Origin of the sequence: Shewanella gelidii, from assembly GCF_014647855.1 — a bacterium.
Classification (GTDB): domain Bacteria; phylum Pseudomonadota; class Gammaproteobacteria; order Enterobacterales; family Shewanellaceae; genus Shewanella; species Shewanella gelidii.
In genome coordinates, this window is the sequence record NZ_BMPZ01000012.1 from 1 (window position 1) to 57,671 (window position 57,671).

The following is a 57,671-nucleotide window of genomic DNA, read 5'->3' on the forward strand; positions in this document are numbered from 1 at the left end:
TTCCTAAGAACCGGCTCAATGAATTCTGATTCGCCTAAAAGACTCGGAAGAATCTTCTAAACGTTTGTACATATTGCTATGAACATTCATCTTACATTGAGTAAAATTTTTGATTGCTCATCTTCCCAAAGAAAGAATGAAGCAATTTCGAATAACTCAACACCTGTGAATGTCCACACAGATTTGCTTGTCAACTTGTTAAAGAGCGTTGATATCCTGTTTCAGATATCGCCGATAGCTGCTAGAGCATCTCGGGTCAGGGCTGCGTATTCTACGCATTTCCCCGTGGGCGTCAAGTGCTTTTTTGAAGATTTTTTGCAGGGGTTTAAAACCCTTTCAAAACCTTCTGCACCGATGAATTAACCGAGGCTAATTCTGCGCCCTGACTGGCTTTATCACCTTCTTGCGAAGTTGCTCTGCCGTGTCAGTGGATGCGCATTATAGGGAGATTTTGGAACCGCGCAAGGGCTAAATTGAGGAATTATGGATAAATTCGTTTAAGCGGCTATATATCGCTCAAAAAGAACAAAAAGGGGCCAAAAGCCCCTTTATTTAAATGATACAGAGTGATTTATCGGGTCAATTTCCGAAAAACCTAGACTCTTGTGCCGCACTAATTCGCTCACCATCAATCATTGCTGATGCTTCTATCTCTATTTCTGTCATCGCACGCGAAAGGTCAACAGGGTCTACAGCAATACTGATGGGCAAGGTTAAGACTTCCCCACCATTAATTTTTACAGACTGCGGCCCAATCCATTGGTGGTTTGCCAAGCCTTTCACTGCCAAGTTGAACTCATTCGCTTGCTCAGTCTTATTTAAGATCTTTAAGGTAAAGGTATTTTCAATGAGACCTTGGTTGTTTTCGCGGAACAATTGATTACGGTCACGAATAATATCCACACGGATCGGTGCGATATGAGAACTGGCATAGATAAAGATAAGGATCATCACAGACAGCACAACGCCATAACCAACCAGCTTAGGCCTCAGTACTTTTTGCTTAATACCATCCAGTTTGTTTTCTGTGGTGTAGCTAATCAGGCCTTTTTCATAACCCATGCGCTCCATCGTTTGATCACAAGCATCAATACAAGCGCCACAGTTAATGCATTCATATTGTAAGCCATTACGAATATCTATCCCTGTTGGGCAGACTTGTACACAAAGATCACAGTCGATACAGTCACCCAAACCCAGCTTTTTGTGATCCGCTTTTCTCGAACGAGGCCCGCGATCTTCACCACGCTTGGTATCATAGCCGACAATAAATGTGTTTTTATCGAACATCGCAGACTGGAATCGCGCATAGGGGCACATGTGCAGGCACATAATTTCGCGCATCCACCCCGCATTACCATAAGTCGCTAACGTAAAGAAGGTTACCCAAAAGTAGACTCCTCCATCTGCACTCAAGGTGAAGAAATCGATATAGACTTCCCGAGTAGGAACAAAGTAAGAGACGAAAGTTGTTGCAGTAAAGAACGCAATAGCCAACCAAGCGGCATGTTTCGTGGTTTTTCGCCAAACCTTATTAAAGTCCCAAGGCATTTGGTCAAGGCGCATACGCTTGTTGCGTGCGCCTTCTAATTTTTCTTCAAACCAAATAAAGATAAACGTCCATACCGTTTGCGGGCAAGTGTAGCCACACCAAACGCGACCCAAATACGTCGTAATAAAAAAGAGTCCAAATGCAGCAATCATTAATAAGGCCGCGAGTAACGTCAGATCTTGAGGCCAAATGGTCAAGCCAAAGATATGGAACTTTTGTTCTGCCAAATTAAACCATACGGCTTGGCGCTCCCCCCAAGGAACCCAAGGTAAGAGAATAAAAAACAACATCGCTACCCAGCCCATCTTACGACGCAACTGGGTCCACATACCGTTGATAGCACGAACATAAATTCGGTTACGGGGATTAAATCGGTCGGCTTTATTAGCATCGGGTTGGTGAATCTTAATGCGCTTGGCTTTCGAATGGTCCTTGGGTTTCGATTCTGAATTCATATTTCAGCCTTTACTACTTGAATTGATTAGATTCTTATTGACCATAGCTTTCATCCGAACGCATAGGTTCAATTCAACACTCAGAAAGCACAGATTCAAATGAAAACCGCTTCTTTGCGTTACCTGCATCCCTGAATAGCTTATGTTTAATAAAGCTTTTTTGGAGTCTAGACAATCATACATTAACTAAATCTAATTATTAAGCACGTCACTCACAATCTTTACTGAAATAGATCAAGCTCACACCTTGTTATCCAAACACACATAACAGACTCATTTTAGTGAATCAGGTCGAGCACTTTAAGCTTCGCGTTTTAAGAAAAATATTGTTAGATATGTTAGGTTTGTATAAAAATCGGCTTATTATAGCCTGTATACTCAAGGTTAATCACCAAATTGGACTAAATGATGAAAGGCTGGATAATTTTAGGCATCGCGGTTGGGACCGTGTATTACTTTGCAACAGAAACCGACAAATTGGATAAGCCTATTGCCCAAGCAGAGTCTGTACTCAAAACCGTTGAGCGAAAGGTCGAATCAATGACGGGCACAACCATTATTAAAGTGGATAAGCGAGTTGAGAACCTAAAAGCTGAACTGGCAAGCCGTCTCAGCACGAAAGAGATTACAGCACTGGATGAGCTATTGACTGACACGCATAGTATTGAAGACTTTAAAGAAGATTTTTGCGAAAATATTGAGGCTTCAACGGGGTTATTTACTAAAGAAAACTTACGATACATTTGTGATTCTCTCTAATCAATCACATGGATGCGTTGCTTTTGTTAGCTCAGTTAAAGCTTTCAATAATCAGCATTGACCTCTTGGTTCATTCCGCCTAGCCTTTTACCATTCCTGCGTAGAAGGCAAACAACAATGACAACAAATCAAGAACCATCAAACAACCCTGTCGCTGATATTTTTGATCCCAACCTATGGGATCAAGTTGAAGGGTTTGAATTCGAAGACATCACTTACCACAGAGCCAAAGATCAAGGCACCGTTAGAATCGCATTTAATCGCCCAGATTGCCTAAACTCATTCCGCCCCAAAACAGTCGATGAACTTTACACCGCATTAGACCATGCACGCCAATGGTCAGATGTCGGCTGTGTGTTATTAACCGGTAATGGCCCTTCAGCGAAAGGGCAATGGTCATTTAGCGCCGGTGGCGACCAACGCATTCGTGGCAAAGACGGTTATAAATACGAAGGCAAAGAAGCCGGTACCGCAGATGTGGCTCGAATGGGACGATTACACATTCTTGAAGTGCAACGTCTGATACGCTTTATGCCAAAAGTCGTGATTGCTGTCGTTCCCGGTTGGGCCGTCGGTGGCGGACATAGCTTACACGTTGTCTGTGATTTAACACTGGCCTCGAAGGAACACGCGGTATTCAAACAAACCGATCCTGATGTAGCCAGTTTTGACTCTGGCTATGGCAGTGCTTATCTCGCTAAAATGATCGGGCAAAAACGCGCTAGAGAGATATTCTTCTGCGGTTTTAACTACAGTGCAGACGAAGCATTTGCTATGGGAATGGTCAATAAATCAGTTCCCCATGCCGAGCTAGAAACAGAAGCGCTTACTTGGGCAAAAGAGATTAACTCTAAATCTCCAACGGCTATGCGCATGCTCAAGTATGGTTTCAATATGGCTGATGACGGCTTAGTTGGCCAGCAACTATTTGCAGGGGAAGCCACTCGTTTAGCCTATGGCACCGAAGAAGCACAAGAGGGACGAGATGCCTTCTTAGAAAAACGGGATCAAGACTTCGGTAAATTCCCTTGGCACTATTAACAGGCGAGTAAATGCGTTTACTCCTGAACGATTGTTTGAATAAACTTGAGAGTTAATGCCAAAAGCCCTTCTTTGCCAGTTCCCACGACGTGGACTGATAAAGAAGGGCTTTTATTGTAGACCTTAAGAAAGTTGTTTCATTGCCATATCATCAATGGGCGATAAACACGACTATGGCGCCAACTGTATGTGCTTACCTTGCCGCCTGACTTTATAGGTTTTCAAAGTAACATCTGGCTGCTGTAAACATGCCCCAGTCTTTAAACTAAAATGCTGCTTGTATAACGGGGATGCAACAACTGGCTCACTAGCAATAGAACCAATAATTCCTCGCGATAAAACATTAGCTTGCCCAATCGGATCATAATTGCTTACGGCATATAAGCTATCGGTCGCTGCACAGTGAAAAACAGCAACTTGCTCTTCATTGAACAGGGCACACACACCAGTATTCGGGACCAAATCATCGGTTTGGCAAATTGAAGTCCAAGATTCCATTATCACTCCTTATTCAACAAGTTCTACAACGTTAATGCGATTGTCAGTTGTTTTTGGCAGTCGCTGTTGGCGCACAACGTCATAAGCCAATTGGTCATCGGGTTGTTGGCTATTAATAAAGTGCTGGAAACGCTTCAGCTTTTCAGGGCTTTCTATGGTCGTTTTCCATTCACACTGATATTGAGCAATACTACGAGCCATTTCAGACTCCAACTCATCAGCAATCCCGAGTTTGTCCTCAATCACCACTTGCTTGAGATACGCCAAGCCTCCTTCCAAGCTTTCAAGCCATACTGATGTCCGCTGTAGCCTTTCTGCAGTTCGGATATAAAACATGAGGAAGCGGTCGATATATTTCACAAGCGTCTCATCATCTAGGTCGGATGCAAACAGATCTGCATGACGAGGGCGCATGCCACCATTCCCCCCAACATAAAGGTTCCACCCCTTTTCTGTTGCGATAATACCGACATCTTTAGATTGCGCCTCTGCACATTCACGAGTACAGCCGGATACAGCAAATTTGAGCTTGTGTGGTGAACGCAAACCCTTGTAACGATTTTCTATATCGATTGCGAAACCCAAGCTGTCGTTGACTCCATAACGGCACCAACTGTTGCCCACACAAGATTTTACGGTACGAACGGACTTACCGTAGGCGTGGCCAGTTTCAAAACCCGCATCCACAAGTTTACGCCAGATTAAGGGGAGTTCATGTAGTTGAGCACCAAACAAATCAATGCGTTGACCACCTGTTATTTTGGTATAAAGATCAAACTCTTTTGCCACCTCTCCAAGCACAATAAGTTTGTCTGGCGTCACTTCACCACCAGCGATTCTCGGTACCACAGAGTAGGTTCCATCTTTTTGCATATTCCCCAAGTACACGTCGTTAGTATCTTGCAAGCCTACGTGCTCGTCTTGCAGAACATATTCATTCCAAAACGATGCCAAAATATTACTCACCGTCGGTTTACAAACATCACAACCAAGCCCTTGTCCATGCTCCGCGAGTAAGGATGCAAAAGTTTTAATCTTTTTAACACGAATAATGTCTGCTAACTCAGAACGAGAATAGCTAAAGTGCTCGCATATACTGTTGTCAATTGTATGGCCAAGCGCTTCAAGTTCTGCGTCCATCACCTGTTTAACGAGCGCCCCGCAACCACCACAGCCAGTTGATGCTTTCGTCATCGACTTGATCGCCCCCATATCGGTTGCGCCGTCGCTCACAGCTTGAATAAGATTAGCCTTTGTCACATCAAAACAAGAACAGATTTGCGCGGTTTCGGGTAGTGCCGCAACTCCCACATCTGCAGCTTCTTCCCCTTCGAACGCGGGCAAAATTAATGTCGACGGATGGTTGGGTAAATCCATATCATTCAGCATTAGCTGTAATAGGGTGCCATATGCACTCGCATCGCCAACCAACACAGCCCCAAGCAATTTTTTGTTATCAGCCGAAACGATAATGCGCTTATAGACTTGCTCAACATCATCACTATATGTGTAGGATTGTGATCCCTCTGTCGCCCCATGGGCATCACCGATACTGGCAACATCCACCCCAAGTAATTTGAGTTTCGTGCTCATATCTGCGCCAAGAAACGGTTTTTCTTGCTCAAAAAGATCAGATGCAGCCGTATTTGCCATTGCATAACCCGGTGCAACTAAACCAAATATTTTGTTCTCCCAGAGGGCACACTCACCAATCGCATACACATTCTCTGCGCTAGTACGGCATCGATCGTCAATCACAATCCCACCACGCTCTCCGATGTCAATATTAGCCTGCTTTGCTAGCTCATCTTGCGGACGAATACCAGCGGAAAAAACCAACATATCTGTTTCTAGAAATGAACCATCAGCAAAGTTTAGACGATAACGATGGGTCGTTCCGGCAACAATCTCGGTTGTCGCTTTTTCGGTATGCACCGTCACGCCCAAATCGGTGATTTTTCGACGAAGAAGGCTCGCACCACCGTCATCTAATTGCACAGCCATCAATCGTGGCGCGAACTCGACCACATGGGTTTGTAAACCTAAGTTTTGTAGAGCATTAGCCGCTTCAAGCCCCAGCAAGCCACCACCAATCACGACTCCAACCTGACTTTGCTTACTTGACGCTTCTATGGCCTCTAGGTCGTCAATCGTCCGGTAAACAAGACAATGTGGCTGATCATTTCCAGGAATCGGGGGGACAAAAGGATAAGAACCTGTCGCCAAGACGAGTTTATCGTAGGTTACTCGGCTTCCGTTTTGGGTCGTAACCTGTTGTTGCTTTGTATCAATCGCAACCACCTTATCTGCCAACGTAAAATCCACACCGCGTTGCTTATAATAGTCAGCATCAGTCAATGCTAAGTCTTCTGCAGTTTGACCATTAAAGTAACCACTAAGCTGTACGCGATCATAAGCAAGCCGCGACTCCTCAGAAAATGTTTGCAGCTTAAACTGAGTCGATAAAGCTTCACCGGGCTCAAGAATACTCTTTTGTAATTCGGACTTTTCTAGCATGGTGTCAATAAACTTATGACCCACCATACCATTGCCAACAACAAGTACTTTTACTGTTTTCATGATGCTTCCTTAAAGACAAATTAGGCGGAAAGTTGAGCGAGTTGCTGTGGTGAGAACTCTGCTTGCTGCTGGGCGACTGACTTAAACCAATCCAACTGTTCAGCAAGACTTACGACTTTGCCAACCACAATTAGGGCAGGTGACTGCACTTGATTTAATTCCACAAGTGAAGCGAGCTGATCTAGTTCTCCGCAGATCACACGTTGTTGTGGGCAACAACCATTCTCAATCAAAGCCACAGGGGTGTGCTTGCTTAGGCCGTTATCAACAAGGTTAGTCGCTATAAAATCTGCTTTACTTAACCCCATATAAAACACCAAGGTGTGCTGTATTTGGGCGAGGCTTTTCCAATCAACGGCTAGCTCTGTCTCCGCATGCGCAGTGACAAAGGTGCACCCTTGAGATAAACCACGGTGGGTTAATGGAATACCTGCATAACTGGTGCAGCCCGCACCAGCCGTGATCCCAGGAATGATCTCTACCGCCACGCCCGATTGCTTCAGCAGCAACATTTCTTCACCACCACGACCAAATACAAAAGCATCTCCGCCTTTCAGCCGACAGATATTTTTCCCTTGTCTTGCGTGCTCTAACAAAAGTTGATTGATTTGATCCTGCGGTGTGCTGTGATGATTTTTAGCTTTACCTACATAAATCCTCGGGGTCGCATCCGGAAAGAGCTGACAAATTTCCTCGCTTACCAATCGGTCATAAACAATGAGGTCAGCACCTTGAATCGAGCGAAGTGCTTTGATTGTGAGCAACTCTGGGTCACCGGGCCCCGCCCCTACCAAGCTGACTCGCCCAAGGGTTGAGCTTACTTTTGGCGCTTTCAAGGGAAGCTTTACAACCTCTTTAACTAAGCCGTTTTCTTTACTCTTCATTGTTCATTTCCTTTTACGGGACTTAGCAAAGTGAGAGCAAAGATGGTGCCAAACTCAGAAAAACAAACATAAAAACCATGCAAAAACCATATAAAACAAAGGCTTTAAGTGGGATCAAAACAAACAACCTCACCTATATCAATCAACTTTTAACTATTCTCAACCAATAGAACGCACAACCAGTGTGCAAACAAAGATCAATGTTGTGCAAAAAACATCAAACCTTTGAATTTTAGAGCAATTAACAACTACCACTTTATAGGTATATTTAAAAACACAACCAAACAACCCATTGAAAAAGAAGAAATAAAAATAACAAAAACCACAATTCACAAACCACCACCACCGATTGGCTCAAACCTTGCTTTTTCATTGTTTAGGTTGTGATAAAAGCGACTTGCTTTTTTACATCCCTATTCACTTGGAGGAAGTACAAATGACCCGTAAGCCTGATCAGAGCTGGATTAAATCAACCTGTGCATACTGCGGAGTTGGTTGCGGCATAGAAGCGAAGCCTTTGGCGAACGGCTTGCTGCAAGTGAGAGGTGATAAACACCACCCAGCAAACTTTGGCCAACTCTGCTCCAAAGGTCTCGCTTTAGGGGAGACAGTCACAACCGATGGAAAGCTCACAACCCCCACCATTCACGGCCAAACAAGTGATTGGCAACAAAGCCTGAAATTGGTCGCGGATACGTTTAATAGAACCATTGCCGAGCATGGTCCAGATTCGGTCGCCTTCTATGTATCAGGACAATTGCTCACCGAAGACTATTATCTGGCAAATAAACTAATGAAGGGGTTTATCGGGAGTGGCAACATCGATACCAATTCTCGACTGTGTATGTCCTCTAGTGTTGCTGGACATAAGCGCGCCTTTGGAAGTGACACGGTTGCGGGTTGCTACGAGGATATTGAACATGCTGAACTGATTGTTTTAACGGGTTCAAACCTAGCCTGGTGCCACCCAGTACTATTCCAAAGAATCAAAAAAAGAAAACAAAAGCAGCCCAATTTAAAAGTGGTAGTGATCGATCCGAGAGCAACGGCAACCTGTGAAATTGCAGATCTACATCTAGCGTTAAAGCCCGGCACTGACGTCAAACTGTTCAACGGCTTGCTTCAATATTTGGCAAGTCAAAATAAACTTGATTACGATTACATTCATCAATATACACAAGGATTTGAACAAGCCCTTATCGCGGCATCCGAAGACGCACCAACCCAAAAAGAGACCTCGACTCATACTGACCTTGAGCCTCAAAAGCTAAAGCATTTCTTTGATTGGTTTGCTAACACAGAAAAAGTGATGACGTTTTACTCACAGGGTGTGAATCAATCAAGCCAAGGCACCGATAAGGTCAACGCCATCATTAACTGCCACTTAGCCACGGGGAAAATTGGTAAAGTCGGGAGCTGTCCATTCTCAATCACGGGCCAACCCAATGCGATGGGCGGACGAGAAGTGGGGGGACTAGCCAATACACTTGCAAGCCATATGGAGTTTGGAAACCCTTCTCATCATCAACTAATTAGCGATTACTGGCAAACAGAGAGTCTAGCGACTCAACCAGGACTTAAAGCCGTAGAGCTTTTTGAAGCCATTGAACAAGGTAAAATTAAAGCACTCTGGATTATGGCAACCAACCCAGCCACCAGCCTTCCTGATTCAGCACAGGTCAAACGAGCCCTTGAGGCCTGTCCCTTTGTCGTGGTATCCGATTGCATCGAACAAACCGACACATGTCAACTCGCGGATGTACTGCTACCAGCGCAAGGTTGGGCAGAGAAATCTGGAACGGTCACCAATTCAGAACGCAGAATATCAAGACAACGTCGCCTAATTGCGACCCAAGGTGAAGCAAAGCCAGATTGGTGGATTATTAGTAAGGTTGCCCAGAAAATGGGCTTTCAGAGTGCATTTACGTATCAACATGAAGCAGAGATTTTCTCTGAGTATTGCAAAATGAGCACCCTCGGCACTAGCACTTGCCAACCAAGAGATCTAGACTTGAGTGGTTTGCAAAAGATTAGCATCAGTGACTATATCAATATGACACCACAGCAATGGCCACTCAAACAATATCAACCAGATATTGTTCACCAACGTATGTTTAGTGATGGTCAGTTCTTCACCGACACTGGCAAGGCGCAATTTGTAGCGGTTTGCTCTCAAGCACCGAAATCGCAGCCTACAGAAAATTTTCCATGGGTTCTTAATACAGGTCGTCATCGAGACCAGTGGCATACCATGACTCGTACAGGCCTGTCACCAACACTCAGCAACTTTCAAACAGAACCTTGCTTGCTCGTTAACCCAAAAGACGCCAACAAACTGAACTTGAACACAGATGACATCGCGCGAGTGACCAGCCAAACAGGCGAGCTGACACTTCGGGTCATTTGCAGCCATAGCGTAGCAGAGAAGCAACTATTCTCCCCAATCCATTGGAGCAATACCACATCCAGCCAAGGTAAGGTTTGTCTAGCGATTAGTGCGAACGCTGTGGATTCAATTTCCGGTCAGCCAGAATTCAAACATACGCCAGTTTGCATTGAAAAGGTGCAGTTCTGCAGTGAAGCCCTCATTCTGACACCAGAGATAATCCATACTGACGGCCTCGACTACTGGGTGAAACAAACCGTACCGCAAGGTTTTCTCTATCGTGTTGCAAGTCATCTCTCTATTGAAGCCCTTGCAGATTTAGTTCAACCGCGATTAAACCCCAAGCCTAAACCTCTACACCCTAGCGACAGCTCATCGGCAAGTCCAACATATTCGAACACGGATCCCAAACCAGCGGTCTGCAGCCAGCTTAGCTATCAAGCGAAAGGGGTAGGGTTTCGAGAAGTCTCTTTAGTTCACGGTAAAGTGAGCTCAGGTTTTGTGGTTGCCAATAAAATTGATTTCGAGCAGATGAACTGGTTTGAATCCGTGCTCATGCAACCATTAGGCGTAGATATCTCTCAAAGTTTATACCAAGGGAAAGCTGTCGGCGATCTAGCCCAAGGAAAACTGATTTGTGCCTGCAAACAGGTGAGAAAAAACGTAATTTTGAAGGCCATTCAACAAGAGGAAGCGCCTAATTTATCAACCATCACCCGAATCACTCAAGCCGGCTCTGGTTGTGGCGGGTGTCTCAGCGATATTGATCAGTTATTGGCTGAGCACTCTCTTGTATCTTAATCACGTTGTACCGGATAAAGCTGTAAGTTTCACTCACAAAAAAGCGCCCGAAGGCGCTTTTTTTATCAGTCATATTCGGTCAACAAACCTCGAATACGACTTACTTCTTATGGCTTGCTCGCATTTCTGCTGCTTTCTCTTTAATTTCTTGAAGATCTCGCACCATTTCACTCCAACCGTACCAAAGCGCATAGTCAGGGTTTGCATGGAACGCACCTTGGAAGCCACGCATGCGATGTTTCAAATGCATCTCAAATAAAGTTTGCTCAATCGTTGTGGGTGCATCTTGGAATGTTAGTAAATCAGGGAATGCGTACGCATATCCTTCTGGTTTACGCAAAACACCATCTTTGTATAGCCCCGCAATTTCGCGAATAGCTTGGGCTAACAAATGATCCAAATCGCGGATGAGCTTATCTGCATTTGCTAACTCGTTCTTGGCAAAGTTTTCAGAGTGACATTCACTACAAACCCCAATCATCTTGTTTCGCTCTTTATCAAAAGAAGCTTGGTCAAGACGAGCAACGTCAGCAGCTTTGACAACATCTAAACGCGCTGTTGGCTTGCCTTGTGGATCGAGTACACCTAGCGCCTGCAAAATTGTAATTTGATCCGCTTTCCACTGTGGATCATCTTCAGGAAGCGGCAAACGTACAGCGAGGAAGCCCCATGCCGTGCGCACTTCATGATCGCCATTCACCATATGGCAAGTTTGGCAAGTAGGAGCTGGTGTACCTTCTGGCAAGGTACCATTTTGCTTCAAGAGGTAACGAACACCATGTTTCGACGAAGACCACATTTCCCATTGCGGGTGGTCAAAGCCCATGTGGCATGTTTGACATGCTTGAGGTTGTTGCGCCTCTTTCACCGAGAATGTATGGCGGGTATGGCAAGCGTCACAAGATGCATGACCAAACTTGCTTCCTTGAGCCTTAAGCTTCTCAATTTCTTCTTCCGTTTTTATGCCAAGTTTGTGACACCCCGTACACCCCTTCATACCTTGGTTCAGCGCCATTGGTTGCGCATGCGTTGTTGGCATTGCATTCACTGCAGCCCAAGACATCGCATGCTTACCTTTTGAGAACTCCTCAAAGCGATCCCCATGACAGGTGCCACAAGTTTCAGCGGTAATCGTCACAAGATTATCAACATCTTCAGCAGATGAATGATTACCTTCGTGGCAAGTATCACAGCTAATATCATTCTCGCTGTGCTTACTTAGTTTCCAATCTTTTACTGCGTTTGGCGTCACTTTTTGATGGCACGTAACACACTGATCAGCAGCCATTGCTGGTGCGCAAACGAGTATTGCTAGCAAAGTTAACAATAACCTCATCATATCCGTCCTTTTTATGTGGGTAATATCTGAAAATTATAGATGAGTGGTGTAATTATGCCCAAAGCTTTTTCATGTAAAAAATATACATTTATTCATGTTTGTGGTTCTTCAACCACAAACCGCAATAACGTGAGCTAATTAAAGCAATTTTTCGAATTCAGATATCTGTTTTTAATAAGGGTTTGCTGCGCAATTCAACGAGTGTTCGCTATACTCAAACGCCTGAGGTTGCTAGAATATGAGCCCGGTTTTATATCGGAATAGGAACTCACTCGCATGGCCAACCCGCTCTATCAAAAGCACGTTGTCTCGATTCCTGATTTGTCTCGAACAGAATTAGAATTAATCGTTTCCACTGCAGATAAGCTCAAACAATCTCCCCGCCCCGAACTACTCAAGAACAAAGTCATTGCCAGCTGTTTCTTTGAAGCCTCCACAAGAACAAGACTCTCTTTTGAAACTGCTGTACAGCGACTCGGCGGCAGCATTATCGGCTTCCCCGATGGCGGCAATACCTCAATGAGTAAGAAAGGTGAAACGCTGGCCGATTCTGTTCGGGTCATTTCTTCATACAGTGACGCCTTTTTTATGCGCCACCCACAAGAAGGCGCAGCGAGACTCGCCAGCGAGTTTTCTAGCGTACCGGTGATCAATGGGGGAGACGGCTCTAACCAGCATCCAACTCAAACGCTGTTGGATCTCTATAGTATCTATGAAACCCAAGGTACGTTAGAAAAGTTAAAAGTCGCATTTGTTGGCGATCTCAAGTATGGCCGCACTGTACACTCGTTAACTCAAGCGCTCTCTTTGTTTGATTGTGAGTTCCACTTTATCTCTCCACCAGCGCTAGCAATGCCAGATTACATTACCGAAGAATTAACAGAAAAAGGTATTGTCATTCATGAGCACCAAAAACTTGAATCCGTCATTGATGAACTCGATATTTTATATATCACAAGAGTACAAAAAGAGCGCTTCGATGAAACGGAATACCAGCACATGAAATCAAGCTTTATTCTTAGTGCCGATATGCTGAAAAACGTGAAAGAGAACCTCAAAGTATTGCACCCACTGCCAAGAGTCGACGAAATTACGGTCGACGTCGATAAAACCCCATATGCCTATTATTTTGAGCAAGCAGAAAATGGTGTTTATGCGCGCCAAGCCTTACTCGCGCTCGTTCTAACCAATGAATATGGAGACGACCAATGAAAAAGCAATTACAAGTCGAAGCCATTGCCCACGGCACGGTAATTGACCATATTCCGGCAGGAAAAGGCATCCAAATCCTGAAGTTTTTTAAACTCTCTAGTGGTTCACAACGCATCACCGTCGGCTTAAATCTGCCAAGTGGTGACAATAAGCAAAAAGATCTCATCAAAATCGAAAATACGATTTTTGATGAAAGCCAAGCAAATCAGCTCGCACTCTTTGCTCCACATGCAACGGTAAACTCTATCGAAAACTTTGAAGTGATTGGTAAGTTTAAAGTCGCACTCCCGGAGCAAATCGCAGGGGTTTTTGCCTGCCCAAATAGCAACTGTATCAGTCATGACGAACCAATCCCCAGTCGTTTTAATATTAAACAGACTGAACAAGCATTAAAGCTAAAATGCCACTATTGCGAAAAACTATTTTCCAGTGAGTTATTTACAGAGCTTCATTAAAATTCAGGCTATAAAAAAACCGCCATTCGGCGGTTTTTTTGTTACGTTCCCCATTGAGTCATCAGCTCATTTTTCGAATGAGACTGTCCGGTAAAACGCGCAAAAACCAGTGCAATAGCGCCCACGGCCAACTCGGCACATAGCTATTGGCTTTTTCCTTTTCAATCGCATTAACCATCGCTCGACAGCCCACATCGGTATCAACAATAAACGGAACCGTTTTTACTTTTTCATTAATTTCACTTCGAATAAATCCCGGATGAATACAGGTAACTTTAATAGGCGTCCCCATCACATCAATTCGCATTCCCTCACTCAGCGAAGTGATTGCGGCTTTTGTCGCCGCATAAACGGTCATGGCTCGGCGGAAACCACGTAGCGCACTTATCGAAGAGATGGTCACCAAATGGCCCGCATTTTGGTCTCTGAATATTTGCATGGCCGCTTCAGCCTGTGCAATCGCAGCAATAAAGTTTGTTTCTGCAGTTTGTTTGTTCGCCTCAAAAAAGCCGGTACCAATTGAGGCACCTTTTCCCATCCCTGCATTAATGATGACCCGATCTAAGCGATTAAAATCTTGTCGAAAAGCTTCAAAAACCTCAAACACCTGCTGGTGGTCATTAACATCCAAAGCACGTATAACCACCTTGATGGACGGGTTAACCTGTTCCAATTCTGCCTTTAGCGCTTCTAACCGATCAACACGGCGCGCACATAACGCTAGGTTTCGTCCCATCCGAGCAAACTCAATTGCCATCCCTCGGCCCAAGCCGGAGCTGGCTCCTGTAATCAATATGTTTTCCCTTTTCATCTTGGTATCGGCCTTTTTGGTTTTATTTATACGTGATTAGGTGTCGGTTTATCTGGCTATCAAAGACGCTGTGTTCATTGCTACTCGATAAATACACCTTTCCTCGACTCACAACGAGTTTCGTTACCCCACAATTCACCAGCATTCGGTTTACCTGCATCAAACTCGTTTTTGGCAAGCCTAATTGCTGCATCATAATGACGCTAATCGGGCCTCCCGAGGTAAATACAACTGCCGATTTTAATTCTTGCTTGACTAGTTTTTCACTAAGTTGCTGCACTTCGGATATCACCCGTTGCTGAAACTCTTGCCAGGTTTCTAAGCCCTCAACCTTTTGACCACTTAACCAACGCTCAATTGAGGCCAAAAACAACGCCATAAATGCTCGTTGAGGGTCTTTTTGCGTCGACAAGTAAGACTTTACGCCTTGCGGCGTAGCAAACTCAGCCCGATAAGCTGCCAATATCTTTTGATGATCAAACTCATTCCATGCGCATACAGACTGAGGGGGCTGGTAAGGCGTTATTCCTTGGGCTAAAACATGTGTCATGGTTTGCTGGTGGCGCTCCATATCGCCACTTAAAATGACATCTGGGTTTGGTAAACGCTGTGCAAAAGCCTTGCCCAACACACATGCTTGCTGAACCCCAAGTTCAGAGAGCTGATCATAGTTGTCAGCACCAAAGCTTGCTTGGCCATGACGAATCAAATAAATTGCCGCCATACTTTAAGATTTCCCTTGTTGTTGAATTGCCTTTTTACAACGCCATAATAGGTAATGAACCACAATCCAAAATTGCTTGTAAGCTGGGTTTTTCGTCTGCTTGTGGTGATAGCGATAGTAAATTTGCTGCACAATCGCAGCTAAACGGAACAAACCATACACCTCATAAAAAGTGAAGCTATCGATCTGCAGGTTCATTTTTTCACAATAGTATTCGATAACCTGCTTACGCGTCAGCATGCCTTCGAGGTGTGTTGGCTGCCGGCGTGTCATTTGTGCTAAAAAGTCATCTTCTTTTTCAACCCAGTATGCAAGGGTGTTTCCTAAGTCCATCAGCGGGTCGCCTAAGGTCGCCAGCTCCCAGTCCAAAACTCCAATCACCTGCGTGATCTCTTGCTCATTTAACACTAAATTATCAAAGCGAAAATCATTGTGGGTTAAACAGATGGTTTCATTTGCTGGAATGTTCGCAGCAAGCCAATCCATAACATATTTACCCGATGGCACATTCCAAGTTTTTGCTTTTTTAAAACGCTCACTCCACCCTTGAATTTGCCGCTGGGTATATCCCTCTCCTTTGGCTAAATGACTCAAACCTGCACTCTGATAATCCACTTGATGCAATTGAATCATACTATCAAGCATGTTGTGGCATAGCTGCTGGGTTTGCTCTGGGCTCAGACGCAATCCTTTGGGGAGGTTTTGCCTTGGAATTACTCCTGTGAGTTTCTCCATCACATAGAACTCGGCTCCGATGATCGATTCATCATCGCAATGGGCAAGCATTGTCGGCACATAGTTATACACGGGCTTGAGTGCAGCTTGCAGGCGATATTCACGCCCCATATCATGTGCCCCTTTCGCTTTTGTTCCTTTGGGCGCTCTACGCAGAATCAGTTGCTTATTTTCATAGGTTAAACAATAGGTCCAGTTCGAAGCACCGCCAGAATATTGCTCAACTCGAGGAATGCCCTGCAGATCGCTAATGTGTTGCTTTAGCCAAGGGTCGATTGACGCCACATCAAGTTCTTCACCTTGACGTACCGTTTTAGGTTTATCGAGAATTGACGAATTCGACATCGTATTAACCTCCCTGTTGTCTCAATTTGAATGTTTTTTTAAGAATTAAATTGAGATACCAAGCTTGCGGCATAAACCGTTTTAACCAAAAAGCCTTGATGGCTTCTTTATGGGTTTGGATCATAAATTGTTTCTGGCCCACGGCCTGATAAGTGATGTCGGCAATGCCCTCTGCATCGATACTTGCTCGCTCAAAGAGCTTGTTCATCACCGAGCGCATTCCTTCATTGCTTGAGCGCAAGCTTTCGCCTAAGTGAGTTTTGAAAAAGCTTGGACACAGCACACTCACACTAATGTTGTAATCGGCAAGCTCATAAAACATCGTTTCAGAAAAGCTCACAACGGCTGCCTTTGAAGCGTTATAGCTTGCCATCATAGGAACCGGGGTTAATGCAGCTTGCGAGGCAATGTTGATAAAATAGCCATGCCCCTGCAGTTTAAATACCGGAGTAAATGCCTGTGTCATTCGAACCATTCCCAAGACATTGATGTTTAGGATCCATTGCCATTGCTCGATTGTTTCACTTTCAAGCTCCCCTGCGGTCGCAACACCTGCATTATTAATCACGATATCCACCCCACCCCATTTGGCAAGGAGCACCTCTTTGACGTCGTTAATTTGCGCTTCGTTAGTAATATCACAATGGAGATACAGCCCCTCACCACCGCATGCATTGACTTCAGCAAGTGCTTCCGCACCACGCTCATCATTTTTATCGACAATGCAGACTTGGCTTCCAGCTTTGGCCCATCGCAGTGCAAGTGCGCGACCTAGCCCCGAAGCGCCCCCAGTGATTAAAACCCTCTTTTGTTTATCTGGCTGACTGTTTGTCATCGGTATTTCCTCATCTCAAGGCGTGACACCATAGCCATATGCACTTCATCTGGACCATCCGCTAACCTTAAGCTTCGAGCCATTGCAGCAAATCCTGCTAGCGGGAAGTCGTGGCACAAACCCGCACCGCCATGAATTTGTATCGACATATCAACAACCGTCTGTAACATGTTTGGGACCACGACTTTGATCATAGAAATCTCAGTCATGGCATTCTTCACTCCCAAGTTATCAATCTTCCAGGCCGCGTTGAGGGTCAATAACCTTGCTTGATCGATCAACATTCGCGCCTGACTTACTCGCTCCAAATTACCACCAAGCTTAATAATCGGCTGACCAAATGCATTGCGAGTTGTGCCCCTTTGAATCATCAGTTCGAGTGCTCGCTCTGCTGCACCAATAGCACGCATACAGTGATGAATACGACCGGGGCCAAGGCGACCTTGAGCGATCGCAAACCCTTTACCCATCCCCATAATCAAGTTGGATTTTGGCACCCGAACATCATCAAAAACCATTTCACCATGACCATAAGGGGCATCATATTCACCATAGGCTGTTAGCATGCGCTCAATACGCACTCCTGGTGTATCTAGCGGTACCAAAACCATGCTGTGTTGTTGGTGTTTATCGGCCTCAGGGTTTGATAGCCCCATAAAAATGGCAACTTTGGCATTGGGATGGCCCAATCCTGTTGTCCACCATTTTCTGCCATTTAAAACCAATGAGTCCCCGTCATCGACAATTGTTGCTTGCATATTGGTGGCATCAGATGAAGCCACATCAGGCTCTGTCATCGCAAATACCGAGCGAATTTCGCCGGCTAATAAAGGCTGTAACCACTGCTGCTTCTGTAACTCATCACCAAAGTGATAGAGAACTTCCATGTTGCCGGTGTCCGGCGCATTGCAATTAAAGATTTCTGGAGCGTAAAAGCAGCGACCCGTTTCTTCAGCGAGAGGGGCGTACTCTAGACAGCTCAACCCCTGGGCAAGTACTTCATCAGGAAGAAATAGATTCCACAGCCCTTGCTCTTTCGCTTGCTGCTTTAACGCCTCGATCGTTGGCGTTGTTTGCCATGTTTGCCAATTATCACCCGAGTTCATCTGCTTATTTTCAGCGGTAATTTGTCCTTCGACCGGCAAAACCTTTTCGTTAATAAAAGTCCTCACTCGTGCCAAGTACGCTTGGGTTTTCTCGTTATGTGAAAAGTCCATTTGGGTTCCTTCTAGCCAATCCAATATTCAGAGTTGTGACGAGAAACGTGGCTTACTGAGCAAACATTGTGCGCCAAAACCCGATCAAGATCACATTAATACATAGACACAAGTTAACGGATCCCTTAGGTTGAATGAAATGAAATGATTTACCACCAGAGTGTGAATCTGATTCATAATTAAAATGTAGAAACAAAAAGGCTGTAGACCATGTCCACAATCAGCACATCAAAGGCAATTCAGCAACTGGACTTAAACTTACTGAAAGTTTTTGAAAGCCTATATAGAGAAAGGAATATGACTCAAACGGCCAAGGTTTTATTTATAACGCCCTCGGCAGTAAGTCATGCAATGAAGCGGTTAAGAGAGGCTTTAGGTGATCCACTATTTGTTCGCCAAGGCCAACTGATGCAACCGACTCCCGCCTGTGACAGGATGGCTCCGCAATTACTTGATGGACTGATTCGGATTCGGCAGATTCTGCAGCAATGTGGTGCCTTTGATCTCGCAACAACGGAACAAACATTCTCTTTGAGCATCCATGATGCACTCGAAGCAATGACTATTCCTTCAATTATCAAGGACGTGAACCAATACGCTCCCAATGCGAAATTGGCCAGTATTAAATTAGATCGAGACAATATGTCACGCCAGCTCGCATCAGGGCAGATTGATGTAGCAATTGATGTCGCCATGCCACTGAAGTCGCCGATTCATCACTATAAACTTTCAAGTGATCCATTCTGTGTGCTGATGAATGCGAATCACAAACTGGCATCATCACTTGATCAGAAATCCTATATTGCCGCTGAACATATTGCTGTTTCCCTACGAGCTTCTGGCCGTGTCGTTGAAGATTTAGCACTTCAACAACAAGGCGTAAATCGCAAGATCGGTGTACGTTGCCAAAACTATCAAACCGCTAAAGATATTCTCAAGCATTCATCTGCATTATTGACTCTTCCGAAGTTGATCGCACAACAATTGGTGGATAGGGAGTTAGTAATTACTCACCTACCTTTTCAGATATCAGATGTAGAAACACGGTTGTATTGGCATAAAAATACCGAAGAAGATGAAGCGATGATTTGGCTAAGAAAGCTTCTTATTCGCAAGTTTGATGCGTTAAAGCAATAAATCAACCTAAACCAAATAACCTCGAAAGATTACAAGCCACGGCTTGAAGGGAATCATTGCCATGGCTTACACGCTATAACTTAAATTGAGCCACCAGCTCATGCTGTTTCGTCGACAACTCTGTTTGCTCTGCGGCGGCGGTAGAAATCTGATTCCCCGCGTCAGCACTCATTTCAGCCAAATCATTAATGGTTCGAATATTAACCGCAACTTCATTGGTTGCTGCAACTTGTTCTTCGGCGGCGGTGGCCACCTGATTACACATATCTGTAATCATCACGATTGCACTATTTATTTCCACAAGCTTATCTTTAACCGACACCGTTTGCTCAAGGGATTCCTTTACATGGGCAAAGCTCGATTCAATCGACTTAGAAACATCATCTGCTTCCAATTGAAACCCTGTCACCATCTGTTCTATTTTCTGAGTCGACTCTTGTGTTCTTTGGGCAAGGGTTCTCACTTCATCTGCAACAACTGCAAATCCACGCCCTTGTTCTCCTGCACGTGCAGCCTCAATAGCTGCATTCAACGCTAATAAATTCGTTTGCTCTGCAATCCCTTTAATCACATCTACAATCTCATTAATGGCTTTACTCGAATCTCTAAGTTGCAACACCTGCGAGTTTGCCAAAGTCATTTGCTCATTCAGTTCACTCATATTGCTGTAATTACTTTCAACCTCACTCATCCCCTCTGAGCTCAAATCGGCCGCTTGATTAGCCGACTCAACCGTTCGTGCCGTACTACTGGCGATTTCATTCACGGTCGCGGTCATCTCTTCTGTAGCACTTGCTGCTTGCGCGGTTTCAAGGCTTTGACGCTCTAGGCTTTTGGCATTCTCAGCGACAGATGCACTGGTTTGTTCCGCTGCAGTTGCCAGCTGCACACTACTCGCCTCCACTTCTTTGAGCATGTCACTAAATACCACCAGCATTTGGTTCAAGCTATTGGCACTGGTACCAAGCTCATCGGTCGACTGCACTTTTGTCCGAAGTGATAAATCTTTTTGCTTTGCAACACTATCAATGGTCTCTGCTAAATTGAGGGCTTGATGGATTAGTAATCGTGAGACAACGACGGAAAGCACTAACGTTATCAGCACAATAACCAAGGTGAGAATTGAAGAGTACAAAATCGCTTGGCTCGCTGCATTGTCGAGGTTGCTCACTAACTCATGGATATCACTAGCAAGATTATCTTCTAATGATTTCAGCTGGTTGATTCGCGCTGTCGACTTTTGAAACCACTCTTGCCCAGTCACACCAAAATTACCTTCAATATATTTTTGGTTGGCGATGGCGCGAATTTCTTGAACTCGAATAGCATCTGAACTGCTGCGAATCGCGTTTAACTGTTGCATTTGTGCTGGCGATGCAAACTGTTCAAAAATCTTTAAATAAGCTTGCTGAAAAGACTCAAGCATCACGACTTTTCGGTAGATCCCCGGCGGAAAAGAGCCTTTTGAAAGCGCGATATTTAAAATTGCTCGCTCCTGTCCAGCTGACTCTTTTGCTTGCATGAAAGTGTAATAATTTCTTAGCCGTGTCGTAAGCTCACCTTGGGTAGACAAATTAGCGATTGAGCCACTTAAGCTTAAAATAGAAGCATTTAGATCCGTAAAGTACTTTGCAGCATTGGGCGCAGATATTGCGAGTTGATCAACACGTGTACGCAACTGCGGTAACTTATCTAACTCCGCAAGAATACGTTCAAGACTTTGCTGGATCTTGGGTTGCTCAGCCTTTAAAAAGTCACCCAACTCCCGAATGAATTCGACTTCTTTTCGGATCACACCATCTGTGACTTGTCTTTGGTTGGCTAGAGTATCTTTAAATGCCGCGCCACCAGAACCAATAAACCCTGTAGTCGCCCCTCGCTCCTTTTGAAGCTCGTGCACAATCAAGCTTCCAGTGATGGACAAGTCCACAAGCGGGCTGATTTGGTTTACCACTGACTTTTCATGAATTGCTGCATTTAGGTTGTAACCTGCAAAAATAATGGCCCCAAGAACTGGAGGTAGAAGCAAAGCAATAAGCTTTTTGCGAAATGATAAGTTGCGGATTTGTTTCATTCAAACTCCCAGCAGTTTTATAACAGAGCCTCTAATCGCACCCTTTCAAGTGGATGCAAAAAGCACGGTTGTATTTGTTAAAGTATATATGGGGAAAATAAATCCACAGAAAATTTAATCAACAACGCTAACCTTGCAAAACAGTTGCTTGGGTGACCGTCCTCGATGCGCCATCAACGCACTTCAAATACTGTTTTTTCTAAAATCATCAACACACAATGCAGACCATTGACGCAAGATCGCCTTAGTGAACTATGCTTATTAGCTATTAACACATGACCTTAAATTATTGTGCTAACGCAAAGGGTTCTAAGGCACTCAAACATAAATGGTTGGTAATCATAATGATTGTTCCGATTAAAACGATTAAACAAAAATATAGCGTCGTGCTCATTGTTTTTATTTTATTGATTAGTATTCTCACCGGGTTGGGCATTCAACAGTGGGTACGACCGAGTCTGCAGGAAGAGGAAGAAAAAAATCTTAGTTTTGCAGTAAAGGATATCGCAACAGAGATAAAGCTTACCCTTGCGGCAGTGCAAGCGCAGCAAAGAGTGACAACCCAGCTCATACCAAACTTGAGTAGTGATCAAATCGATACCTTGCTCCCCTATATGGTTGATCAGTATGGCAACCAGCTGGTTTTTGGTGGCGGAATTTGGCCATTACCAAATAAACGCATTGATGGCGTAAATCGAGCCAGTAGTTTTTACCATCGTGACAGTAGTGGGAAGCTAATCGTAAATACTTACTGGAATAGCGATGAAGCGCCAGACTATTACACGCAGGCATGGCATCAAGCTGGCCAAAATGCACCTAAAGGCGAATGTGTATGGGCCAATGCATACAAAGATGGAGCAAGCTTACAGCCTAGAACAAACTGCGCCATGGGGATTTATCAAGGTGCCGAACTCTATGGCGTGTCTACCGTTGACGTAACCTTAGGTTTTTTCAACAACCTTGTTGCTGACAAAGAGCGTGAGCTTAATGCAGAAATCCTTATCGTTGAAGGTGACGGAAAAATATTAAGTACCAACCAAGTTTTAACTAACGACAAGGTTATCCTCGAAAACCTAAATAAGCAGCAATATCCATTGGCAGAGAGCCTTAGCCAAGCACTAAAACAATCAAGTTTTCGCCAAGAGTTTATCCAAAACAATGAAGAGCACATTTTGCTGGTGCAGGAGGTCAAGGGGACACCTTGGTTAATCGCTGTTGCTAAACCGACCCGATTACTCACGGTTCAAACTCAAGAAATTATGGCCACGCTTGCAAAAATACAGTTGCCAATGGTTATTCTTCTTTTAGCAGTACTCTTATACGCCTTTAACAGTTTAAGTAATCGATTCCGGGTATTAAAGGACAACGTCGATAGTCTCTCTGCAGGAGATGCTGATCTAAGTATGCGACTCCCCACTCGAGGCGAAGATGAACTGGATGACATATCCAAGTCGATGAATCACTTTATTATTTACCTGCAAGAGTTAATCAAAAAAGTTCTCGAGGCAAATCAAACCTGTAGCGACCAGATTTTGGCCATGTCATCGGTCACAGAACAGACCCTGTCAGTACTAGAGCAGCATGTAAAAGAAACAGATATGGTCGCAACAGCGGTCAATGAACTGAGCTCGTCAGCCCAAGAGGTTGCTCGATATACCAATCAAAGCACAGAAATCACCAACGAAGCTCAACAGGAGGCACAACGTTCAGGCGATTCAGTCAACCAGGCGACACAAAGCGTTGATAACCTAATGCAAAACGTTGAACTAACAGCCGAGAACGTTTCAAGAATGGAAGGCAGCGCGACTGCCATTGAAGGCGTACTTCAGGTCATCGGCGGCATCGCTGAACAAACAAACCTTTTAGCGCTGAATGCTGCGATTGAAGCTGCTAGAGCAGGTGAAATGGGCCGTGGCTTTGCTGTTGTTGCAGATGAAGTTCGAAACTTAGCCGCTAAAACACAGGAGAGTACCACTGAAGTCGCGGAAATGCTGGATCTGTTAAAGTCAGGTGTCGACTCAACGGTTTCATCTATGGAAATCACGCGAGAACAGTGTCAAATCACTTCGGATTTAACCAGTAAGGTTACCGAAGGAATTACCACTATGCGAGACTCTGTCACCAAGGTCGATGATGTCAGTGTTCAAATTGCTACCGCAGCCAATGAACAAAGCCATGTGGCAGACAACATCAATCAAACCATGGAGTCTATCCGCTCGATGCTTACCCAATTACACGATTATGGGCAAACTTCAGGGGATCACGCTAAAGCACTACAAGGCGCCAACCAAGAATTACAAGTTCTCGTCGACCGATTCAAAGTATAAATGTGAAAGGGGGTCTATCCCCCTCTTTCCTTTGATTCTATCTCAGTCTGGGTCGCAACATCTCTTTGGGTTGCATAGAGTACAGCCCCGCATGACCAAAAGCATAAGCCTTTGGTGATTTGCAAATGATGCTGATAACCACCGTATTCCATCTCAAAAATTCCAAGCAACACAGCGAATTGAAATAATCAGTGTTGAGTCCAATTGACAGCTATTGGCGGCATAGTTTTGCATGACATAATTTTGCTCGAAGAGAAAAACAAAACCTCTCCACACATTGAGCGGCGTCGCGAAGAGTTTACCTAGATATAAATTCAAGCATTGGGTGTAGAAGTTGCGATGTAAGCAAAATGACAGCAAACCAAAAAACTAACAACATAAAACCTAGTAACCAACTTTTGATAAACGATTGTTGGCTCATCAGCTGCAGTTTTTGTAATTCATCGTGGAGTAAGTTGTGCCTTTCATTCAATTTGACTGCTTTCTCGACATCAGCTCTAGAGCAGTGTTGCGTGATAAGTTGAATCGCCTGTTTAAAGCCAGTGGTGTCCTGCTCATGAATCACCGCAGCCGCATCACAGCTCAACTCAATCTTATTGGTAAAATCAGTTCGAATTCGTTGTTTTAGCTTGCGCGGCCAATGAAGGGTGCTCCAATGTAAAACTGATTTTCTTAAATTATCTTTGTTATTTGCATGGCAATGTTCATGTGCTAAAACCATATTTAACTGTGATTCACTGAGTTGGTTCAGTAATCCCCGTGAAATATAAACCTGAGGCTTCCACATTCCCGCACACCAAGCGGTAAGCTTTTCACTCTCAACAATCCGAAAGCCGTTTTCACCTTCCAAGCGAGATAAACCCTGCATCATTAACCAATAGTTTCTGCTGCGGGCAATTTGGCGGGTAATTACGGTAATAAAGAGAATAAACACCGCAAACACAAGCAGAAGGAGCCCAGAGCTCAACATGTTAGATACCGGAAGATGGAGCCAATGAGGACCACAAACACCATCATGACAATGGCTGTAGACTAGCAGCTCATTCAGAAATGGTTGACTGTAAAACAATAAAACCAAAGTCACGGTTACCAGAGGTAAAATACTGAATAGCACAATGAGTTTACTTGCGAGCACCGCTGGCAGTTCGATTAACCATCGCCTGACAATTGGATAAAACCCAGCAAATAACCAAGAAAGAATGAGTGTTGATGCGGTACAAGCATAGAGCAGTTCGAGCGTGAACATTCGTGTTTAGCTCTCTTGATTATCTTTTGGCTCAAGCATTTCATCAGCTTGCTCTACAACGAGATTAGCATTTTGTTCGCCTACAAAGTCCATAATACCAGAGAGCATCGGCGCCATATCGCCATCACTAATGAGAGCCGTCATATCCTGTAGCATTCTGCTGATCAAATCACTCTGGCTAATCGCAGCCTTATAGAAATATTGACGCCCAGATTTACGGCGATCTAATAATCCTTTTCGATGCAATCGCTCCAAAGTACTTTGCATCGTACTCAGAGAAAGCGCCTCTTCACGACTATGAGTCAACACCTTTTGCGCAGAAAGCTCGCCCTGCCGCCACAGTGTTTTCATCACCTCAAGCTCCCTTACCCCTAAAGTAGGTAAAGGCTGATTTCGTGAACGCTGGCTAAGCCAACTGCTAAGGCTTTTACTCATTAAATTCATTAAAACCGACCTCTTATCGGCTTTGCTGGCTAGGTAGATAATGTTGCATAAGGTAACAAATTAAGCCGAATCCTCCTTGATACGGGTATGCAAGTCAAGACGAGAAAATAATCAAAATGAAAAACAAAAGATACATCGCACTTTTTGTTCTAAGCGCTCAAGTTTATGCAAATGAGCCCACAGAAATAGAAACCATCGTTGTCGATGGTCGTAGTATTAACCTACTCGGTCAGGCAACATCGGCATCAGAAGGCGTTGTTGGACAACAAGAGTTAATTTTGCGCCCTCTATTAAGAACCGGAGAAATACTAGAAATGGTGCCGGGTATGGTTGCAACGCAGCATAGTGGAACTGGTAAAGCCAACCAGTACTTCCTACGAGGCTTTAACCTAGATCACGGTACAGATTTCAGTACGCATATTGACGGCATGCCAATCAATATGCGTACTCATGGTCATGGTCAAGGGTATACCGATCTCAACTTCATCATTCCCGAAACAATTAGCAAAATGACCTATAAAAAAGGCTCATACTATGCCGAAGTGGGTGATTTCAGCGGTGCCGGTGCTGCTCATATCTATTCAATGAGAAGCGTCACAAGCGATAAGGTTGATTTGAGCATTGGTGAAGACAATTACAGCCGGGCCCTAGTGTTAAGTGGTTTTGATATAGGAAATAGCCAAAACCTGATTGCTGTGGAACATAACCGTTACCAAGGCCCTTGGACTGGCATTGATGAAGATCTAAACCGAACGAATTTACTTCTAAAACATACCCGAGACTTATCAGATGGTGCGCTATCTATCAGCTTCATGGGCTACGACAACACGTGGAACAGCGCCGACCAAATTCCAGCCCGTGCAGTCTCGCAAGGATTGATCGATGAGCTGGGTGTTATTGATGATACTGTTGGTGGTGAGTCTAGCCGCTATAGCGTCAATGCGGTTTGGGCGAATGAAGCTTGGCAGTTCTCAGCGTATATCATCGATTATCAAATGAACCTATGGTCGAACTTCACTTACTTTTTAGAAGATGAAAACCGAGGAGACCAATTTGAACAGGTCGATGACCGCACCATCTATGGTGGGCAGGCAAGCTATCAGCTCACCTCAAATCTAAACTCTGTCGACACCACCAACAAATTCGGGCTTGAATATCGTTTTGATGATATTGATGAAGTTGGTCTTTACCAAACCCGTGCTAGAACTCGCCTAGGTTCAACTCGCAGTGATGCCGTAGAAGAATCAAGCCTTGGGCTATATTGGCAAAATGACACCCATTGGAACAACAACCTTCGCACCGTTCTCGGCGCCCGTTACGATTACTATGATTTTAAAGTGACGAACCAAGTAAATCGTAATCGATATGGTGTAGATCTAAATGCAAATAGTGGCCGTAGCCATGACGATCTATTTTCATTGAAAGGAAGTCTTATCTATACCTTAGACAATGACTGGGAAACTTATGCATCTGCAGGCCAAGGGTTTCACTCCAATGACGCTCGTGGCGTTACAATCAATATAGATCCTGTTGATGGCTCTGAAGTGGACGCGGTCGACCCTCTTGTGCGGTCATTTGGTTATGAGACCGGCATACGTGGTTTTATCAGCGACTCTCTTAACACTTCTCTTTCTTTATGGTATCTGGAGTTAGAGAGCGAATTATTGTTTGTGGGCGATGCAGGAAACACGGAAGTCAGCCGCGCTTCTGAGCGAAAAGGCGTAGAACTAACAGCCTACTACCAGATCGCCGAGCAATGGAGCCTTGACCTTGAGTACGCCTATTCCGACGCAAAGTTCAGCGACAAAGCTCCTGAAGGCAACGAAATCCCCGGCGCAGTCAAAAACGTGGTACAGGCCGGTCTCAATGGCGATTTTGACAACGGCTGGTTTGGAAGCCTACGCATGCGCTACTTTGGTAGCCGACCGCTGGTGGAAGATGGCTCCGTAGAGTCTGATGGCTCAATGCTTTGGAACTTCAGAGCGGGATATCGTCACCAGAACTGGACATTTAAGGCTGATATTCTCAACCTCACAAACAGCAATGACCATGACATTGACTACTTTTATGAATCTCGACTAGACAATGAGCCAACTGGAGAAGCCACCGAAGACGTGCACTTCCATCCATTTGAACCCCGAACGGTTCGCCTATCAGTCTCTTACGACTTCAAATAACAACGAAACAAGCCACCTTTAATGGTCAAGAAAATCAAACTTGACGATTGAAGGCGGCAAAACTCAATGAGGTTAATGAGGTTCGCTTTCCCTCGTAGATGTGAATAGCCACTATTTCACTTTGGACTACTCTAGTAAACCCAACCTTCATAGCAGTTACTTGGCTCGCCTAAATCGGTAATAATTAGCGAATAACTCACATGAACCATTCAACTAAGCCACTAAAAAAACAAAAAACTTCCAACCAAGGCTAGCTTAGCTGGGGGCTTTAAAATATTAAAGAATGTTGTGGGGCAAGAATAAAAATTCATACTGAGCTCTTCGGGGTAACGTTTATGGCTCATGAACACCTCTTTTTTAGCTAGTTTATCTAACTAAAAGGCGCCTAGGAAGTCAGTGGCGATTCAGTGGGGGGTAAAGTCTAAATCCAGTGAAGCTTTGATTTGCTACTGTTACGGGATAACAAGAGGTGACGCAACTAATAATCTTGAAGCTCGCCAGTTTGTGGTTGAGGAAAAAAAGAATGAGGGGTGTGCATGTAAAGCTAGAAACCCATCAGGAAAATGTTGTTTAGCTGATTTTCCTAGGGTATAAAGCCTTTGGCGTGAAAAACACGCTTTGTGCTTCTATGTATCAAGTGCTAATTAACTTAGCGTTAGCTTCCCCAAAAGCGTTCTTGAGGTGTTCGGTAACACACTTTGTTTAAAATATGCTAAAGTGCGCAAAAAATCGGTGGCGATTCAATGATAATCTTGGATTTGAGTGCATAAATTTACTATTTTGTATCTGTCTTACTAAGAGAATAGCACTTTGAACACTAACATTGCTTTAAAAATACTGCTGATAATATCGATTGCTTTACAATCGTTTGTCGCTGTATCTGCCAGCATGGAAACTCATCAGTTAGACGTTGAACATCTTCAAACCATTCATGATCACGAAACAGAACATACTCCTCAGTTAGATAATGCTAACGAACACGATATAGAGGACTGCCATCATTGCGGCCACTGTAGTGGTAACCATACTAGTTGGATTTTGGTTAAGTCATATTCACCAAGCCAGTCTTTAAATCACTCACACAACTTTAATGAGTTGATTTTGTTGTCATTAGGTATTTCAACTAGGCTTTATCGACCTCCTATCGCTTAACTTCACTCCATAAAGTGCGCTTTCGCGCAAACACAAATTGGTTTAATAAAAGTTAAGAGTCATTATGAATAATACTTTTCGGATTACAGGCCTAGCCTTAGTGATCATTTTTGGTGTGTTTTCAATAAACACAACACTGGCTAATGAAAGTCAAAATAACACTGGACACGATGAACATTCACATGAGCATGAAAAGCCAACCAAAGAACCGGCTCAGGACCACGATCATGCTGACGACAAAGGCAATAGCCCTGAAATGCTTTCAGTAGAGGGTGATGATCATGAAGAAGGAGTTTCCCTAAGTGCTGAAAAAATTAAACTAGCAAGAATTAAGGTTGAAAAAGTTTTTCCAAAGAAATACCAAAGCACTGTCTATGCGCCGGGAGAAATGAAAGCAAACGGCTATAAGAGCTATCTTGTTTCGCCTCGTACAGATTCAGTGGTTATTAATCGCCATGCGAGCTTAGGAGATCACGTAAAGTCTGGACAAAAGTTGGTTACCTTGTTCAGCGAAACAATGGCTCAAACTCAAGCTGACTTTTTAATTGCCTCTTCTAATTGGCAGCGAGTGAAAAAGCTAGGAAGCAATAACATAAGCGAACACACCCTGGTTGAAGCAGAAAATATCTATAAAGGTGTTTATGGCAAGTTGGTCGCTTTTGGTTTAACAAAGCTGGCGATTGATAAAATAGCCCAACAAGATAGCGCTACGTTTGGGCAGTATGTACTTATTGCTGAGCGGGAAGGTGTTGTATTACAAGATGACTTTATGCAAGGTCAGCGCATAGACGCGGGTGAAACCATCATGTTACTTGCCGATGAGACAGACCTTTGGGTAGAAGCAAATGTTCCCCCAAATAAAGAACTAAATTTAGCCTTAGGCAGTCCTGCCATAATTGATTTGAATGGTATTAAGTACCAAGCCAATGTCATTCAAGAAGCTCACACTATTGACCCAATTACACGAACTCGAACAGTAAGGCTTTCGGTTACGAATACTAAACATAAGCTTCATTCAGGTATGTTTGTGAAAGTCTATTTTCAGTTTGAATCAAAAGATGAAGTCATTGCAGTACCAGAAGAAGCGTTAATTAGAAGCAGTGACGGTGATTGGACTGTATTTATTGAAGACCATACAAATGAGTTTAAAGCAGTAGAAGTAACAAGAGGTCGGTCATTTGGCGAATATCGAGAAGTTTTCGGTATTCAACCCGGAACGAAAGTCGTCACCCATGGTGCTTTTTTTGTCGCCTCTGAGATAGCTAAGGGCGGCTTCGACCCGCACAACCATTAAGGAGGCCAACCATGTTTAATCGAATTATTGATTGGTCTATTAATAATAGATTGCTCGTGCTAATCGCACTATTTGCGTTAATCGCAAATGCAGTTATCACCATACCTAAGTTGAATTTGGATGCGTTTCCAGACGTTACAAACGTACAAGTTGCTGTTAATACCGAAGCGCCGGGTTTAGCCGCAGAAGAAGTAGAGCAACTTATTACGTACCCAATTGAAGCAGTGATGTACGCATTACCGGATGTAGAACAAGTGCGCTCTATTTCAAAAACAGGTTTGTCGGTTGTCACTGTAGTCTTTAAAGAAGGTACGGATATATATTTTGCTAGGCAATTAGTATTTGAACGCTTACAGGCTGCGAAGGAGCTTATACCTGCTGGGGTTGGGACACCAGAGATGGGTCCAAACACTTCCGGCTTAGGGCAAGTATTTCAATATTTGCTGATATCAGATGACGCAAGCAAGTATGATTCAATGGCGCTTAGAAGCCTGAACGACTGGATCATTAAACTACTAATAATGCCTGTAGACGGTGTAACAGATGTGTTGTCATTCGGTGGTAACGTTCGCCAATATCAAGTTAATGTCGATCCCTCCAAACTATTATCCTACGAGCTAACCCAAGAGGATGTGGTATCAGCGCTTGAAAATAACAACGCCAATGTCGGTGGCTGGTACATGAATCGAGGGCAAGAACAGCTTGTTATTCGTGGTACTGGTTGGTTCGAAAGTGGTGAAAAAGGTATTGAGAATATTCAGCAGGTGCCTGTGAAAACACTTAATGGTGTCGTTGTTACTGTTTCTGATGTCGCAAACGTAGAACTTGGTGCCGAGATCAGACAAGGTGCGGTCACTATGACCCGTAAAACGGACAATGGCACTGTTGAGAACTTAGGTGAAGTGGTCTCTGGTATCGTATTAAAGCGCATGGGTTCGAACACCAAAGCGACGATAGATGGTATTAATGCTAGAACTAAGCTTATCAATCAGGCATTACCTGAAGGTGTAAGATTTGAGCCTTTTTATGACCAAGCTGACTTAATTGAAAAAGCGGTGGCGACCGTCGTTGAAGCCCTTACTTTGGCTTTTATCTTTATTACCATTGTACTGGCGCTCTTTTTGATGAATTTAAGAGCTACATTTCTAGTGCTAATTTCTATACCAATTTCTATTGGTATTGCATTAATGGTAATGGCTTGGTTGGGTATTTCAGCCAACTTGATGTCGCTTGGCGGTATCGCTGTGGCTATTGGCATGTTAGTCGATGGTTCAGTTGTTATGGTTGAAAATATGTTTAAATATCTAAATAGGCAACGAGAAAGCGACAGCGATGAAGCAAATAGTGAAACGAAGCAAAGGTTAAAACTGGCAGGCAAAGAGGTTGCTCGTCCGATTTTTTTTGCGGGTTCAATCATTCTCGTTGTTTTTACCCCACTGTTTAGTTTCGAAGGTGTTGAAGCAAAGCTATTTCAGCCAATGGCTATCAGCATTATGCTGGCAGTAGTGTCAGCTATAGTTGTTGCTTTATTTATAGTCCCAGCACTTGCCACTTTGATGTTTAAACAAGGAGTGAAAGAAAGGGAAAGTTTGATTTTAAAACCTATCGATATTTTGTATCGGAAGTCTTTAAAAATCGCGTTAAAGCAAACCAAGTTTGTTGTTTTTGTGTCATTAGCACTCGTCGCTTCAGCAGCGGCAGTTCTTCCACAAATAGGGACAGAGTTCGTGCCCGAACTAGAAGAAGGAACGATTAACCTAAGAGTTACATTAGCCCCTTCGTCTAGTTTAGAAACTGCACTTTCTGTTGCCCCTATATTGGAAGAAAAATTAATGGCTTTCCCAGAAGTCACTTACGCATTAAGCCGCATTGGTCGAGCAGAGATTGGCGGTGACCCAGAGCCTGTGAATAACATTGAAATCTACATTGGCCTCAAACCTGTTTCAGAATGGACAAGTGCCTCTAATCGTTATGAGTTGCAAGATAAAATGGAACGCTCATTGGAAGAGTTTCCGGGGCTATTACTCAATTTCTCGCAACCTATTGCCACTCGTGTAGATGAGTTGCTATCAGGTGTAAAAGCACAACTTGCCATTAAATTATTTGGCGCTGACTTGCAGGTGCTGGCAAACAAAGGGCGAGAAATAGAAGCTGCGATTAAGTCGATTGATGGTGCTAAGGACGTTGCACTTGAGCAAATTGCTGGTGAAGCACAGCTGGTTATTGCTCCTAATAGGCTTGAGCTTTCTCGATATGGTTTATCTGTTGGTGATGTCATGGAAGTGGTTCAAGACGGGATCGGTGGCGTTGAGGCTGGACAAATTATCAATGGTAACGAACGCTATGATATATACGTGCGCCTAGATGAGGAATTTCGAGCAAATAGTGAAACAATAGCTGATATCAGGCTTCAGTCACCTACAGGGGCTTGGGTGCGTATTGGCGATGTAGCTTCTGTGTCTTTTGAGTCAGGCCCTCCACAGGTTAGACGTGATGATGTGCAGCGCCGAGTGGTCATTCAAGCCAATGTCCAAGGCCGAGACATGGGAAGTGTGGTTGAAGATATTCAGGCAAAGATAGCCTCTGAAGTTGAATTGCCAGCAGGTTATTCAGTATCGATTGGCGGACAATTCGAAAGCCAGCAACGAGCGCAACAGCGTCTTTCTATTGTCGTACCGTTATCGTTGGCTTTGATAGCATTGCTCCTTTATTTTGCGTTTGGTTCTGTAGGGCAAGCAATGCTGATCTTACTAAATGTTCCATTAGCCGTTATCGGCGGCGTATTTTCACTATACCTTTCAGGTCAATATCTATCAGTTCCAAGCTCGGTTGGTTTTATTACCTTGTTTGGCGTGGCTGTACTTAATGGTGTTGTTATGGTGGAAAGTATTAACCAACGAATCAAAGATGGTCAGGAAACCGCTGAAGCAATATTTGATGGAGCGACATCAAGGTTAAGGCCTGTCCTAATGACGGCTATCACATCTGCTTTAGGCTTGATTCCTATGTTGATATCAAATGGAGTAGGTGCTGAAATTCAAAGACCATTAGCTAGTGTAATTGTTGGAGGGTTAATCACTGCAACGTTACTCACGTTGTTTATTGTTCCAAGCCTATATAAGTTCTTTTCTAAAGGAAAACTAAAAGAATCTGCGCTATAGCGCACCATTTAGACCAAATCAAAAATTGTATGGGGCTATCCAAGTTGATTAAATAACGTTACGGAATGTCCCGTATTTCATTTACAGAGTTATTCCGTAGAAATACTAATGTGAAGTTCATTCATTAGAGCTTAAAATCTAACATGGAAATGTCCAGATACCTGTTAGAACGACTCCAGCTAATTATGTACTCATCAGCAATTCCTTGTGTTTGGGGATGAAGCACAAAAAAACCTCCGGTTAGGAGGCTTTTACTTTCCGACTTTATTTAAATTTGAAGGCTTTCACTTTCAGACTTTATTTAGCACTTTCGGACTTTATTCGTCAGTTTCCAACTTAATTTAACTCTGACAAAAGCATAGAATTGGATCTAAAAATTATTCTACAGTAACAGATTTTGCCAAGTTCCGAGGTTGGTCTACGTCTGTCCCTTTAATCAAAGCCACATGGTACGACAATAATTGTAACGGAATGGTATAAATTAACGGTGCCATGAAGTCATCGCAATGCGGAACAGGAATGACCTTCATGGTGTCATCCGAAGCAAACTCTGCATCTTTATCCGCAAAAACATACATCAAACCACCACGGGCGCGAACTTCTTCAACATTCGACTTAAGCTTTTCAAGTAGCTCGTTGTTTGGTGCGACCACGATGACTGGCATATCCGCATCGATCAATGCCAATGGACCATGTTTAAGCTCGCCCGAAGCGTAAGCTTCTGCATGAATATATGAAATTTCTTTCAGCTTAAGTGCCCCTTCCATCGCAATAGGGTATTGATCACCACGACCAAGGAAGAGTGAATGGTGTTTATCGGCAAAGTCTTCCGCTAAAGCAGCAATTTCGTCATCTAAACTCAGTGCTTGTTCAACTTTCGCTGGCATAGAAGCAAGACTGGTACAAATGTCTGCCTGCATTTGCTCAGACATACCATTATGGCGCCCAATCACGGCTGTTAGCATTAATAGACCAGCCAACTGAACTGTAAAGGCCTTTGTTGAGGCAACACCAATTTCAGCACCAGCTTTCATTAGGTATGACATATCAGATTCACGCACGAGCGATGAACCCGGCGCATTACAAATCGTCATTGTGGCTTTGTAGCCCATCTCTTTTGCTAGGCGCAGCGCAGCGAGTGTGTCCGCTGTTTCACCGGACTGGGAGATGGTCACAAGTAGACTATTTGGGAATAGGTGTGATTTACGGTAACGAAACTCTGAAGCAATTTCGACGTTACAAGAAACACCTGCCCAGTCTTCTAGCCAATAGCGAGCCGTCATTGCTGCATGGTAACTGGTACCACACGCAATAATTTGCACATGTTTGATATCTTTAAGAAATTGCTCTGCATTAACGCCAAAAGCACTATCGAGAACTTGTTGATTTGCTATACGACCTTCTATCGTACGTGCTAGCGCCATTGGCTGCTCGTAGATTTCTTTGAGCATATAGTGGCGATATTCACCTTTGTCGCCAGCGTCATGGGTCACTTCAGACTCTTTAACTTCGCGCTCGACTTGTGTACCTTCAACATCGAATATTTTAACTTCACGACGGGTTATTTCAGCAACATCACCTTCTTCTAGAAAAGCAAATGAACGAGTCACTGGTAGCAATGCAAGCTGGTCAGAAGCCACAAAATTCTCACCTAGACCATAACCAATCACTAGCGGGCTGCCGCTACGCGCAACAATCATACGTTCGCTATCGCGACGGTCAATCACCACGGTACCATATGCACCTTCAAGCTGTTTTACCGTTGCTTGGACTGCGGTCAATAAGGAGTCACTGGTTTTTAGTTCATGATGAACTAAATGACAAATAACCTCAGTGTCGGTATCAGAGACAAACTCGTAACCTAAACCTTGTAACGTTTCACGTAGTTTTTGATGATTCTCAATAATACCATTGTGAACAACGGCGATATCACCTTGAGACTGATGCGGATGCGCATTACGCTCACTTGGTTCACCGTGAGTCGCCCAGCGGGTATGCGCAATCCCTGTTCCACCATTTAGTGGGTTACTCTCAAGGGCTTTTGCAAGTTCTTGGACTTTCCCTAAACGACGAGTCCGGCTCAGTTCATTGTTATTAATCACTGCAACACCGGCTGAATCATAACCGCGATACTCTAAGCGACGTAATCCTTCCACTAGAATTTCTGCCACATCCCTTTGCGCTACAGCGCCGACAATTCCGCACATATTTTTTCCTAACTACTTTTTTATGAATTAATAAAAGGTGCAAGAATCACTTGCACATTTTGATTTGAAATTTGTTCTACCATCTCCGCAGGCAAACGGTCATCAGTCACTAAAACACTAATTTGATCCCAAGGAAGCTCTAAATTGGGGATCCGTCTGCCGAACTTTTCCGATTCAAGCATCACAATAACTTCACGTGACACATCGGCCATCACTTTACTTAAGCCCGTTAACTCATTAAAAGTCGTAGTTCCGCGCTCAATATCGATGCCATCAGCACCAATAAACAATTGATCAAAGTTATATGATCGCAATACCTGTTCGGCAATTTGACCTTGAAAAGACTCTGAGTGAGGGTCCCAAGTGCCGCCGGTCATCAATAATGTGGGTTCTTGCTCCAATTCATGAATCGCATTCGCAAGAGAAAGCGAGTTGGTCATGACTAACAAACCACGTTTATGATTTAAGTGCTGTATTAAACCTGCGGTAGTACTGCCGCTATCGATAATAATGCGATTATGATCTTTAATCAGTCGCGATGCTGCTTGGGCAATTGACAACTTATTCGGTGCCATTTTGGCAGAAAACTGTTGTGATACCTCATTGGGTACTGCAACTGCGCCACCATAACGTCGGAGTAGCAACCCGGCTTTTTCCAGTGTTGCTAAATCTTTTCTAATCGTAACTTCGGAGGTTTCGAAACGTAACGCTAAGTCTTCAACACTCACTTCACCCTGCTTATTTACCAGGCTCATAATATTGTGACGCCGCTCTTGGGTGTTACGTTTGTTCATAAAATCCATTTAAGTTTCGTTTCGAAAGAAATATTATAATCAATCGAAACTTTTTTGCTAGTTTTTGTACAAATTATTTAAAGTTCCAACCAACAAAAAAGCGACCTTTAAGTCGCTTTTTTTGTTGTTCTACTCTTCAAAGCGATTATTTCGTTTTTTTCACTGGTCGAGGCCAATTATCAAAAGTTCGAGCCTTTCCTCGAGCAACCGCTAATTGTCCATCAGCGACGTTATTTGATATCACGGAACCAGCACCGACAGTAGCATCTTTACCGATAGCGACTGGCGCAACCAGAGATGAATTTGAACCGATAAAAGCGCCATCCGCTATTTCGGTAACCGATTTATTTGCGCCATCGTAGTTACAAGTAATCGTTCCGGCACCAATATTGACCTTATCACCGATGATAGCATCACCCAAATAGGTTAAATGACCCGCTTTGGAACCCTCTCCTAAGACAGACTTTTTCATTTCAACAAAGTTACCCACATGGGCATCTTGCTTGAGTTCTGCACCTGGACGTAAACGAGCAAACGGGCCTGCACTCGCTTGTTGTCCTACGATGGCATTTTCAATGATGGAATAAGGTTTGATTTCAGCGTAATCCGCGATTTCGCAATCGATTAATATTGCACCAGCACCAATTGTGACTTGGTTTCCTATTTTTACATGGCCTTGAAAGATAACATTCACATCTATCATCACATCCATACCGACATGAACTTCACCACGAATATCAAGACGGCTCGGATCTCGTAAATTGGCGCCCGCGAGCATCAATTTTTCAGCTTCTCGAGCTTGATATGCACGTTCTAGTTGCGCTAATTGTACGCGATTATTTGCGCCTTCAACTTCAATCGCTGATTCTGGCTGCGCAGTTTCAATCTCAACACCGTCAGCATAAGCCATTGCAATAATGTCGGTAAGGTAATATTCACCCTGTGCATTATCAGAAGACAATTGACTAAGCCAGTGCTTTAGCTGCTTACCAGGAACAGCCATGATACCTGTATTCACTTCTTGAATGGCGCGCTGCTCAGGTGTTGCATCTTTTTGCTCAACAATACCAACAACCTTGCCATTGTCTCTAACAATCCGGCCATACCCAGTTGGGTTTGTAAGGTTCACCGTAAGAATCGCTAGCCCATTTTTAGGCTTCGCTTCCAATAGCGCATTTAAGGTCGATGCTTGAATCAGTGGTACGTCACCATACAAAATAAGTACAGTATCATCATCTTGAATATTGTTATTTGCCTGCGCCACTGCATGCCCAGTCCCTAGCTGCTCCGCTTGTAATACCCAATTTAGCGCTTGTTCACCTAAACGGGTTTTCAATTGTTCAGCACCATAGCCGTAGACAAGTTGAATAGCATCGCTCCCAACCAAGTGCGCAGTGTCAATAACATGCTGAACCATCGGTTTATGGGCAATCGGGTGAAGAACTTTTGGAAGATCCGAGCGCATGCGTGTTCCTTTGCCTGCAGCCAGAATAACAACATTAAGGGCCATGAATTATCCTTGTAAACGTACTGAGTGGTAATGATCGAGTCTATATAGTAGCCACTATTTTATACGAAAAGCCAAGTAGATGCGATACAGCTAGTTACCCTATAACGCGACTGATGAGGGCTATTTGGACAATTGACAAGACTTCAAAACATAAAATTTGTTTTGATTTCAGGAGTGAGTTTATAAATCGAACTTTATCTACAAATTGTAAAATGAGTTAAAAACAAAAAAGGCGACCTGAGGTCGCCTTTTTTCCAACAATAACCGTTATCTGGACACGTTTTTCTTGATGGTTTCGACAACGCGCAATTGAGCAACAGCCTGAGCTAATTCAATTGCAGCAGCAGCGTAGTTAAAGTCTGCACCTGCGTTCGCCATTTCTGACTCTGCACGACGCTTCGCTTCAACAGCAGCTTGCTCATCAATATCTTCAGCACGCAATGCTACATCAGCCAATACGGACACCGAAGAAGGTTGAACTTCGAGTAAACCACCCGAAAGGTAAAACACTTCTTCATGACCGTGTTGTTTGACAACGCGTACCATGCCAGGTTTGATACTTGTAAGTAACGGAGCGTGACCAGGCATAACACCTAATTCACCATCTGCACCTGTTACTTGTAGATGTTCTACAAGACCAGAGAAGATGCTGCTCTCTGCACTTACAATATCAAGATGTACTGTCATACCTGCCATCTCGTTCTCCTAAAAAGCTAAACACGAATGCCTAGTTATTTTTTATTGGCTTTCTCGACAACTTCGTCAATCGAACCAACCATGTAGAACGCTTGCTCTGGAAGGTGATCATACTCACCATCTAGAATCCCTTTAAAACCACGGATGGTTTCTTTAAGAGAAACGTACTTACCTGGAGAACCGGTGAATACTTCTGCTACGAAGAAAGGTTGAGATAAGAAACGCTCAATCTTACGAGCACGTGCTACGGCTGTCTTATCTTCATCAGATAATTCGTCCATACCAAGAATCGCAATGATATCTTTCAACTCTTTATAACGTTGTAGCTGAGTCTGTACACCGTTAGCAACATCATAATGCTCTTGACCAACAACCAATGGATCTAGCTGACGTGAAGTCGAATCCAATGGGTCAACCGCTGGGTAAATACCCAAAGAAGCAATGTTACGTGATAGTACAACAGTCGCATCTAAGTGAGCGAAGGTTGTTGCTGGTGATGGATCCGTTAAGTCATCCGCAGGTACGTATACGGCTTGAACAGAGGTAATAGACCCTGTCTTCGTCGAAGTAATACGCTCCTGAAGTACACCCATCTCCTCAGCCAGTGTTGGCTGGTAACCTACCGCTGATGGCATACGACCAAGCAGTGCAGATACTTCGGTACCCGCTAGGGTATAACGATAGATGTTATCAACGAAGAAAAGTACGTCTTTACCTTCGTCACGGAACTTCTCGGCCATAGTTAGACCAGTCAGTGCCACACGTAGACGGTTTCCTGGAGGCTCGTTCATCTGACCATATACCATGGCCACTTTATCGAGTACGCCAGATTCTTCCATCTCGTAGTAGAAGTCGTTACCCTCACGAGTACGCTCACCTACACCGGCGAATACTGACAAACCAGAGTGTGCTTTTGCGATGTTGTTAATAAGTTCCATCATGTTAACGGTCTTACCAACACCCGCACCACCAAACAGACCTACTTTACCACCCTTAGCAAACGGACATACAAGGTCGATAACCTTAATACCTGTTTCTAATAGTTCAGTAGTGTTTGACTGATCTTCATATGAAGGGGCTTCACGGTGAATTTCATAACGCTCATCTTCACCAATATCACCTGCTTCATCCACAGGCTCACCCAATACGTTCATGATTCGGCCTAGGGTTGCAGCCCCAACCGGAACAGAAATTGGTGAACCTGAGTTAACTACCTCAACACCACGACGCAGACCGTCTGAAGAACCCATGGCGATGGTACGAACTACACCACCACCAAGCTGTTGCTGAACTTCCAGCACCAAATCTTCACTTTCGATCGTTAGAGCGTCATATACTTGAGGTACGGCATCATGTGGAAACTCAACGTCCACAACCGCGCCAATTACTTGGACAACAGTACCTGTGCTCATGATTAATCCTCTAAAACTTGTATTCGTTACCTTGCCTAAACTGCGGCAGCGCCTGAAACAATTTCCGACAATTCCTGCGTAATCGCAGCCTGACGAGCCTTGTTATAGACCAACTGCAAGTCATCGATAAGTTCACCAGCGTTATCTGTTGCCGCCTTCATCGCTACCATTCGAGCAGCCTGCTCTGAAGCAACGTTTTCAACAACACCTTGATAAACTTGAGACTCTACATAGCGAACCAATAAGGTATCCAAAAGTTCTTTTGGATCCGGCTCGTAGATATAGTCCCAGTGATGAGAAATCTCATCTTCTTCTGACTTAGGCAAAGGTAGCAGCTGTTCGATCACAGGGGTCTGACTCATCGTATTCACAAACTTGTTGAATACGACATACAGACGATCCAATTTGCCTTCGTTGTATGCTTGAAGCATGACACGTACTGTACCGATCAAATCAGTTAACGCCGGAGCGTCGCCTAGACCTGATGCTTGTGCAGATACTTGCCCGCCAAAGCTATTGAAGAATTGTACGCTTCGTGCGCCGATAGGACAGAATTCAACTTCTGCACCAGCTTCACGTTGCTCCTTCACGTCTGCAACAACCTTTTTGAAAAGGTTAACGTTCAGACCACCACAAAGACCACGGTCGGTAGATACAACAATGTATCCAACCCGCTTCGCTTCTCTTACTTCCAAGTATGGATGCTTGTATTCAAGAGAACCTTGCGCCACGTGACCGATCACCTTACGCATATTTTCCGCATATGGACGGCTAGCAGACATGCGTTCCTGCGCTTTGCGCATTTTACTTGCTGCAACCATTTCCATCGCGGACGTGATCTTCTGAGTGTTCTGAACACTCGCGATCTTGGTTTTAATCTCTTTTGCGTTGGCCATCTTTACTCTCCAATCTGGACCTGAGGCGCCCTATCGACACCTCTATTTACTACCAGGTTTGGGTTTCGACGAACTTGTCGAGGCTGGCCTTCAACTCACCTTCGATATCGGCGTTATAGTCGCCTGAATCGTTGATGGTTTTCATTAGCTCAGCATGCTCGCTGTTCATGAAAGAGAGCAAAGATGCTTCGAAATCACCGACTTTCGCAAGCTCAACACTTTTTAGGTAACCTTTTTCAGCTGCGTAAATAGACACAGACTGTTCAGCTACACTCATAGGTGCATATTGCTTTTGCTTCATCAATTCGGTAACACGCTCACCATGCTCAAGTTGAGCACGAGTTGCATCATCTAAGTCAGATGCAAACTGTGAGAACGCTGCAAGCTCTCGATACTGTGCTAGTGCAGTACGGATACCGCCAGACAGTTTCTTGATGATCTTAGTCTGAGCCGCACCACCAACACGAGAAACCGAAATACCAGGGTTAACAGCAGGACGTAAGCCCGAGTTAAATAGGTCTGTTTCAAGGAAGATCTGACCATCGGTAATCGAAATTACGTTAGTCGGTACGAATGCAGATACGTCACCCGCTTGAGTTTCAATAATAGGCAGAGCAGTCAAAGAACCTGTTTGGCCTTTTACTTTACCGTCAGTGAACTTCTCAACATACTCTTCGTTTACGCGTGAAGCACGCTCTAGCAAACGAGAGTGGAGGTAGAATACATCACCTGGGTATGCTTCACGTCCTGGAGGACGCTTAAGCAACAATGAAATCTGACGATAAGCAACTGCTTGCTTAGACAGATCATCATAGATGATTAAAGAATCTTCACCGCGGTCGCGGAAGTATTCACCCATTGAACAACCAGAATATGGTGCAAGGTATTGTAGTGCAGCAGCTTCAGAAGCAGTTGCAACAACAACGATGGTGTTAGCCAATGCGCCGTATTCTTCAAGCTTACGTACAACGTTAGCGATTGTAGATGCTTTTTGACCTACTGCTACGTATACACACTTAATGCCTGAATCTCTTTGGTTGATAATTGCATCGATCGCCATTGCTGTTTTACCAGTTTGACGGTCACCAATAATCAACTCACGTTGACCACGACCGATTGGGATCATGGAATCAACTGCTTTATAACCAGTTTGAACTGGTTGAGATACAGACTTACGCTCAATTACACCTGGTGCAATAACTTCAACAGGAGAGAAACCATCATTGTCGATAGGTCCTTTTCCGTCGATTGGCTCACCCAATGTGTTAACAACGCGTCCTAATAGACCGTTACCAACAGGGACTTCCAAAATACGACCAGTTGTTTTTACTTTGTCGCCCTCAGCCAAAGAGGCATAAGGACCCATAACTACGGCACCGACAGAATCACGTTCTAAGTTCAACGCGATTGCATAACGGTTGCCAGGCAGTTCGATCATCTCACCTTGCATTACATCGGCAAGGCCGTGAATGCGAATGATGCCGTCACTTACCGCAACGATAGTACCTTCGTTACGAGATTCGCTAACGACTTCGAACTGCTCGATCCGCTGTTTAATCAGATCGCTGATTTCAGTGGAATTCAGTTGCATGCTCAAACTCCCAATTACGACTGCAGCGTGTCAGACAGGCGTGAAATTTTTCCACGTACCGAGCCATCAATGACTAGGTCTCCTGCTCTGATAATTACACCAGCTACCAAGCTAGCATCTACACTACAATTCAGCTTAATTTTGCGTGCGAGACGTTTCTCTAAAGAAACACTAATTTCCTGTTGTTGCTCAGCAGTAAGCTCAGTCGCAGAAACCACAGAGGCTTCAACTTCTTTTGCCCACTCTAGGCGTAACTCAACAAATTGTTGGTAAACAGCAGGTAGCACTTCTAGACGACCGTTTTCAGCCATTACCTTTAACAGGTTTTGACATTGCTCATTGACTTGCTCACCACAAACTCCAATAAAGAGTTCTGCAAGCTTATTGCTAGCCATTCCGCCAGCAAGCAGCGGCTGCATTGCTTCATTGTCACTAACTTCAGCAACAAAGTTCAGCATTTCAGCCCATGTATCAACTGCATCATTTTCAATAGCAAAATCAAAAGCTGCCTTTGCGTAAGGACGAGCGATGGTGGTTAGTTCAGCCATAACTCACACTCCTTATCAAAGTTCAGCAACAAGTTTATTAACTATGTCACTGTGGGCGGCTTCATCAATCGAACGCTCAAGAATTTTTTCTGCGCCAGCAACTGCAAGAACAGCTACTTGCTTACGAAGATCTTCTTTCACGCGATTACGTTCAGCTTCAATTTCTGCTTGACCCTGAGCGAGAATTTTCGCGCGCTCAGCATCTGCTTCGACTTTAGCTTCATCGACAATCTGAGCTTTACGTTTATTTGCTTGCTCAATGATTTCGTTAGCTGCAGCCTTAGCGTCTTTCAGTTGGTCTTTGGCTCGCGCCTGTGCCAACTCTAGGTCTTTTACGGCACGATCAGCATCAGCAAGACCGTCAGCAATTTTCTTTTGGCGTTCTTCGATGGCTTGCATCAAAGGTGGCCAAACAAACTTCATGCAGAACCACACGAAGAGAATAAATGCAACCGTCTGACCGATTAGGGTAGCGTTGATATTCACAACAGCCTCCTATTTAGATTAAAGACAGAAGCGTTTATTACAGCATCGCACCCAATGGGTTAGTAAATAGCATGAATAGTGCAATACCAACACCGATCATAGTTACCGCATCAAGAAGACCAGCAACAATGAACATTTTAACTTGCAGCATAGGAGCCATTTCTGGTTGACGCGCAGCGCCTTCCAAGAACTTACCGCCTAGTAGGCCGAAACCGATAGCAGTACCTAGCGCACCCATACCAATCAACAGAGCAACAGCAATAGCTGTCATGCCTAATACAGTTTCCATCTCTATCTCCAATAGTCTAAATCTTTGTTATAAGTGATTTAGTTTAAAAAATATTTTCTTCGGCAATCCTTAATGATCTTCATGCGCCATGCTTAGATAAACAATGGTTAGCATCATGAAGATAAACGCCTGTAGGGTAATAACCAAAATATGGAAGATTAACCAGCCTAGCTGTAAAGTTACACCTAGAGCAGATAACGCCATATTGGCACCGTACATCAGCGCAATAAGGATGAAGATCAACTCACCTGCGTATAAGTTACCAAATAGTCGTAATGCCAATGAAATAGGCTTAGCGATTAAAGTAACTGATTCTAGTAGGAAGTTGACGGGTATCATTGCCCAATGGTTAAACGGATTTAACGTAAGTTCTTTAACAAAACCTGAAATGCCTTTGACCTTAATGCTGTAATAAATGATTAGCACAAACACACCAATAGCTAAGCTGAAGGTAATGTTAAGGTCTGTAGTTGGAACTACTTTCAAATAGCCGACACCAAGTAACTTCGCTGCCTCAGGCAGCCAGTCAACTGGAACCATATCCATGAAGTTCATCATGAAAACCCATACGAAAATAGTTAGAGCTAGAGGAGCAATAACAGGATTGCGTCCATGGAAGGTTTCTTTCACGCTGCCATCAACAAACTCTACGATCATCTCGACAAAACATTGAAGTTTGCCAGGAACACCAGTAGTAGCTTTTTTAGCGACGCTACGGAAAATCCATAAGAACAATACGCCAAGACCAACCGAAAAGAGCAATGAATCAACGTGCCATGACCAGAATCCTTCACCAACATGTAAGTTGGTAAGGTGATGCTGGATATAGCCCTGCGGTGTTAACGCTTCACCTGTTGCAGCCATGATTCATCCCACTTAACTTTGCTTGAAGTATAAAGGAGCTGTCCAGTGCACAATTAACGCTAATGTGTAGCAAACAAAAAGCGGCATAAAGACGATTTTTAGATTGATAAACACGAGTGAGAATAACGCAATGGTTAACAGCAACTTTATCGCTTCCCCCCAGTAAAAGGTTTTTACAACTTTTGCTGTGGAACTTGCTCCCGTGTGAGAGAAAGCGAGGGTTGCGAATACAAAATTAGGAAGAACAGCTATGAATCCGCCTGCAAGAGCAGACAATCCATATTGCTCTCCCCACACGATGAAGAAGAATAGTGAAGCTGCCACCGCAACCGCTGCCTGCATGAGAACTAATTTATAAGCAGACCATCGGCCCCGACGTGCTAAAACTTTGCTCAATATACCTTCTCCATATCCTTGCTTTTTATAACGATGACCGGAATCAAAAATCCTTGTTCATCAGGGATAAAAAGCTAGCGAAAGTATACCCACTCTTGTTTTCAATGCAACTTTGTACGAGAGGGAAAAAAAACAAATTTTTACGTGATACAGCCTAAAAATGGGCCAAAATTAATGTTAGCCGTTATCACATATATCACTTAAGGGGTAAAGTGGATCATGTTTTTGTTATTTATTGATCAGCTGATTTTTCCTAAAATCCCATCTAATTCAGCTAAATCTCGGTAGTTGATCACAAGTTTACCTTTTCCTTTCTTGTTGTGAGTAATTGACACTTTTGTGCCCAACTTCTCAATTAATTGGTTCTCTAAACGGCAAACATCGCTATCTTTGCTAGTTTTTTCAGCAATTTTAGGCGGATTTAGGGTCTTATTCACTAATCGTTCAGTTTCTCGAACGGTTAGTTCTTTAGCAGCTACTAATCTAGCAGTCGCAGTCTGCTCTTCACCGGAGAGTGCAAGCAAGGCTCTGGCGTGTCCCATTTCAATATCGCCATACTCAAGCAAACGCTTCACAGGCTCATTGAGGCTGTTTAAACGTAAAAGATTCGATACACTTGTTCGTGATTTTCCTACAGCTTCTGCAGCCTGCTGATGGGTTAATTCGAATTCGTCAATTAGACTATTTAATGCAATGGCTTCTTCCATTGCATTTAAATCTTCGCGCTGAATATTCTCAATAAGCGCTATCGCCACTGCTGATTCATCTGGAACTTGCTTGACCAAGCACGGTACTTTATCAATGCCAGCAAGTTGGGAAGCACGCCATCGACGTTCACCGGCAATAATTTCATACATTTTGTCAGAGACTTTTCGAACCACGACCGGCTGAATAACTCCCTGCACGCGTATCGATTCAGCAAGTTCTTCCAATGCATCTGGTGACATGTCTTTACGGGGCTGATATTTCCCAGGTTGCAACAAATCTAAATCCAAAAATAGCAAATCATCATCACTTTTAGCTTCTACATCTGGTGTTTGCTGTTTTTGACTAGCTGCATGGCTAGTACTTAATAATGCATCAAGCCCTTTACCTAGGCCGCGTTTTTTGGGTGTCATCGTTATATCCTTAAAAGCGCAATCGCCGCGGGATAGAATCAAAGCTATCACGCGGCGTATTTAACTTGTTTGCTTACCGTCGACTAAATATCGACTCTATGCTTGCTTGGCAAGCGGTAACTGTTCTGAGCGGCGAATGATTTCACCAGCCAATGCCAAATAAGCTTTCGCTCCAGCACTGGTTTTATCGTAATACATTGCAGGAGCGCCAAAACTAGGAGCTTCGGCCAATCGCACATTTCGAGGGATCACGGTGCGATATACTTTTTCACCAAAATGTTGTTTTAACTGATCAGATACATCATTCGCTAAACGATTACGTGGATCGTACATCGTTCTTAAGATACCTTCGATCGCAAGTTCTTTATTTACCATGGCACCCAGCTTACTGATCGTATCCATCAATGCTGTTAACCCTTCTAAGGCATAATACTCACATTGCATCGGCACCAGTACAGAGTCAGCAGCTGACATTGCATTGACCGTTAACATATTGAGGGAAGGGGGGCAGTCAATAAAAATGAAATCATATTCATCTTTTACGACTTCAAGTGCTGTACGTAGTCGAACTTCTCGAGCAAAAAATTGCATCAGCTTAATTTCTGCAGCGGTGACATCTCCATTCGCTGCAATGAGGTCATACTTACCACTAGTATCGGTAATCACCACTTCATGAAATGGTTTTTCATCGACCAAAAGCTCATACGCAGTATTTTCGACTTCGTACTTGTCAACACCACTCCCCATGGTCGCATTACCTTGAGGATCAAGATCGATTAATAAAACTCGACGTTTAGTTGCCGCTAGAGATGCCGCCAGGTTTACGCAAGTTGTTGTTTTTCCTACGCCACCCTTTTGGTTGGCAACAGCAATAATTCTAGCCACGAGATCACCTGTAAAGTAGATAGTTTTGCTTCATTTCCAAAGTACGGCACGAATGCCATCACTTATTACTTTGCCTTTTTGACTATTTTAACTAAATGGCGCTGTTCGTCCATGTCTGGCACATTGAGAGAAATAACCTCTGTTATTTCAAAGTCTGCTGAAACAGCGTCCATCTCTTCTTGGCTCAATTGCCCTTTCAAGGCATAGAACTCACCTTGCTCAGTAGGAAGATGCTGACACCAAGATAACATATCTTCGATCGAAGCAAACGCCCTGCTTAAAACTCCATCAAACCCCAGCTCAGGTTGATAGGCCTCTACACGGCTCTCTACAGACTTTATGTTACGGATGCCGAGCTCAAATTGGACTTGTTTCTGAAAACGAATTCGCTTACCTAAACTATCAAGTAGTACGAACTCTTTATCTGGATTCATAATCGCAAGCGGGATCCCTGGCAATCCTGGCCCGGTGCCAACATCGATAAACCGCTGACCTTTTAAATAGGGACTCACAACTAAACTATCGACAATATGCCGGATTAACATTTGCTCAGGTGCTCGGACCGAAGTTAAGTTATAAGCCTTATTCCATTTATGTAACATGCCAACAAAATCGACTAACTGCTTCTTTTGTTCAGCAGTCGCCGATAAATGGATCTCTTTTAAATAAGACTCTAATCGCTCAAGTAGCACAGAAACACCTTTTTTAAACAAATACGAATTAAAACTCGGGTATTATGAAGGTCAAGAAAGACGAAGGGAAGCCCGAAAGCTTCCCTAAATCAGCATAGATAATTTGAATAATTACTTAAGCGCTCTTTCTGAGCAGCCCACGCTTCTTCAAATGAACTAGCAAAATGGAGATAGCCGCTGGAGTCACGCCTGAAATACGTGAAGCTTGCCCAATAGTTTCTGGTTTATGACCATTTAGCTTTGCGATCACTTCATTCGATAATCCTGGCACTTCTTGGTAATCAAGCTCACTGGGTAAGCCAGCCGTTTCATGGCGCATCGCTTTATCAATTTCATCTTGTTGACGTTGGATATATCCAGAATATTTCACTTGAATTTGAACCTGTTCTGCAGCTCTTGGATCTTCTATCGCCGGTCCAAATCCGTCGATCGACATCAATTTATCATAATCAAGTTCTGGTCGACGCAATAAATCTTCAAATCGAGCCTCACGATTTATCGGCGTATTCAGGTGAGGATTGAGAGCATCGACAAGCGGTGAGTTAGGATGAACCCAATGACTTCTTAGTCTTTGCAGCTCTGTTTCAATTGATTCCATTTTTTCACTAAACATGGCCCAGCGATGATCATCGATCAAACCAAGTTCACGGCCTTTTTCCGTCAAACGTAGATCGGCATTATCTTCACGCAATAGCAGTCTATACTCTGCACGACTAGTGAACATTCGGTATGGCTCTTTAGTGCCTAAGGTCGATAAGTCATCCACTAATACACCAAGATAAGCTTGGTCACGCCGTGGAGACCATGCATCCTTTCCTTGAACTTGTAAGGATGCATTCATTCCTGCAAGCAAGCCTTGTGCACCAGCTTCTTCATAACCGGTCGTACCATTAATTTGTCCAGCAAAAAACAGCCCACTAATAGCCTTTGTTTCTAAAGAATTTTTAAGATCTCTCGGATCAAAATAGTCATATTCAATAGCATATCCAGGGCGCATTATTTCTGCATTTTCCATTCCTTGAATCGAACGAACTAAATTGAGTTGGACATCAAATGGCAGGCTTGTAGAAATTCCATTTGGATAAATTTCACTCGTCGTTAACCCTTCTGGCTCAATAAAAATCTGGTGGGAAGATTTATCAGAAAATCGATGAATTTTATCTTCAATAGATGGACAGTATCTTGGTCCGATCCCCTCGATAACCCCTGAATACATGGGACTTCGATCTAATCCTCCACGAATAATGTCGTGGGTGCGTTCATTGGTATGAGTGACATAGCATGAAACTTGCTCTGGATGATCTTTGACATCACCAATAAACGACATCACAGGCAAAGGACTATCACCTTTTTGCTCTGTCATTTTACTAAAATTGATCGTATTGGCATCAATTCTAGGTGGCGTACCAGTTTTTAAACGTCCTACACGAATTGGTAGTTCTCTGAGTCGGTTAGCTAATGCGATGGCTGGCGGATCTCCAGCACGTCCACCGCTATAATTTTCTAATCCGATATGAATTTTACCACCCAAAAATGTGCCTGCAGTTAACACGATGGCTGGCGCTTCAAATGCCAAACCCATTTGGGTAACAACACCAATCACTTTATTATTTTCGACAACAAGGTCATCAACGCCTTGCTGAAATATGCGCAAATTGGCTTGGTGTTGCAGAATATTTTGTATTTTTAAGCGATAAAGATTTCGATCGGCTTGCGCACGAGTCGCTCTTACTGCTGGGCCTTTACTAGAATTAAGGGTTCTAAATTGAATACCTGAGAAGTCAGTCGCGATAGCCATTGCGCCACCAAGCGCATCGATTTCCTTGACTAAGTGTCCCTTTCCGATCCCACCGATCGCTGGATTACATGACATTTGTCCAAGCGTATCAATGTTGTGGGTCAATAATAGCGTTTTTGATCCCATTCTTGCTGCTGCGAGTGCGGCTTCAGTACCAGCATGGCCACCGCCAACAACAATAACGTCAAATCGCTCATGGAATTGCATTTATAAAACCTTCAGTAAAAATTATTCAAATTCTAAAAGACCAGAACTCGCCATTTTAGCACTTCATATCCGCTTGGTGGAAGATCAAATTTTCCTCATCAGATCGGTAAGGATCGGACTAATAGATCTTAAGATCTTTATATAGATCTATTTATTATGTTTACTATTAGGATCGCGCATTTCTGTGGGTAACCTTATTTACTCTTTAAAATCATAAGGTAACAGCTATTTTTTCTTGTGATCTTTTATCGATCTAACTATCAGAAGCTTGTGGGTAGATCGCCTATTTATCCACAGATGTTTTTTTGAACACCTGAGGTTGTGAATTACTCCCATGTTATGATCGGTTAAAATAATAGCTTATCCACAATTAATTATTTTAATAACTGAAATTGTGAATAAGTTTTATTGGTTTGTGGGTAAATCTTTATTGAACGACGCATTTATCGATTAAATTTTATGTAGCCAAGATTTGATCCAAGCAACAGCGGGTTCTTCAGGGATAGGATCTTGTTGTACATCGATCTCGATCTTATCCACATAAGGGGAGGCGTTTAGAGAATTCAGTAAACTTTCTAATTTTGCAGGGCCTTGGCAAAAGGTGTCATAACTTGAGTCACCAATGGCGCAAATAGCAAATTTTGTTCGGTTCAAATTTGGTTTTTCTCTATTTAACTGCTGATAAAAAGGTGTAATGTTGTCTGGTAAATCTCCTGCACCATGGGTTGAACTGACGATAATCCATAAAGCATCTGTTGCTATTTCACTAAGTTTAGGCTGCAGATGGATCTTTATTTGATGATTTGCCGCTTGCAATTGCTCATCTATTTCATCTGCAACATATTCGGAACCGCCTAATGTTGTGCCCACTAAAATCTCTATTTTTGCCATCTTGTAATCCTGAAAATTTTGACCATTTCGAGTCTAATGCTGATGTTTTGTTGTGTGATTATAGCGATAAATGCACATATCGCCGTGTTCTTTTTGTTTGTGTTTTGTACTCATACTGTAAAAAATTAGTCATTTTTTCATTGCTTTAATCAGTCTATAAAAATGTATCGCAGGTCACTATTTTTATATTTGTACCACTTACTTCTCAAAAAATGGTCCTTAAAAAACATTAAAAACCCCACTTGTCTCAATTTGGTTCTCAAAACACCTTTGCTATGTGATTTATATCTCGCTTGCTTGGTGCAACAGGTAAATATGACAAGCAATTGGCGACCTATATTTGGTCAAGTCCACAGACTAGAAAGAAACGAATGTCGATATTTCGAGTATTTCTGCAAAAAAAGGCATAGTAAGTTCACCTGAAAATCATTGTTATTTTCTCTGTAATAGTCAGCTATGACAGAGCTTACAGCCCGATGTCATTGAACGTATTTTAGTTCATCAATTCGGCTTGAGGAGATTCTTTGAAGCGCAATGATTTCAGCCAAGAATTTTGCAAAGGTGTTTAGCTTTGCAGGCTTGTTTGATTCTGTTTTTGGGGAGCCTTGAACTGGATCTTGCAAGCATTAAGAACTATGGAAAGGCGTAAAAGCGCTTTCCCTGGTGATGACGACGTGAAAAGCGCATATCTGGTCAATATGTAGTTTTTTCACCCGGTGTAGGCCCTTTAATTGGATGTGTAGGGATGCGAATCGAACCTATTCGTAGTGTATGGATACTTTCATACTCGGTCACTGCAATTTCAAAATAACAGGGCGAAAAGGCATTGCTAGCTGTTTTAATTGGTGAGCTGGCAGTATTTTTAGATTTTTGTCTTAATTTTTTTGGAGTATTTTTTATGAAAAATGTAAAAGTATTAGGTATGGGATGTCGTGCGTGTTACGACACAGCGAAGCTAATTTCTCAAATAGCAACGGAAAAGCAAATTGATATCGAGCTCCAAAAGCTCGAAGAGGTGAGTGATGTTCTTGAGTATGGTGTTCGTGCAACACCAGCCGTAGTCATCAACAACGAAGTCGTTCACATGGGAGGTATTCCTGCGAAAGAAGTTGTTGCTGAGTGGATTTAGTCTTACCTTTGTAAGATCTTTTCTAAAGCTCTCGTTATACGATGAAAAATAAAGAATAGCGGGACTTGTACAGACAAAAAGCGTAACCAAAAATATAAAGAAGGCCGGTAATTTAGGGATTACCGGCCTTTTTGATTTTTCAGTTGCAAATTATTACTACTTATTTATTTACCGATACAAAATGAGCTGAATATTTTGCCAAGCAGATCATCCGATGTAAATTGACCAGTAATTTCAGAGAGCGCCATTTGCGCCATTCTAAGCTCTTCTGCTAACAGCTCACCAGCCAGATAAACTTCAAGCTGTTCTTTACCGATCTGTAAATGGTTGCTGGCAAGATCAAGTGCTTCGAGGTGGCGCCTGCGTGCGATAAACCCACCTTCTAGATTACTCTGGTAACCCATTAATGACTTTAAGTGCTGTTTGAGTGCTTCTACGCCGAGACCTGTTTTTGCAGAGATCCGGTGAACACAATAGCCCTGTTCATCAGTTGTTGTTAACGTTTCGCCTGTTAAATCGGCCTTATTTCTAACAACAGTGACACCAAGATTTTTGGGTAAACGATCAATAAAGTCCGGCCATATATCATGGGGGTTGATAGCATCTGTGGTTGTACCATCGACCATAAATAGCACCCTATCTGCACTAGCTATTTCATCCCAAGCGCGCTCTATTCCTATTTTCTCGACCGTATCAACCGTGTCCCTTAAGCCTGCTGTGTCGATGATGTGAAGTGGCATTCCATCGAGATGAATGTGTTCTCTTAAGACGTCACGGGTTGTACCAGCGATTTCAGTTACAATTGCAGATTCTTTGCCTGCAAGGGCATTTAATAGGCTCGACTTTCCGGCGTTTGGACGACCGGCAATGACGACCTTCATCCCTTCTCGAATGATTGCGCCTTGTTTTGCACTTGCTTGTACAATATCAAGCTTATCTATAATTTTATAAAGTGCAGATGCAATTTTGCCATCGGAAAGAAAATCAACTTCTTCGTCTGGGAAATCAATTGCAGCTTCAACATATAAACGTAAGTTGGTGACTTGCTCTACGAGTTCATGAACTTCGGTTGAGAATTCACCTTGGAGAGAATTTAAAGCGCTTTTAGCTGCTTGCTCACTCGTGGCATCGATGAGATCTGCAATCGCCTCAGCTTGGGTTAAATCAAGCTTATCGTTCATAAAAGCTTGTTCACTAAACTCGCCAGGTTTTGCTATACGGATCCCAGGAACTTCCATGACCCGCTTGATTAGCATATCGAGAACTATCTGCCCACCATGGCCTTGAAGCTCAAGTACATCTTCACCAGTGAACGAGTTTGGCCCTTTAAAAAACAAGGCAATTCCTTGATCGATTACCTGTTGATTTCCATCCTTGAAATCACAATAGTCAGCATAACGAGGTTTTGGAATATGCCCGAGAATCGCTTTGGCTGCTTGGGTCGCTTTATCCCCTGAAATTCGAATAATACCAACGCCACCCCGACCGGGTGCAGTCGCTTGGGCGACGATCGTTTCTGTTGTCACTTTGGTGGTACCTGTCTTGGTAAGTATCATTTGATACTGGGATTGAATAAACAAAAATAAAGGCGGCTATATAAGCCGCCTTTTGAATTAGATAGAACCTAATTAGTCTTGCTGCTTATTTTAAGCCTTTCTTTTCCAGTTGGGCATAAATATATTTTTGTTGTGTAATCGCAACAAGGTTACCCACCAACCAGTATAGAACGAGACCAGCTGGGAACCATAGGAAGAATACTGTGAAAATAACAGGCATCCACTGCATCATTTTCACTTGCATCGGATCCATAGTCGGTGCCATGGGTTGCATTTTTTGCATGAGGAACATCGATAGACCCATTAAAATAGGCATGATGTAGTAAGGATCTTGTACTGACAAATCGTCAATCCAAAGGAAAAATGGCGCATGGCGCAACTCGACGCTTTCCATTAGCACCCAATACAATGCAATGAAGATTGGCATTTGTAATAGAATAGGAAGACAACCACCCATTGGGTTTACCTTCTCTTTCTTGTACAACTCCATCATCGCAGGTCCCATCTTTTGACGGTCATCGCCATACTTATCTTTAAGCGCTTGCAGTTTTGGCTGAAGGTTGCGCATTTTTGCCATAGAGGTGTATTGCGCTTTCGTCAGTGGATATAAACCACCACGAACAGTCAAGGTGATCAAAATAATTGCGATACCCCAGTTACCAACAAGCGACTGGAAGAACATCAAAAGCTTACTAATTGGAACTGCTAACCACCATAGGAAACCATAATCTACTACGAGGTTCAGGCTTTCAGAAAGTGCAGAAAGTGCAGGTTGATCTTTTGGACCAACATAGAACTCAGCTGAAATTAACTGTTGTGAATTAGGAAGAACATCAACGGCTTGACCAGTAAAACCAATATTTGCAAGGTTACCATTCGTGAGTCGAGTAAAGATTGTATTTACTTGCTCCGCAGGTGGAACCCAAGCAGATACAAAGTAATGCTGTAGCATTGCTGCCCAGCCACCTTTTGTCGCGACATTTAGGTTTTCATCTTGAATATCGTCAAATGCGTACTTTTCGTAGCGAGTATCTTGGGTAGAGTATGCGCCGCCTCGGTATGTCGGCATCATCATGCTGCCTTCAGCTTGGTTGATGCTTTGCTTGATTTGCCCATACATTTGAACTTGGAGGTTATCCGAAGTTGGGTTATCAATTTTATAACTTACAGAGATATTGTATTTGCCACGGTGGAATGTGAAGACCTTGGTATAAGTTGCACCATTGTCTGCGACAAATGTGAGTGGCACTTCTAAAGTATCTTTGTCGTCAGCAAGTGAATAGTGAGTAGATTCGCTGCTAAAGGCTGCACGACCAGCTTTACTATCGATACCTGCAGGGCCGATTAAGCCACTTTGTGCGATATAGGTGAATGAATGAGTTTGTTCAAGTAGAACAAAAGATTCTTCTGAATCGAGTTCGCGCGCATGGTTTAACAGCGCAGAATAGACGATATCACCGCCAACAGGATTGATTTTTAGGTCAAATTGGTCTGTTGTTACTGTAATTAGATCCTTTGATACAACTAATGCCTCAGGCATCGCAACAGCAGACTGAGGAACATCAGAACTATTTGTTGTACTGGCAGGGATTGATGCTGACGCAGAGATTTCTTGCGCAGCAGGTTGAGGAGCATTTTCCATTTGCCATTGTTGAAACAACAAGTAACTGACGAACAGTAGTCCTATTAGCAATATATTGCGTTGAGATTCCATAGCCTATTTATTACACCTATCTTTTTTAGGGGGGACGGGATCACTACCGCCAGCATGTAAAGGATGACATTTTAATATGCGTTTGAGCGCAAGCCAACATCCTTTCACTGTTCCGTGAGCCATAATTGCTTCAATAGCATAATGTGAGCAAGTCGGATCAAAACGGCAGCGGGGGCCCAGCATAGGGCTGATTATTATTTGATAGCCGCGAATTAACGCGGTTATTAGCCATTGTAGCGGCGACTTAGTTTTCGCCATAGCTTTTCTACCAATTTTTTTAGTTCGGGATTTTCCATCTCTAATACGCCACTTCTGACAAGGACAACAATATCCAAATCAGGCAGATCATGTTGATGCAGACGAAAGCTATCACGAACGACTCGTTTTACACGATTGCGTTGGTTTGCATTTTTTATGAAGCGCTTTGCTACAGTAAGTCCTAAACGAGGATGTTTCTCTTCGTTGGGTATAGCAAGAAGGGTTATTTCAGCAGAAGAAGCTTTGATGGGGTTGTTGAATACAGATTTAAATTGCGCGGGAGTTAACAAACGTAACTCCCGCGTAAAGGTGTAACTAGTCACCTGATTATCGTCCTGCTATTAAGCAGAAAGGCGAGCACGACCCTTGGCACGGCGGCGAGCCAATACCTTACGGCCATTTGCAGTCGCCATACGAGCGCGGAAGCCGTGAGAACGCTTGCGCTTCAGGTTGCTAGGTTGAAAAGTACGTTTACTCATGATGGCAATCCGTCTTTGTTAGTGAATAAACCTTATCCCTAAAATAGAGGTAAGGGCAAAAAAGAGGCCGAATTGTAATCACTTTAAGTTTTGCCGTCAATAAGCAAAGGGCTTTAGTGAGCAAATTCTGACACTATTTTTATTGATCATTTATGCTTTCTACACCATAGGATGTGGATAACTCTGTGAACGGACACTATATCTAGTGGTTTTACCGATCAATAAATAGATCAAACAGAGGGGATTATAGATCAAAGCTGATCCCTTAACCAAGCTGGATTTGCAGATTAATAGCGGGTTTGCGATCGGTTGCGATCTCAAATGATCACTATATTCACAGGATCATGATCGCGTTGGGGATAAATCTATTTTAAGGATAGCGATCAGCGCGTTCACACTATAGAATACCCTCTTTGAGTTTTGATCTTTGGGGATAAGTCCGTGGCGGTTTCACTTTGGCAACAATGTATCGGTAGGCTGCAAGATGAGCTTTCAGCTCAGCAGTTCAGTATGTGGATCAGACCGTTACAAGCTGAAATGGATGGGGATACCCTTGTTTTATACGCACCAAATCGATTTGTTTTAGATTGGGTAAAAGGCAAGTACATCAATATTATCAATCAGTTTTTTACTGAACAAATGGGCAGTGATGCGCCGAAGTTGCGGTTTGATATTGGTAGCCGACCTTCTGCTGCCAAACCAGATCAGCCTATCGCAACGTCAAAAAATAACAATCAGCCTAAATCTCAAGTCGCTAACCCTCGAGCTGCATTTAATGGCAATCAAGAACCAGCAGCGGCAAATTATCGGTCTAATATCAACCCAACATATCAGTTCGATAACTTTGTTGAAGGTAAATCGAACCAGCTGGGCAAAGCAGCTGCATTGCAGGTGGCAGAAAACCCTGGGGGCGCATATAACCCGTTATTTTTATATGGTGGCACCGGTTTGGGTAAAACCCATCTCCTGCATGCTGTCGGTAATGGCATTATAAAAAACAAACCGGATGCGAAAGTTGTCTACATGCATTCCGAACGTTTTGTGCAAGATATGGTGAAAGCACTTCAAAACAATGCGATTGAGGACTTCAAACGTTACTATCGCGGCGTAGATGCACTATTTATTGATGACATTCAATTTTTTGCCAATAAAGATCGATCCCAAGAAGAGTTTTTCCATACGTTCAACGCGTTGCTAGAAGGTAATCATCAGATTATCCTAACTTCAGATCGCTACCCAAAAGAAATTGACGGTGTAGAAGACCGACTTAAATCTCGATTTGGTTGGGGATTAACGGTTGCCATTGAACCACCCGAGTTAGAAACGCGGGTCGCGATTTTGATGAGAAAGGCTGAAGAGAGTGGCATTAACTTACCCGATGAAGTGGCGTTCTTTATTGCTAAGCGGTTGCGCTCGAACGTGCGTGAACTCGAAGGCGCACTGAATCGAGTGATCGCAAATGCTAACTTTACGGGTCGACCGATTACGATTGATTTTGTTCGCGAAGCGCTTCGAGATCTATTAGCGCTACAAGAAAAGCTGGTTACCGTAGATAATATTCAAAAAACGGTTGCTGAGTATTACAAAATAAAAATGGCTGACATGCTCTCAAAA

The 57,671-nt window shown here is 43.5% G+C and carries 47 protein-coding genes (1 of these 47 running past the window's edge); 12 read left to right on the forward strand and 35 right to left on the reverse strand.

The window, feature by feature from the left end:
• Positions 1-579 precede the first annotated feature (579 nt).
• Complete coding sequence (ccoG, locus tag IEY18_RS15710) at positions 580-2,007, reverse strand: cytochrome c oxidase accessory protein CcoG (protein ID WP_188922575.1); 1,428 nt, start codon at positions 2,005-2,007, stop codon at positions 580-582.
• Positions 2,008-2,415: 408 nt separating this feature from the next.
• On the opposite strand from ccoG, the gene IEY18_RS15715 reads away from it, so the two are divergent.
• Together IEY18_RS15715 and IEY18_RS15720 are read left to right on the forward strand one after the other, a co-directional pair.
• Positions 2,416-2,766 carry a hypothetical protein gene (locus tag IEY18_RS15715; protein WP_188922723.1) on the forward strand — a complete coding sequence of 117 codons (351 nt, stop codon included), beginning with the start codon at positions 2,416-2,418 and terminating at the stop codon, positions 2,764-2,766.
• 117 nt (positions 2,767-2,883) lie between these two features.
• The gene (locus IEY18_RS15720; protein ID WP_188922577.1) at positions 2,884-3,807 is read left to right on the forward strand and encodes a 1,4-dihydroxy-2-naphthoyl-CoA synthase; all 924 of its coding nucleotides are present in this window, start codon (positions 2,884-2,886) and stop codon (positions 3,805-3,807) included.
• A gap of 171 nt (positions 3,808-3,978) precedes the next feature.
• Here the strand turns inward: IEY18_RS15720 and nirD are convergent, their stop codons facing one another.
• Genes nirD through cobA form a run of 3 tightly spaced genes read right to left on the reverse strand, consistent with a single transcriptional unit; the run spans position 3,979 to position 7,769 of the window.
• Complete coding sequence (nirD, locus tag IEY18_RS15725) at positions 3,979-4,305, reverse strand: nitrite reductase small subunit NirD (protein ID WP_188922579.1); 327 nt, start codon at positions 4,303-4,305, stop codon at positions 3,979-3,981.
• A gap of 9 nt (positions 4,306-4,314) precedes the next feature.
• Positions 4,315-6,885: a nitrite reductase large subunit NirB gene (nirB, locus tag IEY18_RS15730; protein WP_188922581.1), complete on the reverse strand. Its 2,571-nt coding sequence runs from the start codon at positions 6,883-6,885 to the stop codon at positions 4,315-4,317.
• Positions 6,886-6,905: 20 nt separating this feature from the next.
• On the reverse strand, positions 6,906-7,769 hold the full coding sequence (gene cobA / locus IEY18_RS15735) for a uroporphyrinogen-III C-methyltransferase (protein ID WP_188922583.1): 864 nt from the start codon (positions 7,767-7,769) through the stop codon (positions 6,906-6,908).
• Between the two features lie 436 nt (positions 7,770-8,205).
• Here cobA and IEY18_RS15740 point away from each other — a divergent pair, with 436 nt between their 5' ends.
• Entirely contained in the window at positions 8,206-10,956 is a 2,751-nt protein-coding gene (locus tag IEY18_RS15740; protein WP_188922586.1) for a nitrate reductase, read from the forward strand.
• A gap of 100 nt (positions 10,957-11,056) precedes the next feature.
• Here IEY18_RS15740 and IEY18_RS15745 read toward each other — a convergent pair whose 3' ends face one another.
• Positions 11,057-12,295: a multiheme c-type cytochrome gene (locus tag IEY18_RS15745; RefSeq protein WP_188922588.1), complete on the reverse strand. Its 1,239-nt coding sequence runs from the start codon at positions 12,293-12,295 to the stop codon at positions 11,057-11,059.
• A 276-nt stretch (positions 12,296-12,571) separates the two neighbouring features.
• On the opposite strand from IEY18_RS15745, the gene pyrB reads away from it, so the two are divergent.
• Both pyrB and pyrI read left to right on the forward strand, forming a co-directional pair.
• On the forward strand, positions 12,572-13,507 hold the full coding sequence (gene pyrB / locus IEY18_RS15750) for an aspartate carbamoyltransferase (protein WP_188922590.1): 936 nt from the start codon (positions 12,572-12,574) through the stop codon (positions 13,505-13,507).
• The gene (pyrI, locus tag IEY18_RS15755) at positions 13,504-13,962 is read left to right on the forward strand and encodes an aspartate carbamoyltransferase regulatory subunit (RefSeq protein ID WP_188922592.1); all 459 of its coding nucleotides are present in this window, start codon (positions 13,504-13,506) and stop codon (positions 13,960-13,962) included. Before pyrB ends, pyrI begins: the two co-directional genes overlap by 4 nt.
• A 61-nt stretch (positions 13,963-14,023) precedes the next feature.
• Here the strand turns inward: pyrI and IEY18_RS15760 are convergent, their stop codons facing one another.
• The 5 genes from IEY18_RS15760 to IEY18_RS15780 are packed head-to-tail and all read right to left on the reverse strand — an operon-like array spanning position 14,024 to position 18,629.
• Positions 14,024-14,773 (reverse strand): SDR family oxidoreductase, encoded by a 750-nt coding sequence (locus IEY18_RS15760; protein WP_188922594.1) that lies wholly within the window; start codon positions 14,771-14,773, stop codon positions 14,024-14,026.
• 22 nt (positions 14,774-14,795) lie between these two features.
• Positions 14,796-15,497, reverse strand: coding sequence for a histidine phosphatase family protein (locus IEY18_RS15765; RefSeq protein ID WP_188922596.1), 702 nt, complete (start codon positions 15,495-15,497; stop codon positions 14,796-14,798).
• Positions 15,498-15,500: 3 nt separating this feature from the next.
• Positions 15,501-16,577: a phosphotransferase family protein gene (locus IEY18_RS15770; RefSeq protein ID WP_188922598.1), complete on the reverse strand. Its 1,077-nt coding sequence runs from the start codon at positions 16,575-16,577 to the stop codon at positions 15,501-15,503.
• Positions 16,578-16,581: 4 nt separating this feature from the next.
• Positions 16,582-17,412: an SDR family oxidoreductase gene (locus tag IEY18_RS15775; RefSeq protein WP_188922600.1), complete on the reverse strand. Its 831-nt coding sequence runs from the start codon at positions 17,410-17,412 to the stop codon at positions 16,582-16,584.
• On the reverse strand, positions 17,409-18,629 hold the full coding sequence (locus IEY18_RS15780; protein ID WP_188922602.1) for an acyl-CoA dehydrogenase family protein: 1,221 nt from the start codon (positions 18,627-18,629) through the stop codon (positions 17,409-17,411). The genes IEY18_RS15775 and IEY18_RS15780 overlap by 4 nt, the downstream gene beginning before the upstream one ends.
• 210 nt (positions 18,630-18,839) lie before the next feature.
• On the opposite strand from IEY18_RS15780, the gene IEY18_RS15785 reads away from it, so the two are divergent.
• Entirely contained in the window at positions 18,840-19,766 is a 927-nt protein-coding gene (locus IEY18_RS15785) for a LysR family transcriptional regulator (protein ID WP_229779987.1), read from the forward strand.
• A 73-nt stretch (positions 19,767-19,839) separates the two neighbouring features.
• On the opposite strand, the gene IEY18_RS15790 is transcribed toward IEY18_RS15785, so the two are convergent.
• The gene (locus tag IEY18_RS15790; RefSeq protein WP_188922604.1) at positions 19,840-21,840 is read right to left on the reverse strand and encodes a methyl-accepting chemotaxis protein; all 2,001 of its coding nucleotides are present in this window, start codon (positions 21,838-21,840) and stop codon (positions 19,840-19,842) included.
• A 344-nt stretch (positions 21,841-22,184) separates the two neighbouring features.
• Here IEY18_RS15790 and IEY18_RS15795 point away from each other — a divergent pair, with 344 nt between their 5' ends.
• The gene (locus IEY18_RS15795) at positions 22,185-24,167 is read left to right on the forward strand and encodes a methyl-accepting chemotaxis protein (protein ID WP_188922606.1); all 1,983 of its coding nucleotides are present in this window, start codon (positions 22,185-22,187) and stop codon (positions 24,165-24,167) included.
• Between the two features lie 298 nt (positions 24,168-24,465).
• On the opposite strand, the gene IEY18_RS15800 is transcribed toward IEY18_RS15795, so the two are convergent.
• On the reverse strand, positions 24,466-25,413 hold the full coding sequence (locus tag IEY18_RS15800) for a M56 family metallopeptidase (RefSeq protein WP_188922607.1): 948 nt from the start codon (positions 25,411-25,413) through the stop codon (positions 24,466-24,468).
• 6 nt (positions 25,414-25,419) lie between these two features.
• Complete coding sequence (locus IEY18_RS15805; protein ID WP_308424079.1) at positions 25,420-25,857, reverse strand: BlaI/MecI/CopY family transcriptional regulator; 438 nt, start codon at positions 25,855-25,857, stop codon at positions 25,420-25,422.
• A 116-nt stretch (positions 25,858-25,973) separates the two neighbouring features.
• On the opposite strand from IEY18_RS15805, the gene IEY18_RS15810 reads away from it, so the two are divergent.
• The 3 genes from IEY18_RS15810 (at position 25,974) to IEY18_RS15820 (ending at position 33,641) form a co-directional block, all read left to right on the forward strand.
• The gene (locus IEY18_RS15810) at positions 25,974-28,034 is read left to right on the forward strand and encodes a TonB-dependent receptor (protein WP_188922611.1); all 2,061 of its coding nucleotides are present in this window, start codon (positions 25,974-25,976) and stop codon (positions 28,032-28,034) included.
• Between the two features lie 1,252 nt (positions 28,035-29,286).
• Entirely contained in the window at positions 29,287-30,480 is a 1,194-nt protein-coding gene (locus IEY18_RS15815) for an efflux RND transporter periplasmic adaptor subunit (RefSeq protein WP_229779989.1), read from the forward strand.
• Between the two features lie 11 nt (positions 30,481-30,491).
• Positions 30,492-33,641 carry an efflux RND transporter permease subunit gene (locus tag IEY18_RS15820; protein WP_188922615.1) on the forward strand — a complete coding sequence of 1,050 codons (3,150 nt, stop codon included), beginning with the start codon at positions 30,492-30,494 and terminating at the stop codon, positions 33,639-33,641.
• Positions 33,642-34,018: 377 nt separating this feature from the next.
• Here IEY18_RS15820 and glmS read toward each other — a convergent pair whose 3' ends face one another.
• The 17 genes from glmS to mioC all read right to left on the reverse strand — a co-directional run bounded on the left by glmS (position 34,019) and on the right by mioC (position 50,921).
• Complete coding sequence (gene glmS, locus IEY18_RS15825; protein ID WP_188922617.1) at positions 34,019-35,848, reverse strand: glutamine--fructose-6-phosphate transaminase (isomerizing); 1,830 nt, start codon at positions 35,846-35,848, stop codon at positions 34,019-34,021.
• Positions 35,849-35,868: 20 nt separating this feature from the next.
• The gene (locus IEY18_RS15830; RefSeq protein WP_188922726.1) at positions 35,869-36,642 is read right to left on the reverse strand and encodes a DeoR/GlpR family DNA-binding transcription regulator; all 774 of its coding nucleotides are present in this window, start codon (positions 36,640-36,642) and stop codon (positions 35,869-35,871) included.
• A gap of 145 nt (positions 36,643-36,787) precedes the next feature.
• A complete protein-coding gene (gene glmU / locus IEY18_RS15835) occupies positions 36,788-38,152 on the reverse strand; it encodes a bifunctional UDP-N-acetylglucosamine diphosphorylase/glucosamine-1-phosphate N-acetyltransferase GlmU (protein ID WP_188922619.1) in 1,365 nt (454 codons plus the stop codon).
• 267 nt (positions 38,153-38,419) lie between these two features.
• A complete protein-coding gene (locus IEY18_RS15840) occupies positions 38,420-38,848 on the reverse strand; it encodes a F0F1 ATP synthase subunit epsilon (RefSeq protein ID WP_188922621.1) in 429 nt (142 codons plus the stop codon).
• A 35-nt stretch (positions 38,849-38,883) separates the two neighbouring features.
• The gene (atpD, locus tag IEY18_RS15845) at positions 38,884-40,260 is read right to left on the reverse strand and encodes a F0F1 ATP synthase subunit beta (RefSeq protein ID WP_188922623.1); all 1,377 of its coding nucleotides are present in this window, start codon (positions 40,258-40,260) and stop codon (positions 38,884-38,886) included.
• A 35-nt stretch (positions 40,261-40,295) separates the two neighbouring features.
• The gene (atpG, locus tag IEY18_RS15850; RefSeq protein WP_188922625.1) at positions 40,296-41,156 is read right to left on the reverse strand and encodes a F0F1 ATP synthase subunit gamma; all 861 of its coding nucleotides are present in this window, start codon (positions 41,154-41,156) and stop codon (positions 40,296-40,298) included.
• A 49-nt stretch (positions 41,157-41,205) separates the two neighbouring features.
• On the reverse strand, positions 41,206-42,747 hold the full coding sequence (gene atpA / locus IEY18_RS15855; protein WP_188922627.1) for a F0F1 ATP synthase subunit alpha: 1,542 nt from the start codon (positions 42,745-42,747) through the stop codon (positions 41,206-41,208).
• A gap of 14 nt (positions 42,748-42,761) precedes the next feature.
• Positions 42,762-43,295, reverse strand: a complete 534-nt coding sequence (atpH, locus tag IEY18_RS15860; RefSeq protein WP_188922629.1) for a F0F1 ATP synthase subunit delta — start codon at positions 43,293-43,295, stop codon at positions 42,762-42,764.
• 15 nt (positions 43,296-43,310) lie between these two features.
• Positions 43,311-43,781 carry a F0F1 ATP synthase subunit B gene (atpF, locus tag IEY18_RS15865; RefSeq protein WP_188922631.1) on the reverse strand — a complete coding sequence of 157 codons (471 nt, stop codon included), beginning with the start codon at positions 43,779-43,781 and terminating at the stop codon, positions 43,311-43,313.
• A gap of 37 nt (positions 43,782-43,818) precedes the next feature.
• A complete protein-coding gene (gene atpE, locus IEY18_RS15870; protein WP_011639455.1) occupies positions 43,819-44,070 on the reverse strand; it encodes a F0F1 ATP synthase subunit C in 252 nt (83 codons plus the stop codon).
• 69 nt (positions 44,071-44,139) lie between these two features.
• Positions 44,140-44,934 carry a F0F1 ATP synthase subunit A gene (gene atpB, locus IEY18_RS15875; RefSeq protein WP_188922632.1) on the reverse strand — a complete coding sequence of 265 codons (795 nt, stop codon included), beginning with the start codon at positions 44,932-44,934 and terminating at the stop codon, positions 44,140-44,142.
• A 12-nt stretch (positions 44,935-44,946) separates the two neighbouring features.
• Complete coding sequence (locus IEY18_RS15880; protein ID WP_188922634.1) at positions 44,947-45,330, reverse strand: ATP synthase subunit I; 384 nt, start codon at positions 45,328-45,330, stop codon at positions 44,947-44,949.
• A 239-nt stretch (positions 45,331-45,569) separates the two neighbouring features.
• Entirely contained in the window at positions 45,570-46,448 is an 879-nt protein-coding gene (locus IEY18_RS15885) for a ParB/RepB/Spo0J family partition protein (RefSeq protein WP_188922636.1), read from the reverse strand.
• Positions 46,449-46,544: 96 nt separating this feature from the next.
• Positions 46,545-47,333 (reverse strand): ParA family protein, encoded by a 789-nt coding sequence (locus IEY18_RS15890; protein WP_188922638.1) that lies wholly within the window; start codon positions 47,331-47,333, stop codon positions 46,545-46,547.
• Positions 47,334-47,398: 65 nt separating this feature from the next.
• On the reverse strand, positions 47,399-48,025 hold the full coding sequence (rsmG, locus tag IEY18_RS15895; protein WP_188922640.1) for a 16S rRNA (guanine(527)-N(7))-methyltransferase RsmG: 627 nt from the start codon (positions 48,023-48,025) through the stop codon (positions 47,399-47,401).
• A 115-nt stretch (positions 48,026-48,140) separates the two neighbouring features.
• The gene (mnmG, locus tag IEY18_RS15900; protein ID WP_188922642.1) at positions 48,141-50,030 is read right to left on the reverse strand and encodes a tRNA uridine-5-carboxymethylaminomethyl(34) synthesis enzyme MnmG; all 1,890 of its coding nucleotides are present in this window, start codon (positions 50,028-50,030) and stop codon (positions 48,141-48,143) included.
• 450 nt (positions 50,031-50,480) lie between these two features.
• Positions 50,481-50,921, reverse strand: a complete 441-nt coding sequence (gene mioC / locus IEY18_RS15905; protein ID WP_188922644.1) for an FMN-binding protein MioC — start codon at positions 50,919-50,921, stop codon at positions 50,481-50,483.
• 898 nt (positions 50,922-51,819) lie between these two features.
• Between mioC and IEY18_RS15910 the strand changes: the two genes are divergently transcribed.
• Positions 51,820-52,050, forward strand: a complete 231-nt coding sequence (locus IEY18_RS15910) for a thioredoxin family protein (RefSeq protein ID WP_188922646.1) — start codon at positions 51,820-51,822, stop codon at positions 52,048-52,050.
• A gap of 164 nt (positions 52,051-52,214) precedes the next feature.
• Here IEY18_RS15910 and mnmE read toward each other — a convergent pair whose 3' ends face one another.
• From mnmE to rpmH, 5 genes are all read right to left on the reverse strand, one after another.
• Complete coding sequence (gene mnmE, locus IEY18_RS15915; protein WP_188922648.1) at positions 52,215-53,576, reverse strand: tRNA uridine-5-carboxymethylaminomethyl(34) synthesis GTPase MnmE; 1,362 nt, start codon at positions 53,574-53,576, stop codon at positions 52,215-52,217.
• 115 nt (positions 53,577-53,691) lie between these two features.
• Positions 53,692-55,320 (reverse strand): membrane protein insertase YidC, encoded by a 1,629-nt coding sequence (gene yidC, locus IEY18_RS15920; protein WP_188922650.1) that lies wholly within the window; start codon positions 55,318-55,320, stop codon positions 53,692-53,694.
• 3 nt (positions 55,321-55,323) lie between these two features.
• A complete protein-coding gene (gene yidD / locus IEY18_RS15925; protein ID WP_188922652.1) occupies positions 55,324-55,578 on the reverse strand; it encodes a membrane protein insertion efficiency factor YidD in 255 nt (84 codons plus the stop codon).
• Complete coding sequence (rnpA, locus tag IEY18_RS15930) at positions 55,545-55,901, reverse strand: ribonuclease P protein component (RefSeq protein ID WP_188922654.1); 357 nt, start codon at positions 55,899-55,901, stop codon at positions 55,545-55,547. Before rnpA ends, yidD begins: the two co-directional genes overlap by 34 nt.
• Before the next feature lie 18 nt (positions 55,902-55,919).
• A complete protein-coding gene (gene rpmH / locus IEY18_RS15935; RefSeq protein ID WP_011758135.1) occupies positions 55,920-56,057 on the reverse strand; it encodes a 50S ribosomal protein L34 in 138 nt (45 codons plus the stop codon).
• A 441-nt stretch (positions 56,058-56,498) separates the two neighbouring features.
• Here rpmH and dnaA point away from each other — a divergent pair, with 441 nt between their 5' ends.
• Positions 56,499-57,671, forward strand: partial view of a chromosomal replication initiator protein DnaA gene (gene dnaA / locus IEY18_RS15940; protein WP_188922656.1) — the 5' portion only. Its footprint extends 213 nt past the window's final position; the window shows 1,173 of its 1,386 coding nt (coding positions 1-1,173); the start codon lies at positions 56,499-56,501; its stop codon lies off the right edge, out of view.

Excerpts from the sequence above, each read along its gene's own strand:
- ccoG (WP_188922575.1), bottom strand. The coding sequence starts at position 2,007 with ATGAATTCAGAATCGAAACCCAAGGACCATTCGAAAGCCAAGCGCATT.
- IEY18_RS15715 (WP_188922723.1), top strand. The coding sequence starts at position 2,416 with ATGAAAGGCTGGATAATTTTAGGCATCGCGGTTGGGACCGTGTATTAC.
- IEY18_RS15720 (WP_188922577.1), top strand. The coding sequence starts at position 2,884 with ATGACAACAAATCAAGAACCATCAAACAACCCTGTCGCTGATATTTTT.
- nirD (WP_188922579.1), bottom strand. The coding sequence starts at position 4,305 with ATGGAATCTTGGACTTCAATTTGCCAAACCGATGATTTGGTCCCGAAT.
- nirB (WP_188922581.1), bottom strand. The coding sequence starts at position 6,885 with ATGAAAACAGTAAAAGTACTTGTTGTTGGCAATGGTATGGTGGGTCAT.
- cobA (WP_188922583.1), bottom strand. The coding sequence starts at position 7,769 with ATGAAGAGTAAAGAAAACGGCTTAGTTAAAGAGGTTGTAAAGCTTCCC.
- IEY18_RS15740 (WP_188922586.1), top strand. The coding sequence starts at position 8,206 with ATGACCCGTAAGCCTGATCAGAGCTGGATTAAATCAACCTGTGCATAC.
- IEY18_RS15745 (WP_188922588.1), bottom strand. The coding sequence starts at position 12,295 with ATGATGAGGTTATTGTTAACTTTGCTAGCAATACTCGTTTGCGCACCA.
- pyrB (WP_188922590.1), top strand. The coding sequence starts at position 12,572 with ATGGCCAACCCGCTCTATCAAAAGCACGTTGTCTCGATTCCTGATTTG.
- pyrI (WP_188922592.1), top strand. The coding sequence starts at position 13,504 with ATGAAAAAGCAATTACAAGTCGAAGCCATTGCCCACGGCACGGTAATT.
- IEY18_RS15760 (WP_188922594.1), bottom strand. The coding sequence starts at position 14,773 with ATGAAAAGGGAAAACATATTGATTACAGGAGCCAGCTCCGGCTTGGGC.
- IEY18_RS15765 (WP_188922596.1), bottom strand. The coding sequence starts at position 15,497 with ATGGCGGCAATTTATTTGATTCGTCATGGCCAAGCAAGCTTTGGTGCT.
- IEY18_RS15770 (WP_188922598.1), bottom strand. The coding sequence starts at position 16,577 with ATGTCGAATTCGTCAATTCTCGATAAACCTAAAACGGTACGTCAAGGT.
- IEY18_RS15775 (WP_188922600.1), bottom strand. The coding sequence starts at position 17,412 with ATGACAAACAGTCAGCCAGATAAACAAAAGAGGGTTTTAATCACTGGG.
- IEY18_RS15780 (WP_188922602.1), bottom strand. The coding sequence starts at position 18,629 with ATGGACTTTTCACATAACGAGAAAACCCAAGCGTACTTGGCACGAGTG.
- IEY18_RS15785 (WP_229779987.1), top strand. The coding sequence starts at position 18,840 with ATGTCCACAATCAGCACATCAAAGGCAATTCAGCAACTGGACTTAAAC.
- IEY18_RS15790 (WP_188922604.1), bottom strand. The coding sequence starts at position 21,840 with ATGAAACAAATCCGCAACTTATCATTTCGCAAAAAGCTTATTGCTTTG.
- IEY18_RS15795 (WP_188922606.1), top strand. The coding sequence starts at position 22,185 with ATGATTGTTCCGATTAAAACGATTAAACAAAAATATAGCGTCGTGCTC.
- IEY18_RS15800 (WP_188922607.1), bottom strand. The coding sequence starts at position 25,413 with ATGTTCACGCTCGAACTGCTCTATGCTTGTACCGCATCAACACTCATT.
- IEY18_RS15805 (WP_308424079.1), bottom strand. The coding sequence starts at position 25,857 with ATGAATTTAATGAGTAAAAGCCTTAGCAGTTGGCTTAGCCAGCGTTCA.
- IEY18_RS15810 (WP_188922611.1), top strand. The coding sequence starts at position 25,974 with ATGAAAAACAAAAGATACATCGCACTTTTTGTTCTAAGCGCTCAAGTT.
- IEY18_RS15820 (WP_188922615.1), top strand. The coding sequence starts at position 30,492 with ATGTTTAATCGAATTATTGATTGGTCTATTAATAATAGATTGCTCGTG.
- glmS (WP_188922617.1), bottom strand. The coding sequence starts at position 35,848 with ATGTGCGGAATTGTCGGCGCTGTAGCGCAAAGGGATGTGGCAGAAATT.
- IEY18_RS15830 (WP_188922726.1), bottom strand. The coding sequence starts at position 36,642 with ATGAACAAACGTAACACCCAAGAGCGGCGTCACAATATTATGAGCCTG.
- glmU (WP_188922619.1), bottom strand. The coding sequence starts at position 38,152 with ATGGCCCTTAATGTTGTTATTCTGGCTGCAGGCAAAGGAACACGCATG.
- IEY18_RS15840 (WP_188922621.1), bottom strand. The coding sequence starts at position 38,848 with ATGGCAGGTATGACAGTACATCTTGATATTGTAAGTGCAGAGAGCAGC.
- atpD (WP_188922623.1), bottom strand. The coding sequence starts at position 40,260 with ATGAGCACAGGTACTGTTGTCCAAGTAATTGGCGCGGTTGTGGACGTT.
- atpG (WP_188922625.1), bottom strand. The coding sequence starts at position 41,156 with ATGGCCAACGCAAAAGAGATTAAAACCAAGATCGCGAGTGTTCAGAAC.
- atpA (WP_188922627.1), bottom strand. The coding sequence starts at position 42,747 with ATGCAACTGAATTCCACTGAAATCAGCGATCTGATTAAACAGCGGATC.
- atpH (WP_188922629.1), bottom strand. The coding sequence starts at position 43,295 with ATGGCTGAACTAACCACCATCGCTCGTCCTTACGCAAAGGCAGCTTTT.
- atpE (WP_011639455.1), bottom strand. The coding sequence starts at position 44,070 with ATGGAAACTGTATTAGGCATGACAGCTATTGCTGTTGCTCTGTTGATT.
- atpB (WP_188922632.1), bottom strand. The coding sequence starts at position 44,934 with ATGGCTGCAACAGGTGAAGCGTTAACACCGCAGGGCTATATCCAGCAT.
- IEY18_RS15885 (WP_188922636.1), bottom strand. The coding sequence starts at position 46,448 with ATGACACCCAAAAAACGCGGCCTAGGTAAAGGGCTTGATGCATTATTA.
- mnmG (WP_188922642.1), bottom strand. The coding sequence starts at position 50,030 with ATGCAATTCCATGAGCGATTTGACGTTATTGTTGTTGGCGGTGGCCAT.
- mioC (WP_188922644.1), bottom strand. The coding sequence starts at position 50,921 with ATGGCAAAAATAGAGATTTTAGTGGGCACAACATTAGGCGGTTCCGAA.
- IEY18_RS15910 (WP_188922646.1), top strand. The coding sequence starts at position 51,820 with ATGAAAAATGTAAAAGTATTAGGTATGGGATGTCGTGCGTGTTACGAC.
- yidC (WP_188922650.1), bottom strand. The coding sequence starts at position 55,320 with ATGGAATCTCAACGCAATATATTGCTAATAGGACTACTGTTCGTCAGT.
- yidD (WP_188922652.1), bottom strand. The coding sequence starts at position 55,578 with ATGGCGAAAACTAAGTCGCCGCTACAATGGCTAATAACCGCGTTAATT.
- rpmH (WP_011758135.1), bottom strand. The coding sequence starts at position 56,057 with ATGAGTAAACGTACTTTTCAACCTAGCAACCTGAAGCGCAAGCGTTCT.